The sequence below is a fragment of the Saccharopolyspora taberi genome (assembly GCF_039534165.1).
In the GTDB taxonomy this organism is placed as follows: Bacteria; Actinomycetota; Actinomycetes; order Mycobacteriales; family Pseudonocardiaceae; genus Saccharopolyspora_D; species Saccharopolyspora_D taberi.
Genome location: NZ_BAAAUX010000022.1, coordinates 11819 through 67649 on the forward strand (window position 1 = coordinate 11819; position 55831 = coordinate 67649).

Below are 55831 nucleotides of genomic sequence, written 5' to 3' on the forward strand. Positions count from 1 at the left end.
GCCCGCAGGTGAACACGTCGATGAAGATCGAGCCGTTCTCCGGATACGTGTGCATCGAGGCGTGGGACTCCGACAGCAGCGCCAACACGGTGACCCCCTGCGGTTCGAACCGCTTGGCGATCATCTCGCACACCGTGGCGTGCGACCGGACCAGCGCGCTGTTGAGGGCCTCGCGCAGGAACTGCTCGTCGTCGAGCAGATCCGGATCGACGCCCTCAAGCTCAGCGAGGACGTGCTGGCCGGTGAACAGACCGACCGGCTGCAGGGTCCCGGTGTCAATCGACATCTATCGACCTCCCATCATTTCGCAGATTTCGCCATCGAGAAGAACCCGGTGCGCCCGATCAGGCGCGTTCATCGCCGTCGACGCAGTAGGTGGCCAACGGGGCGATTCCGTTGAAGCACACCGAGGAATAGCTCGCCGTGTAGGCACCGGCGCTGAGCAGGTCCACCCAGTCGCCGCCGCGCAGCGTCAGCGGCAGCTCGTAGACGTTGCGCTGGTAGATCACGTCGTCGCCGTCGCAGGTCGGGCCCGCGAGCACGACCGGGCCGCACGGGTCGCCGTCGCGGGACGTGCGCAGCCGGTAGGTGATCGCCTCGCCCTCGGTTTCGGCCAAACCGTTGTAGCGCCCCACATCCAGGTACACCCAGCGCCGGTCGTCGGCGGCCGACGGCGTCACCAGCACGACCTCGCTGCGCAGCACGCCGGCGTCGGCGACGATCTGGCGCCCGGGCTCGACGAGCAGGTCCGGCCGGTCGGCGCCGAAGTGGCGGTCCAGCGACTGCTCGATCCGGCGCGCGTACTCGGCCAGCGGGGGCGCGGCTTCGGTGTAGGAACCGGGAAGTCCGCCGCCGAGGTTGACCATCCGCAGCGCGATGCCGTGCCCGGCGAGTCCTTCGAACACCTGCCGCGCGGCGCTGATCCCGTGCTCCCAGGCTGCCGGGTCCAGCTGCTGCGATCCAATGTGGAACGACACGCCGTAGGGGTCGAGCCCGAGCTCGCGGGCCTGCCGCAGCAGCCGGACGGCGGTTTCGGGCGGGCAGCCGAACTTGCGGCCGAACGGGGTGCGGGAACCCTTGTTGTCGACCAGGATCCGGCAGAACACCTGTGCGCCCGGCGCCACCTCGGCGATGTTGACCAGGTCCGGTTCGCTGTCGGTGACGAACAGCCGCACGCCGCGCTCGTAGGCGTGGGCGATGTCGCGCCGCTTCTTGATGGTGTTGCCGTAGGAGATCCGCTCCGGGCCGGCGCCCTGCGCCAGGCACAGGTCGATCTCGCCCGGGCTGGCGACGTCGAACGAGGCTCCGAGCGCGGCCAGCGCGCCGACCACCTCGGGGGCGGGATTGGCCTTGACCGCGTAGCAGATCCGGGCGTCCGGCAGAGCCGACCGCAGCGCTCCGTGGTTGCGGCGCACCACCGCCAGGTCCACGACCAGGCAGGGGGTCTCCGTGCTGTCCAGAAACTCACGAACCCGTTGGGGTACAACGGATTCGGCGGCGCCGCTGGGGCGGTCCGTCACATCGGCGGTGGCGGACGGATCGGTCAATCCGGATACCTCCGTCTCGGGGTCGCGGGGAGTGGCGCGAACGGTCCCCGTGGCGTTCGCCGACCCAGCACGGTACCTCGCGCGGAAGCGGATTTCGAACCGCTCACCACCGTTGCCCCGGGCTTGTGATGACACCCACGGCCGGACGCGGTCAGTCCGCTCCGCGGTCGAGTTCCAGCGCGAGGAAGAAATCCACCCGGGACGCGAAATCCCCGAGGTCGCGGCCGGTTATCTCCTCGATCCGCCGGATCCGGTAACGCAATGTGTTCACGTGCACGTGGAGTTGTTTGGCACACCGCGACCACGACCCCGAGGTCTCCAGGAAGACGCGGAGGGTGCGGACCAGATCGGACTGGTGCACGCGGTCGTAGTCGGCCAGCCGGGACAGCAGCCGGTCGCGGTAGGACCGCCGCAGCTCGTCCGGTGCCGACGCCAGCAGCACCTCGTGCGAGGCGAGCTCCGCGCCGGTGGCCAGCCCGGCGCGACCGCGCCGCTGCTCGGCGAGCCGCCGGGCGTAGCCTGCCTCCTCCAGCGCGCCGCGCAGGCCGGCGACGGCGGAGACGTCGCTGAGACCGACGGTCAGCGACCGCTCCGGCAACCACGGCTCCACCCGCGCGAGGATCCGGCGCAGCTGCTCCTCCAGCGCCAGCAGGTGGCTCTCGTCGTCGACGAACACCGCGGAGGCGCCGTCGCGCAGCGGCGCGGACACCGACGCGAGGCCGGTCGCGGCGGCGATCTCGCGCAGCAGCGTCGTCGAGGCGGCGCGGTCGCCCGCCTGGAGCGCGACCGCGCGCAGCGGCTCGCCGGGCGGGAGACCGACCGTCTCCAGCCGCACCGCGACCTCCGCGGGAGTCAGGGCGCCGTCGAGCAGCCGTCCCAGGGCGGACTCGACCGAGCGGCCCGCGATCTGGCGGGCCTCGTCGACCCGGGCGCGCAACAGCGCCACGACCGTGCCCAGGTCGGCGGCCAGGGCCTCCTCCTCCCCGCTCCACTCCTCGCCCGCGCCGCGCACGGCCACGAACCAGCGGGCCGCCGCGGGCTCGGTGTCGGACTCGACCGGGCACAGCACGTACGAGCGCTCGTGGAGGTGGACGGTCCGCGGCAGGCGGTCGGCGTGCCCGACCAGCTCGTCGAGGTCGTCTTCGGGGAGGTCGGCGGTGCCGCCCACGACCCACCCGGTCCGCGAGAGCACCCAGCAGTCGGCGCCGAACTCGCGGGCGGCCATCCGCAGCACCCGCTCCAGGTCCGCGCCCGCGGCGACGGCCGACACCAGCTCCCGGCGGGGCGCGGCGCCGCGCCGCTGCACCCGCTCGGCGAGCGTGTTGAAGCTGACCGCCAGCGGCACCTCGAACGCCGGGACGCCGTGCCGCGCGCACGCCTCGACCAGGTCCGGCGGCGCGCTGCCGAGCCGGGCGGTCCCGGTCGCCAGGCCCGCCACCCCGGCGTCGGCCAGCGCCGAGACGAACCGCTCGGAGTCCTCCGGGCCGCCGTGCCAGACCAGGCCGCTCAGCACCAGCTCGCCGCCGCCCAGGTAGCGGCGGGGGTCGAGCAGGTCGGTGATGTAGACGCCGCGGACCGGCCGGTCCAGCAACTCCTCACCCGTGAGCAGCACCAGGCCCAGCTCCGGGTCGGCGAGGAGATCGCGTAGCAGCACCCGCGCACCCTAGTTTCTCCGGACTCCTGCCGGGTAAGCGGTGGCTGCCGCCATCGCTTGAGCGGTCACCCGACGGTGCCAATCCCGAGCTCACGCTCCGGAAACACGTTTGTAGGAACATACCAACCGCCCGCGCGGCGGGCCCGGGTTTTTCGGTTCTTCCACCGCTAGTCACCGCCCAGGCGGTGGATGTGTACTGACTCACACCTTTGGACGGCCGTGACAGGGAGTACAACCGTGGATTTCGTCCGCCCGGCCTCTTGGCGGGAGGCACTCGACGCCAAGGCCACCCACCCCGACGCGACGCCGATCGCCGGCGGGACCGACGTCATGGTCGAGATCAACTTCGACCACCGGCGTCCCAGCACGCTGCTGGACCTCACCCGCGTCGACGAGCTCGCGGGCTGGTCGGAGCAGGACGGCAGGCTGCGCATCGGCGCCGCCCTGCCCTACACCCGGCTGATCAACGAGCTCGGGGACCGGGTGCCCGGCCTGGCCATCGCGTCCCGGACGGTCGGTTCGCCGCAGATCCGCAACCGCGGCACGCTCGGCGGCAACCTCGGTGCCGCCTCGCCCGCAGGCGACGGGCACCCGCCGCTGCTGGCCTCGGACGCCGAGATCGAGGTCCAGTCGGTGCGCGGCACCCGGATGCTGCCCGCGGCCGAGTTCTTCACCGGCGTCAAGCGCAACGCGCTGGAGCCGGACGAGCTGATCGCCGCGGTGCACATCGCACCGGCCACCGGCGCCCAGCAGTTCTCCAAGATCGGCACCCGCAACGCGATGGTCATCGCGGTCTGCAACTTCGCCATCGCGCTGCACCCCGAGCAGCGCCGGGTGGGCACCGGGCTCGGTTCGGCGGCCCCGACACCCCGCCGGGCCCTGGCCGCCGAGGAGTTCATCAACGGCGAGCTCGCCGACCTGTGGGAGGCGCCCAAGCCGCTGGCCGACTCGGTGGTGCAGCGCTTCGGCGACCTGGTCCGGGAGGCGGCCTCGCCGATCGACGACGTGCGGGGCACCGCCGACTACCGCAGGCACGCGCTCGCGGTGATGGCCCGCAGGACTTTGCAATGGGTCTGGAAGGACCACTGTTCCGGGAGGCAAGCATGCGCCTGAAGTTCACCGTCAACGGCCGGCCGCAGGAGGCCGACGACGTGTGGGAGGGCGAGAGCCTGCTCTACGTCCTGCGCGAGCGGCTGGGCCTGCCGGGTTCGAAGAACGCCTGCGAGCAGGGCGAATGCGGTTCCTGCACGGTCTACCTCGACGGCGTCCCGGCCTGCGCGTGCCTGGTCGCGGCCGGGCAGGCGCAGGACCGCGAGGTCGGCACGGTCGAGGGGATGCACGAAGGCGAACAACTCGACCCCGTCCAACAGGCGTTCATCGACGCCGGCGCCGTGCAGTGCGGCTTCTGCACGCCGGGCCTGCTGGTGCAGACCCAGGACCTGATCAACCGCAGGCCGAACCCGTCCGACGCGGAGATCCGGGAGTCGCTGGCGGGCAACCTGTGCCGCTGCACCGGCTACGAGAAGATCATGGACGCGGTCCGGCTCGCCGCGGAGCGGAAGGCCCAGCGGGCATGAGCCGGGTGGTCATCGAAGGTGGCGCGGTCGTCGCGATGGACGACAGCGGTACCGAGCACGCCGAGGGGCACATCGTCGTTGAAGGCGACCGCGTCTTGTCGGTCGGCCCCGGCCGCGCGCCCGAGCAGGACGTGCCGGTGCGGCACGTCGACGCGAGCGGCTGCGTGGTCACCCCGGGACTGGTCAACACCCACCACCACCTCTACCAGTGGGCCACGCGCGGATACGCCGTCGACTCCGACCTGTTCGGCTGGCTGACCGCGCTGTACCCGGTGTGGGCGGGGATCGACGAGGAGATCACGCACGCCGCGGCGTCCTCGGGCCTGGCGTGGATGGCGCTGTCCGGCTGCACGACCGCGGCCGACCACCACTACGTCTTCCCGCGCGGTGGCGGTGACGTCTTCGGCGCCGTCGTCTCCGGCGCGGAGCGGGTCGGCGTGCGGCTGCACGCGGTCCGCGGGTCGATGGACCGCGGCCGGTCGCAGGGCGGGCTGCCGCCGGACTCGGTGGTCGAGGACCTCGACGCCGCGCTCGCGGGCACCGAGGAGGCCATCGACCGGTTCCACGACCCGGCGCCGGAGTCGCGGGTGCGGGTCGCGGTCGGCCCGTGCTCGCCGTTCTCGGTCAGCAGCGAGCTGATGCGCCAGGCCGCCGAGCTGGCCCGCAGGCGCGGGGTCCGGCTGCACACGCACCTGGCCGAGACCGTGGACGAGGAAGAGCAGTGCCGGGCCGAGTTCGGCCGCACCCCGGCCGAGTACGCCGAGGACCTGGGCTGGCTCGGCGACGACGTGTGGCTGGCGCACACGATCCACCTGTCGGACAAGGCGATCGCCCGCTTCGGCGAGACCGGCACCGGCGCGGCGCACTGCCCCAGCTCCAACGGGCGGGTCGGGGCCGGGGTCGCGCCGGTCCGGCCGCTGCTGGACGCGCGGGTCCCGGTCGGGCTCGGCGTCGACGGCGTCGCGTCCAACGAGGCGGGCGGCCTCGGGCACGAGATGCGGCAGGCGCTGCTGACCGCCCGCGCGAAGTACGGGCCGGAGGCGCTGTCGGTGCGGGACGCGCTGTGGATGGCCACCCGCGGCGGCGCGCGGTGCCTGGGCCGCGACCGCGAGCTGGGCTCGCTGGAGGCGGGCAAGCTCGCCGACATCGCGGTGTGGCGGATCGACGGCCTGGGGCACGCGGGCATCGAGGACCCGGTCGCCGCCCTGGTGCTGGGACCGCTGCCGAAGCTGGAGCGGCTGCTGTGCGGCGGCGAAGCCGTCGTCCACGACGGCCACCTGACCAGGACTTTCGAGTCGGACCTCACGCACGAACTTCGACGGGCCAGCGCCCGCATCAAGGAGGTTGCCCGATGAGCAGGAAGGCTCCCGCTCACAGCCCGCAGGACCTCAACGACGCCATCGCCGGTGGCATCGGCGAGTCCCCGCTGCGCCCCGACGGCGCGCTGAAGGTGCGCGGCGAGTACGCCTACGCGTCGGACCTGTGGGCCGAGAACATGCTGTGGGGCGCGACCCTGCGCAGCCCGCACCCGCACGCCCGGATCCGGTCGATCAACGTGGGGCCCGCGCTGAAGGCGTCCGGCGTGTTCGCCGTGCTCACCCACGAGGACGTGCCGGGCGAGAACCTCTACGGCCTCAAGCACGCCGACCAGCCCGCGCTGGCCGAGGACGTGGTGCGCTACAAGGGCGAGGCGGTGGCGCTGCTTGCCGCCGACCACCCGGAGACCGCGCGCCGCGCGCTGGAGCTGATCGAGGTCGACTACGAGGTCCTGGAACCGGTCACCGACCCGCAGGCCGCCGCGCACGACGAATCGCTGCCCAAGCTGCACGCCGGGGGCAACGTGGTGCGGCACCAGAAGATCATCAAGGGCGACCCGGAGGCGAAGGCCGACGTGGTGGTCTCCGGCACCTACACCGTCGGCATGCAGGACCAGGCGTTCCTCGGTCCGGAGTCGGGCCTGGCGATCCCCGCCGAGGACGGCGGCGTCGACCTGTACCTGGCGACCCAGGACCTGCACTCCGACCTGCGGCAGACCGCGCGGGTGCTGGGGCTTGCGCCGGAGAAGGTCCGGATGACGATGTCCGGAGTCGGCGGCGCCTTCGGCGGTCGCGAGGACCTGTCCATCCAGGTCCACGTGTGCATGCTCGCGCTGCACACCCGCAGGCCGGTGAAGATGGTCTACAACCGCGAGGAGTCCTTCTACGGCCACGTGCACCGGCACCCGGCCAAGATGTACTACGAGCACGGCGCGACCCGCGACGGCAAGCTGGTCTACGTCAAGGCGCGGCAGTACTTCGACGGCGGTGCCTACGCCTCCAAGACCCCGGTCGTGGTCGGCAACGCCACCACCCTCGGCGCCGGGCCGTACGTGGTGCCCAATGTGGACATCGAAGGCTGGGGCCTCTACACGAACAACCCGCCGTGCGGCGCGATGCGCGGACTCGGCGCGGTGCAGCCGACCTTCGCCTACGAGTCCCAAATGGACAAACTGGCCGACGCGCTCGGGATGGACCCGGTCGACCTGCGGATCAGGAACGCCATCAGCCAGGGCGAGACCATCCCCACCGGCCAGGTGCTGGACTACCCGGCGCCGGTGGCCGAACTGCTGGAGCGCCTGCGGAACATCCCGCTGCCACCGGAGAACCGGACCGATCCGGTCGACATCCGGGACATGCCGGGCGGGGCGTCCAACACCACGCACGGCGAGGGAGTCAAGCGCGGCATCGGATACGGCGTGACGATCAAGAACATCTGCTACGCCGAGGGCGCGGACGACTTCTCCACCGCGCGGGTGCGGTTGCAGGTCGTCGGCGGCGAGCCGATGGCGATGGTGCACACCGCCGCCGCCGAGGTCGGGCAGGGCCTGGTGACGGTGCAGCAGCAGATCGCGCGGACCGAGCTCGGCGTCGAGCGGGTCAACATCCACCCGAACGACACCAGCGTCGGGCCCGCGGGCTCCAGCTCGGCGTCCCGGCAGACCTACGTCACCGGCGGTGCGGTCAAGACCGCCTGCGAGGCAGTCCGCGACGTGCTTTTCCAGCGGGTCGTCGAGCAGTACCAGGAGAACGTGGCGCAGCTGTCGCTCAACGGCGGCAAGGTCGTCTCGGCGGTGAACGGGGTGCTCGCCGACATCGCCGACGTGCTCGGCGACGACGTCATCGAGGAGACCCGGGAGTACCACCACCGGCAGACCTTCCCGATGGACGAAACGGGCCAGAGCCCGCAGGTCCAGGTCCAGCACGCGTTCTCCGCGCACCGCGCGGTGGTCGACGTCGACACCGAGCTGGGCCTGGTCAAGGTCGTGCAGCTGGACGTGTCCCAGGACGTCGGCAAGGCGGTCAACCCGGACGCGCTGGTCGGCCAGATCCAGGGCGGTTCGGCCCAGGGCCTCGGGCTGGCGGTGATGGAGGAGATCAAGGTCGACGCGGGCAACATCCGGAACCCGTCGTTCACCGACTACCTGATCCCCACCATCCTCGACATGCCGCCGATGACCGTCGACGTGATCGAGCGCGGCGACCCGAACGCGCCCTACGGCGTCCGCGGGGCGGGCGAACCGCCGACCATCTCGACCACTCCCGCCGTGGTGGCGGCGATCCGCGCGGCCACCGGGAAGGAACTCCCGCACACGCCGGTCGCACCCGAGCACATCGTCTGAACTCAGCAACACCGGAACCAGGAGTTGGAAAAAATGACAGTGGACGTCCAGGTCGGGGCCGAATCCGACTGGATGGCCAAGGCCATCGAGTTAGCCACCAGCAGCGTCGCCAACGGCGGCGGGCCGTTCGGCGCGGTGATCGTCAAGGACGGCGAGATCGTGGCCACCGGCAACAACCAGGTGACCAGCAACCTCGACCCCACCGCGCACGCGGAGGTCACCGCGATCCGCAACGCCTGCCGGGAGCTCGGCACGTTCAAGCTCGACGGCTGCGTGCTGGTGACCTCGTGCGAGCCGTGCCCGATGTGCATGGCCTCCGCGCTGTGGGCGCGGATGGACGGCGTCCTCTACGCCGCCGACCGCGATGACGCGGCCGTCGCCGGGTTCGACGACCGCGCCTTCTACGAGCTGTTCAGCAACCCCGAGTCCGAGTGGCCGACCCCGGTCCGCCGCGTCGAGATGTCCAACCGCAACGAGGCCTTCGACGCCTGGCGGAACAAGACCGACCGAATCGACTACTGACCCGACGACGCACGTGGCATCGCCGAGACGACCGGGTCGAGGCGATGCCCTGCGGGCGGATCCGCGGCACTCCTATTCCGGGTGAACCGATCCGCCCGACGGCCGAGGCACAACCTTCCAACCGGCCGTTTTCCCTTTCACATTCGCTAAACGCCCCTCCAAAGAATCGGCGGCGGGCTTCCGCCTGCGCGCAAAAGCGCCGCCGAGGAGCAGTCCGGGTGATTTCGAGATCACGCGGGGGCGCCCACCGGCATGGGAGGACTCATGACCCAGCAGTTGAACGAGGAAAGACCCGCTCCGGTCGCGAGATCGCCGATCGACCGCTTCTTCCGGATCACCGAGCGCGGCTCCACGCTGTCCCGCGAGTTCCGCGGCGGCCTGACCACCTTCGTCGCGATGGCCTACATCGTGATGCTCAACCCGCTGATCCTCGGTTCCTCCGAGGACGCCACCGGCGTGGCGCTGACCAGCGAGCAGCTGACCACCGCGACCGCGGTCACCGCGGGCGTGATGACGATCCTGATGGGGATGGTCGGCAACGCGCCGCTGGCGCTGGCCGCCGGGCTCGGCGTGAACGCCGTGGTCGCGTTCACCATCGCGCCGTCGATGACCTGGGCGCAGGCGTTCGGCCTGGTCGTGCTGGAAGGCGTGCTGATCATCGTGCTCGCGGTCAGCGGGGTGCGGGAGAGGATCATCAACGCCATCCCGGCGCCGCTCAAGATCGCGCTGACCGTCGGCATCGGCCTCTACATCGCGCTGATCGGCCTGGTCAGCGCCGGGTTCGTCACCCGCAAACCGGACGCGGCCAACACCACGGTGCCGGTGCAGATGGGCGAGGGCGGTCATCTGGTCGGGCTGCCGATCGCGGTGTTCGCGTTCAGCCTGCTGCTGATGATCGTGCTGATGGCGCGGCGCGTCCCCGGCGCGATCCTGATCGCGATCGGCGCGAGCACGGTGCTCGCGATCGTGCTGAACGCGGTGTTCGACGTGCCCGCCGACGCCTGGGGCACGATCGCTCCGGAGATGCCCGCGAGCCTGGTCGCCACCCCGGACTTCAGCCTTTTCGGCCAGGTCGACCTGTTCGGCGGGTTCGCATCGGCGGGCGGCATCGCGGCGACGGTCTTCCTGTTCACGCTGGTGCTGTCCGGGTTCTTCGACGCGATGGGCACCATCACCAGCGTCGGGTCCGAGGCGGGCCTGGCCCGCGACGGCAAGATCGAGGGCATGGGCCGCATCCTCGCCGTCGACGGCGTCGCCGCCGCCGCGGGCGGGCTGGCCGGCTCGTCGCCGAACACCGTGTTCCTGGAGTCGGCCACCGGTGTCGCCGAGGGCGCCCGCACCGGCCTGGCCAGCGTCTTCTCCGGCGCGCTGTTCTGCCTGACGCTGCTGTTCACGCCGCTGGCCGCGGTGGTCCCGGCGCAGGCCGCGGCCCCGGCGCTGGTCGTCGTGGGCGGGATGATGATGGGCCAGGCCAGGCACATCCCGTGGAACGACAGCGACTTCGTCATCCCGGCGTTCCTGACGATCGCGCTGATCCCGTTCACCTACATGATCACCAACGGAATCGGCGCGGGTCTGATCGCGTTCACCGTCATCAAGCTCGCCAGGGGCAAGGCGAACGAGATCGGCTGGCTGGTCGGAATCCTGTCGGTCGTGTTCGCCCTGTACTTCGGCGTGGAAGGAATAGAAGCCCTACTCGGGGGCTGACCGACAGGGAGAGCACCATGCGTGACATCGCCGAGCAGTTGCTCGAATGGGCCGGAGCGGGTGAGCGCTTCGCGATCGCCTCGGTCGTCGGGGTGCGGGGCAGCGCGCCCCGCGGGCCCGGCGCGGCCATGGCGGTGAAAGCGGATGGTGCCGTCCTGGGCAGCCTCTCCGGAGGGTGCATCGAGGGGTCGGTGCACGAGGCGGCGCTGGAGGCGCTGCGCACCGACCAGCCGAGCCGGCACGACTACGACTACGACCCGGACGACCCGTTCGCGGTCGGTCTGACCTGCGGCGGGGAGATCGACGTGCACATCCAGCCCGTCGATCCCCGCCGCGACGCGGCGCTGGTGTCCGCGCTGCGGGCCACCGTCCGCGGCGAACCGGTGGCGCTGGCCCGGGCGCTCGCCACCGGCGCGGCGGTCGCGGTGTGGCCGGACCGGGTGGAGGGCTCCACCGTCGACCCCGAGCTCGACGACCGGATCGCGGTCGAGGCCAGGGGCATGCTGGCGCAGGACGTCACCGGGCTGCGCGCGCTCTGCGGCGACGATGCGGTGTTCGTCGAGTCGTGGGCGACTCCGCCGCGCATGCTGGTGTTCGGCGCCATCGACTACGCGGCGGCGCTGGCCCGCCAGGGCAAGTTCCTCGGCTACCACGTCACCGTCTGCGACGCCCGCGCCGTGTTCGCCACCGCGGCCCGCTTCCCGGACGCCGACGAGGTGGTCGTCCGGTGGCCGCACCAGTACCTCGCCGAGTGCGATGTGGACGAGCGGACGGTGATCTGCGTGCTGACCCACGACGCGAAGTTCGACGTCCCGGTGCTGGAACGCGCCCTGCGCGGCAACGCGGGCTACGTCGGTGCGCTCGGCTCCCGCCGCACCCACGCCGACCGGCTGCGCAGGCTCCGCGAGGCGGGGCTCACCGACGCCGAGCTGGACCGGCTGCACTCCCCCATCGGGCTCGACCTGCGGGCGAGCACGCCGGAGGAGACGGCGGTGTCGATCGCGGCGGAGATCATCGCCACCCGCACCCGGGGCAGCGGCCGCTCGCTGACCCGCACCGACGGCCCAATCCACGCCCATGCCTGAGCGCGTGGCCGGAGTCGTGCTCGCCGCCGGCGCGGGCCGCCGGTTCGGAATGCCCAAGGCCCTCGTCGACTACCACGGGACGCTGCTGGTCGACCGCGCCGCGCGGGTGCTCGCCGAGGGCGGGTGCTCCCCGGTCGTGGTCGTGCTCGGCGCCGCGGCCGACCAGGTGCTCGACCGGGCCGAGCTGTCCGGGGTGACCGTCGTGGTCAACCCGGACTGGCCCACCGGCATGGGTTCGTCCCTGCGCGCGGCGCTGGAAGCGCTGGGGCGCACGACCGATGCCGACACCGTCTCCGCAGCGCTGATCACGCCGGTCGACATGCCGGGAATCGGCCCGTCAGCGGTGCGGCGCGTCGCCGCCAACGCGAGTCACGCCCGTCTCGCGGCGGCGACGCACCAAGGGCGCCGGAGCCACCCCGTGCTCCTCGGCCGCGACCACTGGCGCGGCGCGGCCGAGGCAGCGACCGGTGACTCCGGCGCCCGCCACTACCTGCGCGAGCACGAAGTGGCCCTGGTGACCTGCGACGACATCTCCGAGGGCTTCGACATCGACCGCCCGGAGGACCTGCCGGGCTGACCCGCGGCCACCAAGCCCGGACGATGATCGACCGTTCCCGGCACGTACAGTCGGTGGCCCACGCGTGCAGTGACCGCGGCTTTGCCCGGACCGACAGCACGGGCCCGTCGGGTGCACCCGTGCTGCCGGGTCCGGGCCGCGCGGTCGCGCGACCGCCGAGCAAGCCGGACCCGGAGGCCGCCGGGTGCGGGTGTCCCGCAGGACCCAGGAGACACCATGGCAACAGGACACATCACCGCCAACTACGTGCCGGACGGCGACGACTGGTCGGTCACCGTCAGCAACGGCAACGAGCGCAGGACCGCCAACGCGCCCGGCCTGATCGCCGCCAGGGACAAGGCCGACCAGCTGATCGAACAGCTCGCGCCGAGCCCGCACGGCCGCGTCGTGATCCACCTGCTCGACGGCGACGGGTTCGCCTTCAGCACCGCCTACCTGCAGGCCAGGCACGGCCTGTCGGACGAGGCCACCCGGCAGGCCGCGGCGGCCGCCGACGGCTCGTCCCGCCGCTCCCGCAGCCGCTCAGCACTGTGAGTGATACCGGAAAACACGCCCAAACCGGGTTCGGTCTCTAGGATGACTGCGTGAACGCGCCGACGAGCAGTGCCCCAGACGAGAAGCGGACGGTGTCCAGGCACCCCGGCTCCGGCAGGGGCAGGCCGCGCGACGCCAGCCGCGACGCGGCGCTGCGCGAAGCGGCCATGGAAGTGCTGGCCCAGGTCGGCTACCGCGCCCTGACCATGGACGCCGTCGCCGCGCAGGCGCGCGCCGGCAAGGCCACCATCTACCGGCGCTGGGAGTCCAAGCTCGACCTGGTCATCGACACCTGCAACCAGCTCGTGCAGCGCAACATCCCCGAACCCGACCACGGTTCGGTCGAGCGGGACCTCGGCGAGTTCCTCACCGCGTTCGCGACCTTCCTCACCGGGCCGGTCGGCAAGGCCGCGCAGGCCCTGGTCGGCGAGCTGCCGCACGAACCGGAACTGGCGGCGGCGTTCCGCGAGTCGTTCCTGCTGCCCCAGCGCGACGTGCTGCGGCGCATCATCGAGCGCGGGATCAGCCGCGGTGAGATCCGCCCGGACGCCCCGGTCGACACGGTCGTCGAACTCGCCGGAGCCGGGCTGATGTACCGGCTGATGCTGGTCGACGACCCGCTGGACGCGCGGTTCGTCAACCGCATCCTGCGGGAGGCGCTGCTCCCGCTGCTGAAGAACCCGTGAGCCCTCGGCGGACTCACGGGCCCTGCGCACCGCGTCAGCGGAAGATCTTGCGCACCACGACGATCGCGACCAGCGCGCCCACGCCGATCAACGCGTAGCGCACCCGCGGGTCGTTCAGCTTCTCCCGCGCGGTGGCCTTGCCGGACTCCACGAACCGCTTCGGGTTCGCCTTGACGCTCAACTCGTCCAATGTGGCTGCCAGCGCGTCGCGCGCCTGCTCGATGTCGCGCTGGATGGCATCGGGATCACGTGCCACGTGTCCTCCTCGTATTCACCGGCTGATGACACGGTAGATCACCCAGGCGAAGCCTTCCCACCGGCGGTTCGCAGTGTCGCAGGCCGCACACCCGTCGGCGAGCCCGAACTCTGACGATAGGCTGTCACCCAGCGCGGGGGCCGTAGCCCAATTGGCAGAGGCACTAGGTTTAGGTCCTAGCCAGTGTGGGTTCGAGTCCCACCGGCCCCACGAGGCGGCGGATGCTGCTCACCGCAGCTGCGGTTTCGCCGTTGCCCGGCTTGTTGGTTGCGGGGGCCGAGCCCCCGCAGGCCCCCACGGTGCGGTGGCTGGTTTTCGACGGCTCCTCGCGTTGGGTGCCGTTCCCGGCCTGCTCCCGGACCAGCGGTCACGGCAGTACCGACTGCTCCTGAAGCCGACTTCAGCGTCCACAGCGGACACCCCTCAGGAGCGCGCTGTCCGGGCCCGCCGGTTGGCATGCCTGCGGGCGGCGAAGCCGTGCGCCTCGGCCAGCAGCCCGCGAACGGCGTCGAGAGTCGCTTCGCCCGGGTTCACCACGCACACCCAGTGCTGGGAGGCGTACATCGGGTGCGGCATCAGTCGATCCCGCACCGCGTGGTCGAATCCCGTTTCCAGCACGCCTTTCTCGTCGCGAACCGCGGGCGGGGCGCCGAACAGCGAGGTGTAGGTGGCTTTCGTCAGGCCAATGTTGAGGCGGTAGGCACCCGGGGGGTCCAGGTCGGAGACGGTGTCGTAGTTGTCGCCGGTCACGATCGTGGCGAACGGGAACTGGCGCTCCGGTGGGAGATCGCGGTCCGGGTCATAGAGGAAGAACAGGTCGCCGGAGCTTTCCAGGACGTTGATTCCGTCGAAGGTTTCGCGGATGTGGTGGTTCATCTCGTCGGCGTTCACGCCACGAGCCCCTTCCATGCGGGAGAACAAGACCCTTCAAGTGTCTCATTGAAGTCCTTTTTGAGACTTCTGACGGAAATTGCTTGAGCTTTCCGTCTGAAGATTCAAATTGGACCTCAAACCGGGCGGAACCTGTCGGCGGTGTCTGCGATCGTGCGTCGCATGACGCAGATGTGGGCGGACGCGAACCGGGCCGATCCGCCCGGAGTCGCGGGCGAGCGCGAGACGCTGACCGCGTTCCTCGACTGGCACCGGGAGACGCTGGCGGTCAAATGCGCGGACCTGACCGCCGAGCAGCTCAACGAGCGCGCGGTCCCGCCATCCGGCCTGTCCCTGCACGGACTGGTCCGGCACCTCGCGGGCGTGGAGCGCTGGTGGTTGCGGATCCAGTTCGCCGGCGAGCAGCTGCCGCTGCTGCACTACTCCGACGACGACCCGGAGCAGGACTTCGAGCGGCTGGACGGCGACTTCGCCGAGGCGCTGGACACCTGGCGGCGGGAGTGCGACCGATCGCGGGAGATCGTCGCAGGCGCCGCCTCCCTGGACGAGACCGGAATCCGCCGGTCAACCGGCGAACCGGTCACCCTGCGCTGGGTGCTCCTGCACCTGCTCGCCGAGTACGCCCGGCACAACGGCCACGTCGACCTGCTGCGCGAGCGCCTCGACGGCGGCGTCGGCCGCTAGCGCAGCAGCCGACCACCGCGCTTGAGCACCCGGCCCGCGACGAGCACCGTGTCGACGTTGCCGGGATGCGCTGCTCCCGGATCCGGCGCAGGTCCGGCGGATGCGGCTCGGTGCTGGCCGCCAGCCAGCGGTCCGGGTCCGCGCAACTCCACGCCCGGCAACCTATGAGTTCGCGCGCGGGCGAAGTCAACGCGCTCGTCAGCTCTCGAAGAGCCTGCGCAGCACCGGTCGCGCCACTTCCTCCGGATCGCCGCGCTCGGAGATGGCGCCGGTGAGCCAGAGCCCGGCGAAGCCGTGCACCAGCGACCACGCGGCGAGCGCGGTGGTCTCCTCGTCCGGGCGGCTCCCCTGCTGGGAGCGGACGCCGGTGACGAGCAGGGCGTCGGCGCGTTCGCGGGCGGCCACCACCGCGGGGTCGTCGGACCGGTAGAGGCCGGGCTGGAACATGACCTCGAAGTGCGCGCGGTGGTTGATGGCGAACCGCAGGTAGGCGATGCCGACCTCGACGAAGTCGTCGCCCTCGGCCTCCAGGGCATCGCTGAGCAGCGTGTACCCCTCGGCCGCCAGCGCGCTCAGCAGTCCTTTCTTGTCACCGAAGTGGTGCGCGGGCGCGGCGTGCGAGACACCCGCGCGGCGGGCCAGCTCGCGCAGGCTCCAGCCGGAGGGGCCGAATTCGGTGATCGCTTCGGCGGCGGCGTCGAGGATCGCGCGCCGCAGGTCGCCGTGGTGGTAGCTGATGGCGTTCACTCCTTCCACGACCGGGAATTCCTCATGTCCCGAACACAAAATCTGACATCGGTGTCAGAGTCAAGTTCGTCCTGCTCGCCCCTTTCCCGCCAACCGGACCGGCACTATATTCCGAACAAATTTCACGTCTGGAGTGATCGAGATGCCGGTTCCGCGCTTCCCCGCCGACTTCGTCTGGGGCGTGTCCACCTCGGCGTTCCAGATCGAGGGCGGCACCTCCGAAGGCGGCCGCGGGCGTTCGGTCTGGGACACCTTCACCGCCACCCCCGGCCGCGTCGCGCGCGGGGAGAACGCCGACGTCGCCACCGACCACTACCACCGCTACCCCGAGGACGTCGCGCTGATGTCCGAGCTGGGCGTGGACGCCTACCGGTTCTCGCTGGCCTGGCCGCGCATCCAGCCCGAAGGCCGCGGACCGGCCAATCCCGAGGGCATCGCGTTCTACGACCGCCTGCTCGACGCGCTGTGCGAAGCCGGGATCGAGCCGGTCGCCACGCTGCACCACTGGGACACCCCGCAGGCGCTGGAGGACGACGGCGGCTGGCTGAGCCGGGACACCGCTGAGCGGTTCGCCGACTACGCCGCGATCGCGGGCGAGCGCTTCGCGGACCGGGTGAAGATGTGGATCCCGCTCAACGAACCGATGGTCACCTCGATCTTCGGCTACGGGATCGGCGAGTACGCGCCGGGGAAGGCGCTGCTGCTGGACGCGATTCCGACCGCGCACCACCAACTCCTCGCGCACGGCCGGGCCGTGGCGGCGCTCCGGTCGGCAGGCGCGCGGACGGTCGGCACCGCGAACAACCACAGCCCGGTCCGGGGCGACGACCCGGAACCGGTGGAGTTCCTGGACGCGCTGATCAACCGGCTGTTCGCCGACCCGGTCCTGCTCGGCAGCTATCCCGAGGTGCTGCACGACCGGCTGCCGGACGGCTTCGCCGACGACCTCCCGTCGATCGCCGCGCCGCTGGACTTCTACGGCGTCAACTACTACGAGCCGATGGCGGTCCGGGCACCGCGGTCGCCCGGCCCGCTGCCGTTCGAGCTCAGCCCGCTCGAAGGGTTCCCGATGACCACCAACGGGTCCCCGGTGGTGCCGGACGGCCTGCGCGAGCTGCTGGTCCTGCTGCACGAGCGGTACCCGGACCTGCCGCCGCTGCACATCACCGAGAACGGTTGCAGCTTCGACGGGATCCACGACACCGAACGCATCGAGTTCTTGGACGCCCACCTCGGCGCGGTGCACGAGGCCATGACCACCGGTGTCGACGTGCGCGGCTACTTCGTCTGGTCGCTGCTGGACAACTTCGAGTGGTCCAAGGGCTACGCGCCGCGGTTCGGGCTGGTGCACGTCGACTACGACACGCTCGCGCGCACCCCGAAGGACTCGTTCGCCTGGTACCGCGGCGTCATCGAGCGGTCGGGGTGACCGTTCGGGCCGAGCCCGCGGTGCCGGTGCGCGCCGGCTGGATCTCGTTGCTGTTCCTGGCGAATCTCGGGCTGTGGCTGGCTTTCTACGCGCCGATCCAGGTCCTGCTGCCCCGGCAGGCCGAACTGCTCGCGACCGGGGACAAGGAGCTCGTCTTCGGGGTGGTGACCGGGGTGGGCGCGGCGGTGTCGGTGGTGGCCAACCCGCTGGCGGGCGCGCTTTCGGACCGCACCGGCCGCCGCCACCCGTGGACGCTGGGCGGTGCCGTCGTGGGCGCGGCGGGACTATCGGTGCTCGCCGCGGCGGGCGACGTGGTGACGATGACGGTCGGCTGGTGCGTGGTGCAGGCCGGTCTCAACGCCATGCTGGCGAGCCTGGTCGCGGCGCTCCCCGACCGGGTTCCGGTGGTGCAGCGGGCCCGGGTTGGAGGGTTGGTGGGCATCAGCCAGATGCTCGGCACCGTTGCCGGAACGCTGGTGGTGACGCTGCTGGTGACCGGGCTGGCCGAGGGCTATCTCGCGTGCGCGGCACTGGTCGTGCTCGCGGCGGCCGGGTTCGCGCTGCGGACTCCGGACGCGGTGGTGCCGTCCCGCCGGCGTGGGCGGCTGTGGGTGTCGCCACGGCGGTTCCCCGACTTCGCATGGGGCTGGAGCTGCCACTTCGCGATCAACTTGGGGAACGCGTTCGGCACGCTCTACCTGCTGTTCTTCCTCGGCGACGTCGTGCACCACCCCGATCCCGAGACCGGGCTGCTGGTGCTGATGGGGCTCTACGGCACCGCGCTCACCGTCGGCGGCGTCGTCGCGGGCGTGTTGTCGGACCGCACCGGGCGGCGCAAGCCGCACGTGCTCGTGTCCTGCGCGCTGATGGCGCTCGCCGCGCTGCTGCTGGCCGTTCGGCCGACGTGGGGCTCGGCGCTTTGCGCCGCTCCGCTGCTGGGCCTGGGCTTCGGGATCTACTGGGCCGTGGCGCTCGCCCTGCTGACGCAGGTGCTGCCCGCCGCCGACGACCGGGCGAAGGACCTCGGGGTGCTCAACATCGCCAACTCGCTACCGCAGGTCGTGGCCCCTCTGCTCGCCACGCCGATCTTGGGCGCTTTCGGCGGGTATTCCGGGTTGTTCGTCGCTTCCGCCGGGGCGACGTTGTTGGGCGGGGTTTTCGTGAGCCGGGTGCGCGGGGTGGGGTGAGCCCCGTCCTCAGTCGTCCAGCTCCAGCACCGAAAGCACGTTGCCCGCCGGGTCCTTGAACCACGCGATCAGCGGGCCGCCGCCGCGGAAGATCCCCTTGTCGTCAACGCCGAATCCCGCGTAGCGCTCGAAGGTGACGCCGCGCGCCGTCAGGTCGTCGACCGCCTTCTCGATGTCGTCGACCGGGAAGTTCAGGATCGTGAACGACGCGGGGACGTGCTGGTCTCCCTTCGGGTAGACGAGGGTGGGCCGGTCGCCCGCGATGTGCAGGGTCAGCATCCCGTGCTCCTCCGTGACCCGGAGGCCGAGGACCTGGCCGTAGAACTCCTTCGCCTTCGGGATGTCGTCCACGGAGAAACCGCTGAACGCCTTGGTGTCGGTAAGCATGGTCATCCCTCCCGCCGCTTCGTTCGCCGCAAACCCATCGTACTTGCTTTTTACAACTTCGCTCCCCAAGGCGCACCGAGGTTAGAATCAAGCACATGGGGACCCGCACCTACGGGCAGTTCTGCGGCCTGGCGCACGCGCTCGAGATCGTCGGCGAGCGCTGGGCGCTCCTGCTGGTCCGCGACCTCGCCGTGGGGCCGAAGCGGTTCACCGACCTGCGCCGCGGGCTGCCGCGGATCCCGACCAACGTCCTGTCGACCCGGCTGAAGGAGCTCGAACACGCCGGTGTGGTCCAGCGGCGCATCCTGCCCCGCCCGGCCGCGGCCGTGGTCTACGAGCTCACCGAGTACGGGCGCGATCTCGAAGACGTCGTGCTGCGGCTCGGCCACTGGGGTGCGCGTTCGCTCGGCGAGGCCCGTCCGGACGACATCGTCACCACCGACTCGATGGTCATGGCGCTGCGGGCCACCTTCCGGCCGGAGGCCGCGCGCGGCGCGCACGTCGGCTTCGAGCTGCGGATGGGCGAGATCGTCGTGCACGCCCGCGTCGACGACGGCGAGCTGGCGGCCGGTGCCGGCGAGCTGCCCGGCGCCGATCTGGTCGTCGAGGCCGGTCCCCGGCTGCGCTCCCTGCTCTCCGGCGAGATCACCGCCCGGACCGCGCTGGCCGAGGGCAGCGTGCGGATCTCCGGCGACAGCGCGCTGCTCGACCGCTTCACCGAGCTGTTCCGCATCTCCCGGCCGGTCGGGTCCACGTGAATTCCCTTCGGGCGTAATCCGATCGTTTGCACCCGATCGTCACCACGCGGTCACCCGACCGGCGTCGCCGCACGCTCGCGGTCACCCCTCTCAGTCGTCGCGGGCCACCCGCGGAGTCGCGTGGCCCGCTCATCCGGCACATCATGTTCCGCGGACGTTTTTTCCAGCGTTCCCATGCCGAACCCGCGTCTGAAGGGGCGGCGCCGTCCTCTGTGGTCGTTGTTCTCAGGCATCAATGCGCATCGGGAGGCATCGGTGGCAGTTCTGTGCAGACCGGAGATCGCGGTTCCGGAAAACGTGATCACGGTCGAGGAAACCCTCGACCTGGCGCGCACGTTCCACGCCGACCACCCGCAGCTCCCGCTGGTGCTGCGGCTGATCAGCAACACCGGTGTCCGCAAGCGCCACCTGATCCGCCCGATCGCCGAGACGCTGAGCCACCCGGGGTTCGAGGTGCGCAACCGGATCTACGAGGAGCACGCCAGGGCTCGTGTGCCCGAGGTCGTGCGGAAGGCGCTGGCCAACGCGGAACTGCGGGCCGTGGACATCGACCTGATCATCTACGTCTCCTGCACCGGTTTCATGATGCCGTCGCTGACCGCGTGGCTGATCAACTCGATGGGCTTCCGGGACGACACCCGCCAGCTGCCGATCGCGCAGCTCGGCTGCGCCGCGGGCGGCGCCGCGATCAACCGCGCGCACGACTTCTGCACCGCCTACGACGACGCCAACGCGCTGATCGTCGCCTGCGAGTTCTGCTCCCTGTGCTACCAGCCGACCGACAGCGACGTCGGTTCCCTGCTGTCGAACGGGCTTTTCGGCGACGCGGTCGGCGCCGCGGTGGTGCGCGGCCGCGGCGGGACCGGGGTCCGGCTGGAGCGCAACGGCTCGTACCTGATCCCCGACACCACCGACTGGATCTCCTACCTGGTCAAGGACACCGGTTTCCACTTCCGGCTGGACAAGCGGGTGCCGAAGACGATGGAGCCGCTGGCACCCGCCCTGCGCGCGCTGGTGGAGGACCACCAGTGGGAGGTCGACGAGCTCGACTTCTACGTCATCCACGCGGGCGGTCCCCGGATCCTGGACGACCTCACCAAGTTCCTCGGCGTGCCGCCGGTGGCGTTCCGGCACAGCAGGTCGACGCTCACCGACTACGGGAACATCGCCAGCGCCGTGGTCCTGGAAGCGCTGCGCCGGGTGTTCGACGAAGGCTCCCTGACCGCGTCGGCGCGCGGGGTGATCGCCGGGTTCGGTCCGGGCATCACCGCCGAGATGTGCGTGGGCACCTGGGTTCCGCGCGAGGTCCACATCCACCGCCCGATCGACTCCCCCCGCACGTCCTTCCTGGAGGCGAGCTGACATGCCGCGCGACTACGTCCCGGCCGACATCGCGGGTCTGGGTTTCGACCCGGAACTGCGGGACATGCTGCACAACGAACCGGTGGCAAGGGTCCGCCTCGCCTACGGCCAGGGCGAGGCGTGGATCGTGACCCGCTACGAGGACGTCAAGTTCGTCACCTCCGACGCGCGGTTCAGCCGGGCCGCGGTGATCGGCGCACCGACACCGCTGATGACCAAGCACCGGATCCCGGCGGACCGCGCGGTGAGCTTCTCCGACCCGCCCGAGCACGCCCGGGTGCGCCGGGTCGTGGCCAAGGCGTTCGCGCAGCGCAACGTCGAGCAGATCCGGCGCCGCACCGAGCTGACGCTCAACGACCTCGTGGACGCCATGCTGGCCGCGGGGCCGCCCGCCGACATCATCGGGCACGTGACCTCGCCGTTCCCGATGGCCGTGGTCGGCGAACTCCTCGGGATTCCGCAGACCGAGCACGCCTGGCTGACCGACTGCGCGACCACGGTCCTGACCAAGACCCGCGACCAGGCCGCGGTCGACCGGGTCAACCGGATCAAAAGCGACGTCTCCGCCTACTTCCTCGCCCAGGCCGAGCGACGCCGCACCGAGCCGCGCGACGACCTGCTGACGGTGCTCGCCGAGGCCCGCGACCGGGGCGAGATCGACGACGAGGAGCTGACCGCGCTGACCCTGCTGGTGGCGCTGAACGGATGGCACGGCGTCCGCAACAACAGCTCGAACATGGTCTACCTGCTGCTCACCGAACCCGGGCTGCAGGAGCGCCTGCTCACCGAGCCCGGCGCGGTTCCCCGTGCGGTGGAAGAACTTCTGCGCTTCATCCCGCACAAGAACGGCGTCGGGATCCCCCGGATCGCGACCGAGGACGTGGACATCCGGGGCGTGCGCATCCGCGCGGGCGACGTCGTGCACGTCTCCTACGTCTGCGCGAACTGGGACCCCGAGGTGTTCGCCGAACCGGAACGGATCGACATCGACCGGCCGGACGTCCAGCACCTGGCGTTCGGCCACGGGACGCACTACTGCATGGGACCGCTGCTGGCCAGGATGGAGCAACAGCTGCTGATGTCCACGCTGCTCAACCGGCTGCCGAGCCTCCGGCTCGCGGTCGCGCCCGACGAGGTCCGCTGGCAACCGGACGCGCTGATCCGCGGTCCGGTCGAGCTTCCCGTGGAGTGGTGATGACCGGACTCATCGTCCCGCCCGGCGAGGGGCGCACGATCACGACCGGAGCGCAGCAGGTGACGTTCAAGGTCACCGACGACGAGACGGCGGCGGCGTCGAGCTTCGAGGTCGTCGTCCCGCCCGGTTTCGACGTCGGCGCGCACGTGCACAAGACGAGCCAAGAGCTCTTCTACGTGCTTGACGGCGAACTCGACCTGCTCGCGTTCGAACCGATCACGCGCACCGGTCCGAACTGGACCGAGTGGGAAAGCGCTACGGGACAACGAGTTCACCGTGCCGGGCCGGGCAGCGTCATGTTCGTCCCGCCTGGGTGTCCGCACGCGTTCCGCAACCCCACCGCGGAACCGGCGAAGATGTTCTTCCAGTCGGCGCCGCCCACCAACCACGAGCGGTATTTCGAGGAACTGCTGGAGATCCTGGATGCGCCGGGCGAGATCGACTTCACCGCTATCGAGGAACTCCGGCGGCGCAATGACATCGAGCAGCTGACGCCGCTCAAGTTCGACGGCTGACCCCGGTGTGGCGGTGCTGTCCGAGGCACCGCCACACCGGTAATCCTCAGCGGTGGGCCGGGAACTCGACCACCTGCTGGTAGGTCGGCCGGTTCTGCCAGCTGATCTTCTCCTGGCTGATCCCGCCGATCTTGCTGTGCACGATCGAGTCGGCGCACCACTGGTCGCCGGCCTCGCAGTCGGCGTCTCCCGGGTACGTCTCCTCCGACGGGGCCGCCTCCGCCTGCCGCAGCGTGTCCAGCAGCATCTGGCGGCACGCGGACAGATCACCGTCCCCGCACATCGGGCGGTCGAAACCGCCTGCCACGGGATCGCCCAGCACGCCCCGGATGTCCTTGGACACCTGGCCGAACCAGCCGTGCTGGAACGCCGAACCCTGGTGCCCCTGCCCGACGTGCAGGCCGGGTTCGCCGTTCTGCCAGCCCGACGGCGACTCGTTGATGCCCATCACGTCGGTCAGGGCGCCGTAGGCGTCCGGGCCGAGTGAAGGCTCGAACTCACCTCGCACCAGCAGCGGCCACCAGGCGTCCATCAGCTCGATCGCGTCGGCGTGGGCGTAGGTCTTGCTGCCCGGTTCGGTCTCCGTCCGCTTGCCGCCATCGGCCTGCCACGCCCGCAGCCGCTCGACCAGCTCCGCGGTCCGCGGATCGGTCACGGGCGCGCTGTCGATCACCCGCAGCAGGTCCGGGAGGTTCCGCTCCGCGCGTAAGTCGGTGACCCCCGCATCGGCCATGGCCTGGGTCAGGTTGACCCGGTTCACCTTGCCGCCGCCGGCGATCAGGTCCCGCACCCGCCCGTCGAGCAGATCTCCGCGTTGCACGGCTGTCATCTCCAGGCCGGCGGCGGTCATGTCCTGCGCCTGCTTGTTGTTCCAGCTGATGTAGAAGTCCTGGTTGACCGAGTTCGGATGTTCGGCGAAGGCCGTGTAGTCGGCGGTGTTGTCCGCCGGGTTCCAGCCCTGCCACTCGAACGCGGGATCCGAGACGACCGGCATGCTCGGGTCCACAGTGGGTGGTCGGACGACGTTGGCACCGGAGTTGAAGTACGCGGTGTCCTTCGAATCCGCGTAGAACCAGTTGAAGGTGTAGTTGATGTCGTGCGCCGCGCGCTGGAAGGTCTCCGCCGAGTTCACCGCTCCGGGGTCGTTGAACTTCTGGAACCCGATGATCGAGTCGACCTCGTGCATGAAGGTGGAGCGAGCCGTCGTGTAGGCGACCGGCTTCCCGCCCACGGTCGCGCGGTGGGTCACCGGGCCGTAGCGGGTGCGGAAGGACACCAGCCGGTAGGAACCGGCCGGGGTGTCGTCGCCGAGGTTCGGTTCCCAGGCGTTCTTGCGCTCGACGGTCTGCATCGGCAGGCATTCGCCGCGGAACAGGTAGTAGTTCGAATCCCTGGTGACCGGCGCTCCGCTCGGTTCGCACAGCTCGACGGCGTAGGTGTCGATGATGTCCTGCGCCGCCGTCGTCGCGCTCCACGAGTAGTCCTGACCGCGACCGAGCAGGGTGTAGAAGCTCAGCCCGGCGAAGGAAGCGCCCTTGGACGAGATGCCAGGCCCCTGAAGCTCCTGGAGCGTCAGCAGCTGCGGAGAGAAGTACCCGGTCTGCGGGCCGAAAACGGCGACCGGGTGGCCGCTCTCGGTGTGCGCGCCGGAAACCACGAGGGCGTTGGACATCCCCCTCGGCTCCGCCATCGCACCCGGCGCGACGCCGTCGTCGAACATGCCCCGCAACGGAGCGACCGGATCGCTGATCTCACCCGGTGGCAACGGCGGCCGGGTCGTGGAATCCGGCTGTGTGTCGGGCTCCTCCCGGGTCGCCGAGCCGGTCGGGTCGAACACCAGCTGCTGGGGGATCACCGATCCCCTGTCGGGCATCGCCGCGCCCTGCGGGTTCGCCGGCGACTGGGCGTACGGGAACGACTGTCCATCGTGGAGCGTGGAGATCGCCTCCGGGTCGTTCTCGGCGCGGAACGCCCGCCACACCTCCTCGCCCCGCTCCGGACCGAACCGCTCGTGCAACGACATGCGGGCCACGGCGTTCTGCACCTCGTTGCCGCCACCGCCGCCGAACTGCGCACCGACCAGCGACGCCAGCACCACGAGGTCGGTGAGCTTGAAGGGCTCGATCCGGCCCTCGTTGGTGATCGCGTCGATGTGCCCGGTCGCCACGTACTCGCCCGGGAAGTACCGGCCGCTGTGGGACTGCTGGATGTAGGTGTTGATCCCATCCACATAGGACTGCGCGTCGGCCAGGGCGCGCTTGCCCGCCTCGCCGTGCTGGGCGGCGCTGTCGATCTGGGCCTGGAGCTCCTGCTCGGTGTAGGGCGAGCTGGCGAAGAAGCGCTGCTCCAGCTGGCGGTTCGCCTCCGCGCCACCGGCGAACGGCGTCACCTCACCTCGCCCGGCGCGGCGCATGGCGTCCATCAGGAACAGCTTGTCCTCGGCGGTCGCGTACCCCGCGCCGAAGGTGGTTCCGGACCGGGTGGTGCCGTAGATGTGCGGAATCCCCGCCGTTTTGTCGCGCACGACGGTGACGTCCGCGCGGGGCTGGTACCTGCGCTCCACCTGGTCGTCGGGCACGCCGAACGAGTTGTCGTTGAAGAACTCGTCGATGGTGCCGGTGGTCAGCTCGCGGTAACCGGGCACCAGCTGGTCGTACTTGCCGATCTGGTCGTCGGAATGCTTCGGGCGGGTGCCGAACAGCATGTGCGCGGCCAGCTCGGCCAGCGTCGCGTTGCCGTTCTGCCCGGGAGGGAGGATGTGGTGGCACTGGTCGCCGCAGTAGTCGGTGACCGGCGGCGGAGCGGGTTCGGCGGCCGAGACCGGCGCCGCCAGCAGCGAACCCACCACCGCCGCGGCACCGGCCACCGCCACGACGCGCTGACGTCGAGACATGCGCGGGTCCCTTCGTTGGTGACGTGGCGCACGCTAGTGAATCGGGATGAAAAACGAAATGGATTCACATTTAGATTACTCCGAATGCCGCAGCCCGGGTGCCCGACCTCGCGCGACAGGACCGGAATCGCCTGCGGTGCGGGGAAAAGCACTCCCGCGCTCAGGACACCTCAAGGCCCTTCCAGCGGGCGTTCTCCAGCGACAGCGCGTCCCACAGCCGGTTCAGCGGGTGGTCCGGGGTGTAGGACTCCCGCTCGCCGCGCCGGGTGAACGCCCCCACCAGGACCTCCAGCTTCGGCTCCAGGTCGTTGACCAGCTCGACCGTGCGCAGCCCCTGCCCCTCCGGCATCCGGCCGTCGTCGGCGGCCTCCCCTATCCCCTGGGTCACCAGCATGCACGCGTGCAGCAGGTCCGAGCGCAGCAGCTCGAAGCCGTAGCGCACGTCGTCGATCTCGGCGGCGATGTCGAGTTTGGACCGGAACTCCGGGCCGAACCAGCCCCGGAGGAATCCCGAGATCAGTCCGCTGCTGGGGATCACCAGCGGCAGGGTCGGCAGTTCCCGCGCACCGAGCGAGTTCCCGAGCAGCGGGCTCTCGGGCAGGTTCGTCACCAGCGTCAGCCCGCTGCGGCGCCACTCCATCACGTCGTAGGGCAGCAGTCCCTCGTCCGGACCGCTGTGCGTGAGCGCGCTGCCGCAGACCAGGTCCACCTGCTTGTCCCGCAGCGCCGAGAGCAGATCCCTCGTGCGCAGGTGCACGATCTTGAGCTCGACCCCGCGCTGGTGGAACTCGTCGGAGATGTGCTCGGCCGCGTTCGCCAAAAAACCGAGCGTGAACCTGGTGGTACCGACGGTGATCGTCTCACCGAGCAGCCTGCGCGATTCGTCCACGCCGTCCAGCCAGTCGTCCAGCGTCTTGCGGGCGATCTCGACGAATGCCTTGCCACTGCCGGTGAACAGCACGTCCTTGCCACGCCCCTGCTTGAGCACCAGCTGTTCACCGCACAGCTCCCGGAAGTTCCGGTTGAGCGTGTCGAGCTGCTTCTGCACGCTGGACTGCTCGCGGCCGAGAGCTCGGGCGGCGCGCAGCGCGGTTCCCTCCTCGTACACCACGACCAGGGTTCTGAGCTGGTCCATTGTGGTGTCGAGCAGCGCCGCCGACGTGTTGAGCAGCCTGCTCCGGCCGTCCGGCGACGGCAGCCTCAGGGGTCCGGGTAACGGCATGGTCCTTCTCGCTTTCGAGTGCGGCGAACAAGGAGTGTAGACCCCGCAACTGATCCCCACTTCACATCAAATTATCCGGGGAATTCTTTGCCGCAGACCTGGAATCGCTTGCAGCTCAATGCAATGATCTCCGCGGCTCGGACGGCCGATGGTTTCGAACGGATAACGTTCGCACCGGGAGCAGAACCCGCGGCAGCGGGCGTACGTCTGGGTCTTCGCAAGCAACGAGACCGCGGTGCGCCGGCGCAGCGCGGCTCGGTGGAAGGAATTCCCGAAACACCACGCGCGCACGAGTCGCGGCGGACCACGCGGTCGCGCCGCGGATTCGTCGCGAGATCCGGGCCCGCTTCCCCCAAGCGTTCCCGGAATTCCCAGCTGCGCGCGGTGCCGGATCCTGCCGTTTTCCGATCCCCCAAGGAGAAGTAGGACAGTGACGTACTCGCAGACCGCCCCGGCGCACGGCGGGGCCCCGGCCGGACCCCCGAAGCGGCCGGTGATGCTGCTCGTGCTGCAGATCGTCGGCGCGATCGCCGTGCTGCTGCCGCTGATCAGCTCGATCATGATCTACGCCGGTGGCCGCGGCCTGGCCGAGGACAACGTGGAGAAGGCGCTCGACTCCTACAGCTGGCTGTTCGAGGCCAGCGGTGTGAGCACCGACGACGTCATGTCCCTGAAGGAGAGCTGGCCCGAGATGTGGGACCAGATGATCGACGGCTACGCCGCCCAGCTGGGCGTCTGGGCCGGGATCGAGATCTTCTTCAGCGTCGTGATGCTGATCTGGGTCGTCTTCGCCCGCCACACCTGGGCCCGGGTGCTGATCACCATCTTCGCCCTCATCAACGCGCTGGTGCACCTGATCTTCGTCTCGGTGTCCTCCCCGCCGGACTCGATCGAGATCATGATGGTGATCGCGATGGTGGTGAACCTGGTCGCGCTGGTGCTGTGCTGGATGCCGCCGGTGCTGCGCTACGCCAAGGCGCTCAAGCTGGCCAAGATGGCGCAGGCGGCCGGTTTCGCCCGCTGACACCGGGTCCGTCCACAACGGACCCGTCTGCAGCCGGGGCCGCCGTCGGGAGCCCGGCGAGCCCCGGCCCGCTTCCGGCCCGGCACCTTCGAGGTGCCGGGCCGTTCGGCGGTTCTCAGGCGGCCCGGAGCCGCTGGCGCTGGGTGCCGAGCCCGTCGATCTCCAGCTCCATCACGTCGCCCGCGGCGAGGTAGGGGAACCGGCCCGACATCGCGACGCCCTCCGGGGTTCCGGTGTTGACCAGATCACCGGGCTCCAGCGTGACGTACTGGGACAGGTGCCGGATGATCTCGGCCACCGCGAAGATCATGTCGGCCGTGCTGGACTCCTGCCTGGCCTGCCCGTTGACCCGGGTCCGCAGGCCGAGCCGCTGCGGGTCGCCGAGGTCCTCGGCGGGAACCAGCCACGGACCGACCGGGTTGAACGTCTCGTGGCACTTGCCCTTCGACCACTGCCCGCCGGACTGCTCGATCTGGAACGCCCGCTCCGAGACGTCGTTGGACACGACGAAGCCCGCGACGCACTCCGCCGCCTGCTCGGCGCTGTCGAGGTACCGGGCGCGGCGGCCGATCACGGCACCGAGCTCGACCTCCCAGTCGGTGCGGGTGCTCCCGCGCGGGATCACCACGTCGTCGTAGGGACCGACCACGGTGTTCGGGTGCTTGAGAAACAGGATCGGCACCTCGGGAGGCGTCGAACCGGACTCGGCGGCGTGCGCGGCGTAGTTCTGGCCGATGCACAGCACCGCGCCCGGCCGCGCGATGGGCGCGCCGACCCGCAGACCGGTGCCGTCGGCGGGGTCGTGCACCTCGGTGAGCTCGCCTGCGGCCAGGGCCGCCCGGGTGCGGGCGAACCCGTCTCCCCCGAGGAACCCGGCGTCGATGTCGGCGGTGACGGTGGACAGATCGAACAGCCGGCCCTGCTCGTCCGCCACGTGCGGTCGTTCGGCCCCGACCGGGCCCAACCTCAGAAACCTCATCTCGCTCCTTCTGCTCGCGATGACGCCGCGCGGACCGCCCTGGCTCGGCCGGGAGGGGCGTCGCCCCACGACCAGGCCGGTCCGGCGCAGCCTCCCGACTTTCCACGGTCGGGGCAGGTCTGGCAAGGGGTCGACCCGGCCGATCAGCGGTAGGCGGCCAGCGCGCCGACCACCAGGTCCCAGAACCGGTCGGCGTCGAGCCCGAGCGCCACGTCGGCGTTCGGCGCTCGCCCGGTCCGCCTCGCGAGGTCGGCGACGGTCGCACCGGCGGTCAAGTCGCCCCGCGTCTCGACCTCGACGTTCACCCGGACCGTCCGCACCAGCGACGGATCGGCGACCCGGGCGACGGCGACCGGATCGTGCAGCGGCGGGGCCTCGAAGCCGAACACCTCGCGGTAGGTCGAGCCGAAGAAGGTCATGAGGTCGACCGCGATGTCCCCGACGGTGGTGCCGAGAGAGCGCAGTCGGGCGAGGACATCAGGAGTCACCAACGCCTGGTGGGTGACGTCGAGCCCGCACATCGTCACCGGCAGTCCGGACCTGAACACGATCCGTGCCGCTTCCGGGTCGGTGGCGGCGTTGAACTCGGCCAGCGGTGTGACGTTGCCGCGCCCGGTGCTCCCGCCCATCCACGAGATCTCCCGGATCCGCCCGGTGATCTCCGGATGGGCCAGCAGGAGCGCGGCCACGTTGGTCAGCGGCCCGGCCGCGACCACCGCGACCGGCGACTCCGCCTCGGCGAGCGTGCGCCGCAGCAGCTCGACCCCGCCCACCTCGCTCGGCCGGACGGTGGTCGGGCCCCACTCGGGGCCGTCGAGCCCGGACTCCCCGTGCACGTCAGCGGCCACCCGCAGCCGCCGGACCAGCGGCCCGGACGCACCAGCGGCCACCGGCACGTCGGTCACCCCGGCGACCGAGAGCACCCGGCAGGCGTTGCGCGTCACCTTCTCCAGCGACTGGTTCCCGCCGACGGTGGTGACGGCCCGCAGATCGAGCGCGTCGGACGCCGCCGCGAGCAGGATCGCGATCGCGTCGTCGTGCCCGGGATCGCAGTCCAGCACCACCGGAACGGTCATAGCGCCTTCGCGATCTCGGCGGCGACGGCGACGTTGTTGCGGTAGGCCGCGACGTTGGCCTCCAGGCTCCGGCCGCCGGTGGCCCGCCGGATGTGGTCGAGCAGGAACGGCGTGGTGGCGTGACCGCTGATCCCCTGCTGCGCGGCGGCTTCCCACGCCTCGGCCAAAACCCGTTGGTGCGCCTCGGGATCGAGCTGTTCGTCGGCCGGAACCGGGTTCGCGACCAGCAGAGCCGAAGGCACGTCGAGCGCGCGCTGAGCGCGGAAGATCGCGGCGACTTCCTCGGGCGTGTCGGCGGAATGGTCAAGCCCCAGCCCGGAATCGGCCACGTAGAAACCGGGAAAGCGCCGGGTCACGTACCCCACGACCGGGATGCTGAGGGTCTCCAGCCGCTCCAGCGTCGCGGGCACGTCCAGGACGGACTTCACGCCCGCGCTGACCACGACCAGCGGCGTCGAGGCCAGGGTCAGCAGGTCGGCCGACTCGTCGAACGACGTCGACGCGCCGTGGTGCACGCCGCCGACGCCGCCGGTGGCGAAGACGCGGATTCCCGCCTGGTGCGCCAGGAACGCGGTCGCCGCGACGGTCGTGCCGCCGCTGAGCCCGCGGGCCGCGGCGATCGGCAGATCGCGCAGGCTGAGCTTCGCGGCGCGGTCGTCGGAGGCCAGCCGCTCGATCGAGGAGGGAGCGAGCCCGACCACCGGGGTGCCGCCGATCACGGCGACGGTCGCGGGCACCACGCCGCGGTCGCGGAGCAACCGCTCGGCTCCGGTCGCCGCCGCGAGGTTCTCCGGCCGGGGCAGGCCGTGGGTGAACAGCGTCGATTCCAGCGCGACGACCGGGTTCCCGTCCGCGAGCGCGTCCCGGACCTCCGGCGCGACCGTGACCGCCATGGCGCCTCCCGATCGGTGACTCGCCAAGCCTACTGGGAAAAAGCCCTGCCGTAAGCTCGACCGGACCCGCTGATCCGCTGCCGAGGAGGCGAGAACGTGCGCGGACTGTTCGCCCTGGCCGCTGCCACCGACACCGCGATGGCCCTGCTGGGCCGCTCGCGCGAGCGGCGGCTCACCAAGACGGCGCTGATGCCCGCGCTCGCCGCCGAGCTCCGCCCGGCGCGGCTCGGCGCCGCGCTCGGCCTCGCCGGCTCCTGGGTCGGCGACGTCGCCCTGCTCCGCGACGACGACCGCGCGTTCCGCGCGGGCCTCGCCTCGTTCCTCGGCACCCACGTCGCCTACGCGGCGACCTTCGCCGCCCGCGGCGAACGCCCGAAGCCGCTGCACGTGCTCCCGATCGCGGCCGCTACCGCGGCCTCCGCGGCGGCCTTCGGCCGGATGGCCGGGCCGCTGCGCCGCCCGGTCATGGCCTACGCGGCCACCATCGGGACGATGGCCGCTGCCGCGACCACGCTGCGCGGCCCCGGCTCCGGACGCGTGCTGGCGGGCGCGGCGACGTTCGTCGCCTCCGACAGCCTGCTGGCCCTGGCCCGCTTCGGCCTGGCGGAGAAGTGGCGCCGCCCGGCGGACGCGGGCGTCATGGCGACCTACACGCTCGGCCAGTGGCTGATCCACGACGGCCTGCGCCGCCACTCGTAAGTCCGAAGTGGACAGTGAGCGCGAACAACGGGGCGGACCCCGAAGGATCCGCCCCGTCCCGGAGTCGACCGCGCGTCACTTGCCCGCGTTGATCTGCTCCATCAGCGCGTCGTAGTAGGTGCCCACGCGGGCGTACACGCCGGGCTTGCCCGGACGGGCGCAGCCCTCGCCCCACGAAACCACGCCGACCAGCTTGTTCTCGACGACCATCGGGCCGCCGGAGTCACCCTGGCAGCTGTCGACACCGCCCTCGGGCAGGCCGGCGCAGACCATGCCCTCCGGGTTGTACTCGCCGTAGGCCTGCTTGCAGGTGTCGTCGGAGGTGATCGGGACGTTGGCCTTCTGCAGGTGGTCGGCCTGCTGGCCGCCCTCGCTGGTGTTGCCCCAGCCGAGGATGGTGGCCTGGGTGTCCGGCGCGTAGCCCGGGTCGTCGGCCTTGGCCAGCTCGATCGGGGCCTCCTGGACCGGCGCCTCCAGCGTCAGCACCGAGACGTCGAAGCCCTGCGCGGCGTCCTGGTACTCCGGGTGCACCCAGACGTTGGTGACCTTGGACTGGGTTCCCTCACCGGAGCTCATCACGGTCCGGCCGCTGACCACGTTGATGTCAGCGGGCTGCGAGTCGACGGTGCAGTGCGCCGCGGTGACGACCTTGTTCGGGGCGGCGAGCGTGCCACCGCAGAACTGCTGACCGTCCGGAGTCACCAGCGCGACGGTGAACGGGTGGTCCTGGATGTTGGCGTCCTCGCCACCGACGATGAACGGGCGGACGTCCGACGAGGTGTCCGGAGCGGCGTTCGCGACGGAACCCGCGGCGAGCGCCGACAGGGCGACCGCGGTGATTCCGGCTAACCGCGCGAACTTGCGGGAGCCATCGACCATGGTGATCTCCTTGTCTGTCGTGCCCTGAGGCAGTCGTGCTCACGAAGACCCCAGAACGGTGCGGCAACTGCTACGCACAGCAACCGATCGACCGCACGATAATCGGCACGGCAGGCGGACCAAAAGAACGGATAATTGCCGTTTACCAGAAGATCCAGTACGAAAGTCGCAGCCATCGGCGGGCTGCCCGCCGGCTTCACAGAGGTGTCCCCGGCGCGCCCCGAACGCACCGGAGACACCTCTACCGCCGCCGTTGCGACCGCGGCTGCCAACGGTCCCCGTACCGTGGCTGACACGTCCGCGAGGCCCCGACCGCCACTGAGCGGAACGTGTCAGTTCTGGTGTACCTATCCTGGTTGGAATATTCCAGACCCGTTCGGCGGAGATGCGCCTCTTGATCGTTGAACTGCTCGGGCTAGCGACCGCTTCGCAACCGGTTGGTCCGTTCAACGCGTCCGGTGCTGCGCCGGACGCCTCAACGCGACACGAGCCCCGCGTCGTACGCCAGGAGTCCGGCCTGCGTCCGATTGCTGCATTCGAGCTTCACCAGCATGCGCGAGACGTATCCCTTGACCGTCGCCTCGGACAGGAACAGCGCGTCCCCGATCTGCGCGTTGGACATGCCCTGCCCCAGGCAGATCAGCACCTCGCGCTCCCGGTCGGTGAGCTCCTGCACCAGCGTCCTGGCGCGCTGGCTGTTCTCGTCGGACGACGCCGCCACCAGCCGCCGCGTCGCCTCCGGCGACAGCACCGTGTGCCCGTCGGCGGCCACCCGGACCAGGCCGATCAGGTCCTCCGGCGGAGTCGACTTCACCAGGAACCCCGCCGCACCGGCCCGCAACGCGCGAAGCACGTACTGGTCGGCGTCGAAGGTCGTGAGCGCCACGACCGCGGGCGGGTTCGGCAGCTGCGTGATCCGCTCGATCGCCGTGAGGCCGTCCACCCCCGGCATCCGCAGATCCATGAGCACCACCCTGGGTAGCCGGCGGACCACCACCTCCACGGCGGCGGCACCGTCCTGGGCGTCGCCGACGACGTCGATGTCCGGCGCGGAGCCGAGGATCGTGCGCAGGTGCGCGCACACCATCGGCTCGTCGTCGACCACGACGACGCGAATCGGTTCACTCACTGGCAGCCTCCGAAGTCGGCACGTAAGCGGGCAGCACCACGTCGACCTCGAACCCGCCGTCGCCCAGGTAGCCCGCGCGCAGCGTTCCACCGACCAGGTCGACGCGTTGCCGCAACCCCAGCAGACCGGTTCCCGACCCGCTCAGCGCCAGGTCCGCGGCAGGCACCACCGATGATCCGGAGTTGCGGATGATCAACCGCACCCGGTCCGGGGTATAGGCGGTACGCAACCACACCTTGGCTCCTGGGGCGTGCTTGTAGACGTTGGTGAGGGCTTCCTGCACCACGCGGCGGGCCGTGCGGCCGACCGCGGGCGACACCCTGGCCGAACTGCCCTCTTCCTCGAACTCGACGGAAATGCCGGCGGCTTCCGAACGTTCGATCAGATCGGCCAGGTCGGGTAATGGCCCCACCTCCGCTTCCTCCCGGTGCTCCTCCTCGTCCGGACCTCGCCGCAGGACCCCGACGAAATCGCGCAGTTCGGTCAGCGCCTCGCAGCCGCTCGACCGCAGCTGTTCGGCAGCGGCTCTTGTTTCCTCGTCCTTGGCCGTGATCCCCAACGCGCCCGCCTGCAGGACCATCAGGCTGACCCGGTGGGTGACCACGTCGTGCATCTCCAGCGCCAGCCGCGCCCGCTCGTCCACGCGCGCCTGCTCGGCGAGCAGGTGCTGCTCGCGCTCGGCCCGCTCCGCCCGGTCCCGCAGCGCCTGGACCAGGCGTCTTCGCGCGCTCACGTAGAGCCCGAGCAGCGCTGGGAAGACGGTCAGGATGACGGCGCTGGAGATCACGCTGGCCGGTGTCTCCACCCACGGCCGGGCCGCCAGGAAGATCAGCAGTCCGATGAGGCCCCAGCCGACCAGCCACCGGGCTCGCGTCGCGGTGTAGACGACGACGGCGTAGATCGCGAACGGGGTCTCCCCGGTGGTCCACGCGTCATCCATCCGGTTCACGATGAGCAGCGGCCCCGGCCCCTGCTCGATGAGCACCGCCTGGATCGTGCCCAGGACAGCGACGAACGTGAGCAGCGCAAGCGGATATCGCCGTCTGGCCAGCAAGGCCAGACCGCACAGGTCGGTCAGCGCGCCGCTCATGCCGATGCCGCCAATCCAGTCGTACTGGTCCGGCGGCGTGTCCGGGGGGAACAAGTGCTTCAGCACCTTGTCGAGCGCGGTCAGGAAAATGACCAGACCGATGTCGAAGGTGGCCTCGCGCTTGGTGTTCCAGAGCAGGCGCCACAGGGGGCGCTTCATGTGGCACACCGTAGCCACGCTCCGCCCGGCTTTTCCGGAAAACCCTTCCAGCGTCGGGTCCGGAACCTACGAAAGTTGCAGTTGGTCCCGAAGTTAGCGACCTTCGTCGTTCTGAACACGACTAAGCGCCGTAGCCGGGCGGCTCTCGCTCCAAGTTGAATCGTCGGCAGATCTTGTGGAGACGAGGGGGAACGATGGTTCAGGCGACGCTCGGCGCGAGGGCAGCGGCACCCGCCGCCGGGCATCCGCATCCGCTGGCGCGATGGCCGGTGCTCGCAATCACCTGCGCCGTCGTGCTCGTGCACGTCGCGGTCAGCCCGTTCGGCGAGCACTGGATCGACGAGGTCTACATGCTGGCGGCCGGGAAGTACCACCCGGACTGGGGCTACGCCGACCAGCCGCCGATCGCGCCGTTGGTGGCCGCCGCGATGGACTGGCTCGCACCCGGCTCGCTGCCGCTGCTCCGCCTGCCCGCCGTCCTGGTGGCAGCAGCCGCGGTACCGCTGACCGCGCTGATCACCAGGGAGTTCGGCGGCGACCGGCGAGCCCAGGTGATCGCCTCGGCGGCCACCGCGACCGGGCTGTGGGCGGCGTTGATCGGCCACTGGGTCACGCCCTACACCTTCGAACCGACCCTGTGGCTGCTGCTGACCTGGTTGCTGGTCCGGTGGATCCGGCTGCACCACGACGGCCGACCGGACGACCGGCTGCTGCTCGCGGCCGGAGCCGTCACGGGGCTGACGCTCCAGACGAAGTTCCAGATCCTGATCCTCGGGGCGGCGCTGCTGCTCACCATGCTCGTGTTCGGCCCGAGGCGGCAGCTGGCCCGGCCGATGCTGCTGGCCGCTGCCGCGATCGCGGTGCTGATCGCGCTGCCCACGCTGATCTGGCAGGCGAACCACGATTGGCCGCAGCTGCGCATGGGGCCGGTGGTCGCCCAGGAGACGCCCGTGCTGTCCGGGGGGCGGTTGGGCACCGCGGCATCGACGCTGCTGTACGCGGGAATCGCCGGGGCGCCGCTGCTGTGCTACGGCGTGTGGCGACTGGTGACCGCGGCCGAGATGCGGATGTACCGCTTCCTCGGTGTGACAACGGTCCTGCTCTACGTCTTCTTCGTCGCGACGGCCGCACGACCGTACTACCTGCTCGGTCTCTACGGCGTCGCCTTCGCGGCCGGAGCGGTCGGCCTGCAACGGCGCCGCGAGGTCAAGCGGGCGAGGCTGCGCTGGGTCGCCTGGCCCGCGTTCGGCCTGTCGGCCGCCGCGGCGCTGGGTGTGGTGTGGTTGTCCATCGGCTTCACGTCGTCGCTCCTCGGAATCACCAGCCCCACGCTCGTCGCGGACGCCGGCCACGCCTACAACGCCCTTCCGGAGCAAACCCGATCGCACACCGCGATCCTGACCCAGAACTACGTCGCTGCGTCGTACCTCGACGTGCTCGGGTCCGAGAACGGACTGCCCCGGGCGTTCAGCCCGCACCGCGGCTACGGCTACTTCCCGCCACCGGACGAAGCAGCCCAGCACGTGCTCTACGTGGGTTCGGACCCCGGCGCGCTCCGGGAGCACTTCACCGAGGTCGAGCAGCTTCCCGGGAACACCGCGATGTGGTTCCTCAGCGGCAAGCAGGAGAGCTGGGCGGTCCTCTGGCCGGAGGTCAGACACCTGTGACCGCGCACGACGCCCGCCCGGCACGGCACGGTGCCGTTTCGGCGCGCGACCGGCGGAGCCGCTGGAAGAATGACCGGCACGCAACAAGAAATGAGGCAATCGTGTCCGAACCGACCGTGCGGATCACAGCGCCGAAGCTGCGCCCACCCCGCAATCGCGTCGACCGCCGGGCGATCTCCTGCTGGACCGTCCAGGCGCTGCTGACCGTCGCGGTTCCCGCTATCGCGCTCGCGATCTGCGCGGCGACCATCCCGCCCGCGCGCCTGTGGCTCCTGCTCGCGCTCGTCGTGGTGGTCGTGCCCGGGATCGCCTACATCCTCGTGATGCCGCGCTGGCGGTACGCCGTGCACCGCTGGGAGACCACCGCGGACGCGGTCTACACCGCCTCCGGCTGGATCAGCCAGGAGTGGCGGGTGGCACCGATGTCGCGGATCCAGACCGTCGACACCGTTCGCGGACCCGTCCAGCAGCTGTTCAACCTCGCGAGCGTCACCGTGACCACCGCGTCGGCGGCCGGACCGCTCACGATCGAAGGGCTCGACCGCCAGGTCGCGAGCGACCTGGTCGACCAGCTGACCGCCACCACCCAGGCGACCCGGGGTGATGCAACGTGACATCCCCGCAGGGCGACCGGCCCGCCATGCCCGACGGTCCGGCGGTCGCCGGTACCGGTGACGACGGCTGGCAGCGGCTCGACAGCAGGACGATCTTCGCCACCGCGGTCCTCGTGCTGGCACCGCTGATCCCGACCGTGGCGATCATGCTGCTGTCCGGCGCGGGCATGACCCCGCTCCTGATCACCGCGGGCATCTGGCTGGCGATCGCCGTCCTGCTGTCCGCCGGGGCGGGCTACGAGTGGTCCGTGACGCGGTACCGGGTGACCTCCGAACGCGTCGAGCTGCGCAAGGGAACGCTGTCCCGGAGCCACCGCTGGATCCCCCGCGACCGGATCCGCAGCGTCGACCTCACCGCGGACCCGGTGCACCGGGTGCTTGGCCTGTCCGTGGTCAAGATCGGCACCGGGCAGTCCGGCGGCGACGACGCCGACCTCAAGCTCGACGCGATCCCGAAGGCCGACGCCGAGGCTCTGCGCCACGAGCTGCTGCATAGCCCCCAGCCCGGAACCGCGGGAACCGCAGAGCAAGCCCCACCGGCGGACGGCGTGCTGGCGGTGCTCAAACCGGCCTGGCTCGGATACGGAGCCCTGACGGTCTCGCTCGCGGCGATCGTCTGGGGTGCCATCGGCTCGGCCTTCGGTTCGTTCCGGGAACTGCTGGAGGCGTACAACGTCTTCGCAATCATCGGCGAGTGGCTCAAAGACGTACCGCTGTGGTTGACGATCACCGGCGGCGCGATCGCCGCCGTGATCTCCGGCATGGTCGGTGCGCTCGCGCTGTCGGTCGAGATGTGGTGGGGGTTCCACCTCACCCGCGAACGCGACACCACGCTGCGCGTCCGGCGCGGCCTGCTGACCACCCGATCGGTTTCACTCGAAGAGCGCAGGATGCGCGGCGTCGAGGTCGCCGAGCCGCTGGTGCTGCGGTGGGCCCGCGGGGCCCGCACCAACGCGGTGGCGACCGGCCTCCAGGAGTCGAAGGACGGCAAGCACACCGAGAGCAAGGCGCTGCTGCCGCCGGCTCCGCGCGCGGAGGCCCAGCGGGTCGCGGCGCTCGTACTCCGGGAACCGGAACCACCGACCAACGGCGCCCTGCGCGGTCATCCGCGGGTCGCGCTCCGGCGCCGGGTGACGTGGGGCATCGCCGCCACGGTCCCGTTCATCGCCGCCGCGGTGGTCTCGGCCGCGCTCGGCTGGATTCCAATGTGGACGATCGCGGTAGTGACGGTGGTGGGCGTGGCGATCGCGATCGCGGCTGGGTTCGACGCCTACCGCAGCCTCGGGCACCAGGTGAGCCCCAAGTACCTGATCATGAGGCGTGGCACCGGAATCCGGCGCACGGTGGCCCTGCAACGGACCGGAATCATCGGCTGGCGGGTCAAGCAGTCGCTGTTCCAGCGCCGTTCCGGCCTCGTCACCGTCTCGGCGATCACCGCCGCCGGTGCGGGTGCGTACAAGATCCCCGACGTGTCCGCGGGAGAAGGACTGGCGGTTGCCGAGCATGCCGTTCCGGGCCTGCTCCAGCCGTTCCTCGAAAGGGAGGTCAGCCGGGTTTGACCGCGCGCAGCGCGTACATCAGCGGGACGCGGGGGTCGGTGTCGGGCAGACGCCACCACCCGTTGTCCGCGCGCACCATCGATTCCCACCGCGGCCACGGGAGCAGCTCCGTTTCCCGCAGGCTCCGGATGGTCAGGCCCGCGCCGGCGAGTGCGTTGATCACCTCACCGAGGCTGTGGGGCCACTCGTAGACGACCGTCGCCTCGCTCAGCGGCGGGCCGTCGGTGTAGGTGCGGGTCGCGTCGCGTTTCACAGGGCCGCGCCCGGGCAGGTAGTCGTGGCGGAGCAGCAGTTCCGGGCCGTCGCCGGGACCGGGGACCGGGCCGAGCGAGTTCAGCACCGGGTGGAACTCGACCACGTAGAGGGCTCCGCCGGGACGCAGGAGTTCGGCCATGACTCCCGCCCACCGCTGGAGATCCGGCAGGTAGCACAGCGATCCCTTGCCGGTGTAGACCAGATCGAAGTCGCGGCCGTCGAGGGCGTGCACCGCGTCGTAGACGTCGGCGTGCACGTACTCGACGTTCGCGCCGGCTTCGGCGGCGATCCGCCGGGCCTGGTCGATCGCGGCGGACGAGAAGTCGAGTCCCGTCGTCGACCGCGCGCCCCGGCCGGCGAACGCCAGCGTCTCGGTTCCGAGGTGGCACTGCGGATGCAGCACGTCGAGACCGTCCAGCTCACCGATGTCGATCCACTCGAACGGAGCGAACCAGTCCACCGGCCGCCGGACTCCCAGCCCGTAGAACTCGCTGGCCACGTGCACGGGAGTCCGGGCGTCCCAGTTCGCCTGGTTGGCCCGCATCCGCGCCGCGGTGGCCTCGTCGAATCCACCGGCCGCGTCGAATCCACCGGCCGCGTCGAATCCACCGGCCGCGTCGAATCCACGGGCCTCGTCGAATCCACCGTCCACCCTGTCCTCCTCGTCGGCACCGGGTGGGCTCCGCCCACCGAGACGGCGGAGCCACCCACGCGGTCAGGAGTCGAAGACCCCGCGCTTGACCCCGCTGACGAACTCGCGCCACCGCTGCGGTTCAACGGTGAGGTGTCCCGCGGCGCGGTTCTTGGTGTCGCGGACCCCGACCCGCTCGACCCCGAAGCCGACCTCGACGCATTGCCCCTGCCCCTGGGTACGGGTACTGGTGCGCCAGCCGGTGATGCATTCCATCTACAGCTCTCCTATGCGCTCGTTGATGAGTTGAATAGACCCCTCCGGGTCTATCGCATGTGCTCGTAAATGGTCCATCATCGTCACGTAGTTGGACAGCTCGATCTCCCTTTCGAGGTAGAGTCCACCCACGTGGGTTTCCAAATAAACGACGTCGGGATCCACGTGATTGGAGTAGCGCAGGATCACGAACGGACCAGCCTGCGCCGGATGCGCACCCGCGTCCAACGGCATCACCTGCAGCGTCACGTTCGGCTGTTCTACCAGCTTGAGCACGTGCTCCAGCTGCCTGCGCAGCACTCCCGGCCCACCGACGCAACGCCGCAGCGCGACCTCGCCGACGACCGCCCACAACTCGAGCGGGTTCGGGCCGGTAACGCGCTGCTGCCGTTTAATCCGCAGATCGACTCTTCGGGTTATCTCCGACTCGGCCGCCCGAATGAGAGTCGCCTTTGTGATCGCGTGCGCGTATTCCCGGGTCTGCAGCAACCCCGGAATGGCCTCTGACTCGTAGGTGTGAATTGACGACGCTTCGGCTTCCAGACCGACATAGGTCTCGTACCACTCCGGCAGCACGTCGCTGTAGGAATGCCACCAGCCGCGCTTCCGGGCATCCCTGGCCAGGTTGATCAACTGGTCCCGCTCGTGCCCGTCGACGGCGTAGAAGTCGAGCAGCGCCGAGACGTCACCGACCGACGGAGACCGCTTCGCGGTTTCGAACCGACCGATCTTGGCCTGCGTGCAGCCGAGGTGGGCGGCGGCCTGCTGCTGGGTGACCTCCGCCATGGCCCGGAGTCGGCGTAACTCCGCGGCGAGACGACGACGACGCACGGTGGGACTCACTGTCATGATCCCAGTGTCCACCCCTGCCCACCCTGCGTCACCATCGAGTCACCCTTCGACAACTCGGTGACAATAGGTGATCAGCGCGCCCATGGCAGCCACCACCAACCGATCGGCGCAGCGACCGACGCCGCTACCTCGGCACGTTCCGGAGGTTGCTGCGGGCCAGCTGGACCATCTTCCCGACACCGCCGGAGAGCACCGTCCGGCTCACCGCCAGGGCAAATCCCTTCACCTGCGTTCCGGTGATCCGCGGCGGGATGGACAGCGCGTTCGGGTCGGTGACCACGTCGATCAGCGCGGGGCCCGGGCGGCGCAGCGTCTCGGCCAGCGCGTCGCGCACCTCGCCCGGTTTCTCCACCCGCGTGGCGGGAATGCCCGCCGCGGTCGCGATGGCTGCGAAATCCACCTGGTCGTGGTCGGTCCCGTAATCCGGGAGGCCGTCGACGAGCATCTCCAGCTTCACCATGCCCAGCGACGAGTTGTTGAAGACCACGACCTTGACCGGCAGCTGGTGGGTGCGCAGCGTCAGCAGGTCGCCCAGCAGCATCGACAGCCCGCCGTCGCCCGCCATCGCGATGACCTGGCGGCCGGGGTCGGCGCTCTGCGCGCCGATCGCCTGCGGCAGCGCGTTGGCCATCGAACCGTGCACGAACGAGCCCATCACGCGCCGCCTGCCGTTGGGCGTGACGTAGCGGGCCGCCCACACGTTGCACATCCCGGTGTCCACTGTGAACACCGCGTCCTCGGCGGCGAGGTCGTCGAGCACGTCGGCGACGTACTCGGGGTGGATCGGCACCTGGTTCTCGACGTTGCGGGTGTAGGCGTCGACGACCCGCTCCAGCCGCTCGGCGTGCTCTTTGAGCATGCGGTCCAGGAACGCCCGATCGGTCTTCTGCCGGATCTGCGGGAGGACCGCGCGGATCGTCTCGCCGACGTCGCCCTGCACCGCGAAGTCCAGCACCGTGCGCCTGCCGAGGTGGGCGGGCTCGATGTCGACCTGGATCGTGTTGGCCTGCGGCAGGAAGTTGTCATAGGGGAAGTCGGTTCCCAGCAGCACCAGCCGGTCGGCCTTGTGCATCGCCTCGTGGCAGGCGCCGTAGCCGAGCAGGCCGCTCATCCCCACGTCGTAGGGGTTGTCGTACTGGATCCACTCCTTGCCGCGCAGCGCGTGGCCGACCGGCGCGTTCAGCTTGCCTGCGAGCTGCATCACCTCGCCGTGCGCTCCGCGCGTTCCCGCGCCGCAGAACAACATCACGCGTTCCGAGCTGTTCAGCGCCGACGCGAGTTCCGCCACCTGGGACGCCGGCGGGACGACGGTCGGCGGTTCGCAGTGGACCACGCCCTGCCCGGTCGGCCGGGCCGCGGGCCGCTGCGCGACGTCGCCGGGCAGCACCAGGACCGACACACCGCGGCGGCCCGCCGCCGTCTGGATCGCGCTCCGCAGCAGTCGCGGCATCTGTTCCGGCTGCGACATGAGTTCGCAGAAATGACTACATTCGTTGAACAGTTCTTCAGGGTGCGTTTCCTGGAAGAATCCGGTGCCGATCTGCTCGGACGGAATGTGCGAGGCGAGCGCGAGCACCGGCGCGCCGCTGCGGTGCGCGTCGAACAGCCCGTTGATCAGGTGCAGGTTGCCCGGCCCGCAGCTGCCCGCGCACACCGCGAGCCTGCCGGTCAGCTGGGCCTCCGCGCCCGCCGTGAAGGCCGCCGTCTCCTCGTGCCGGACGTGCACCCACTCGATGCCGTCGGTGCGGCGCACCGCGTCGACCACCGGGTTCAGGCTGTCCCCGACGATGCCGTAGATCCGCCGGACGCCCGCCTGCACGAGCACTTCGATGAACTGGTCGGCGACACTCGGCATGTGCGTCCCTCCAACGGCGATCGGTCGGCGTGCGTCCTCACCCCGTGTACGCGTGGTATCGAACACCCGCAACTTGAATCCGATCGGGCGACCTCGGTAACGTGAAGCGCACCGCGGTCGATCTTGTTGTTGTCGGCCCGAATTCTTGATTTTTTCGAAAGGGATGCAGCGGTGAGCGTCCGCCTCTACACGATCTGCGCGATGTGTGTGACCGCCTCGGCCGTGGCCGGAGTCCTGGTGGGTGGAATCATCGCCGCGAACGGCCGGGAGGCGAATCCGGCGCAGCCGGTTCCGGTCTCCCAGCACTCCCCGTCGCTGGAGGCGGCGGGCGGGATGGGCGTCCCCCGGCCCTGAGCGGCGTCGGCTAGCGTCGGGGGCATGAGCGAACAAGCACGACTTTCCGAAGGCGACCTCGCCCCCGACTTCTCCCTGCCGGACGCGGACGGCAAGACCGTCGCGCTGTCGGACTTCCGGGGCCGGTCGGTGGTCGTCTACTTCTACCCCGCCGCCAGCACTCCGGGCTGCACCAAGGAAGCCTGCGACTTCCGCGACAGCCTGGCGGTGCTCAACGACGCCGGCTTCGACGTCCTGGGCATCTCCCCGGACAAGCCGGAGAAGCTGGTGAAGTTCCGCGACGCCGAGGGCCTGACCTTCCCGCTGCTGGCGGACCAGGACAAGTCCGTCATGACCGCGTGGGGCGCGTTCGGCGAGAAGCAGAACTACGGCAGGACCGTCCAGGGCGTGATCCGTTCGACGTTCGTCGTCGACCCGGAGGGCAAGATCGCCAAGGCCCTCTACAACGTCAAGGCGACCGGCCACGTCGACCGCCTGCGCAAGGACCTGGGCGTCTGACCGGCAGGGCACCTACCCGGCAGGTGCCCTCCCCTAGTCGACGAACATGTAGATCGCGACGGCGGCGGCGATGACCACCACCAGGTAACGCAGCAGAGTCGCGGGCATCCGCTGCGCGACCTTCCCGCCGACGTAGCCGCCGAGCACCGTGGTCGGCACCAGCGTCAGCACCGCGGCCCAGTCCACCGGTGCGATCAGCGCGAAGACCACCATCGTGACCGCGCTGCCCATCAGCCCGAGCCAGCTCTTGAGCGCGTTGAGCCTGCGCATGGTGTCGTTGGCCGCCAGCACCAGGATCGCGATGAAGATGACGCTGCGCGCGCCGCCGAAGTACCCGCCGTAGATCGAGGCGAGGAAGATCCCGGCGGTCAGGATCGCGGTCCGGTCCGGCGCGTCCACGTCCGGGTTGCCCAGCCACCGGCGGATCGTGTTCTGGAAGGCCATCAGCACCGCCGCGAGCCCGATCAGCGCGGGCACGATCGCGTCGAAGACCGAGCCGGGCAGGACCAGCAGCAGCACGCAGCCGAGGACCGAGCCGACCACCGCGGCGATCGTGGTGCTGACCAGGCGGCGGCGGTTCCCGCCGAGATCGGTGCGCTGGCTGAACGCGGCGCCGATGAAGCCCGGCCCCTGCGCCACCGAGTTCGTCACGTTCGCCACCAGCGGGGTCATCCCGGTGGCGAGCAGCGCTGGGAAGACCAGCAGCGAGCCGCCCCCGGCCACCGCGTTGATGGCGCCGGAGAGGAACCCGACGACCACGAGCACGGCCAACTCGAACCATTCGGTGAACACCCCAGGAAGCTAGCTGCTGGAACGAGCCGCGTTCACCTCGGGGCGAGCGGTGTCACACCTTGTCGGCCGGGCGCGGGTTTCGGGATGATCGGTTCAGTGCTGAGGGGGATGCGTTGACCGGGTTGGAAAGCGCCGGTTTGGGCGCGGGCAGGGCCGTTGTCCGGCAGCTGGCGGCGAACTGGCGGCCGCTCGGAAGGCCGGGATCCGCCGGGGTGCGGATCTGTCCGAACTGATCTCGCTGCGGTTCGGCGGCCTGCGGCAGCGGAACCGGAATGATCTGCACCGCAGGCTCGACGAGGTCGGCGAGCTGGTCGGCGAGCAGCTCGAAGAGCTGTGCGCGCGGGAAGGCGTCGAAGATGGCGAGCGCGTCGCGGCGCTGGAGGCGGTCGTGGACGCCCTCGACGAGGCGGACCTGTCGGACACAACGTTGCTGGGCAGCGACCTCGATCCCGTGCTGCTGGCGCGGGAGGTGCGGCGCCGGGTGCCTTCGGCGTCCCGCCGTGCGGGACTGGGCGAAGCCGGGCGGGCGTTGTTCGACCGGGCGCTCGACCTGTGCTGCGTGCAGCTGGTCTACCTGGTCCGCGAGCTTCCCGAGTACGAGTCGCGGCTGGCGGAGGGGTCGCTGCGCCGCGCGACGGAGGTGCTTTCCGGTGTCGAGCGGCTGCTCGCGCGGGTGCCGCTGACCAGCCTCGACGCCCCTTCCGGCACCGACCACGACGAGCAGTTCCGGCGGCGCTACCTGGAAGCGGTCGCCGATGATCTCGACGACCTGGAGCTCATCGGCGTCAACGTCCACAACTTCCGGCCGCGCACCAAGCTCTCCGTCGCCTACCTGAGCCTGACGGTGAACCAGGACGCGCCGCGCAAGGACGACCTCTTCGCCCAGTGGTTCGAACACGAGCACTCCGACGCCCTGTCCCGAGCGCTGCGCGTCGAGGAGGCGCTGGGTGCGGCGGACCTGACGCTCGTGCGCGGCGAGGCCGGGTCGGGCAAGTCCACGCTGCTGCGCTGGCTGGCGGTGAGCGCGGCGCGCGGGAACTTCGACCGCGATCTGGAGAAGTGGAACGGCTGTGTCCCGATCCTGATCAAGCTCCGCAGCTACGCCGGTCAGCCCCTGCCCCAGCCCGAGCAGTTCGTGCCCGGGCCCGGCGGCCCCGCGCTCGGACCGCTTCCGGAGGGCTGGACGCACCGGCAGCTGGCGTCGGGCAGGGCGTTGCTGCTGGTGGACGGGGTCGACGAGCTCAGGGACCGGGAGCGCCCGAAGGTCCGACGCTGGCTGGGGCAGCTGCTCAAGAGCTACCCGAAGACGCGCATCGTCGTCACCTCGCGCCCGGCTGCGGCCGGTACGAAGTGGCTGCACAGCGAAGGATTCGCGGCGGTCGACCTGGAGCACATGACTCCCGGCGAGGTGCGGGAGTTCGTCGAACTGTGGCACCGGGCGCTGCTCGCCGGGGACGGTGTTCTCCCATTTACGCGGGAAGAAATCGAGGAACACCAACGGCTTTTGCTCGCGCGGCTCGATGCTCGTGCGCATCTCCGGGGGCTGGCGCGGAGTCCGCTGATGTGCGCGATGTTGTGCGCACTGCATCTGGATCGTGGCGGGGATTTGCCGAGAGACCGCAAGAGTCTTTATGAAGCGGCGCTGGAGATGCTGCTCCACCAGCGCGAGGACGCGCGCGGAATTCCGGCGCATGACGAAGTTCCGTTGTCGTATCGGCAGAAGCTCGTGCTGCTCCAGGACATCTCGTTCTGGTTGAACCTCAACAGCCGGTCCGAACTGCCGCGCGAGACCGCAGTGGAACGGATCGACCGGAAGCTCCAGGCGATGCGCGGCATCGATGCGTCGGCGGACGAGTGCCTGGACTTTCTCGTGCAGCGCAGCGGTGTTATCCGGGCGCCGGTGGAGGGCCGGATCGACTTCGTGCACCGGACTTTCCAGGAGTTCCTGGCCGCGCGGGAGGCGGCGGCCGAAGGCCACGTCCGCATGCTGGTCGAGAAGGCGACTTCCGGGTTCTGGCGCGAGACGGTGATCATGGCGTCGGCACTGCTCAACCGGCCGGGGCGCGCGGAGCTGCTGAACGGGATCCTGGACCGGGCCGGAGGCGTTGGAGTTGCTGGCCGATTATGCGCGGGATCCACGGGACAAGGTGCAGAGCCACATCTCGGCTGTCTGGGGCCTTTTCGATGCCGAATCCTATGCGAAACGAGTGCTCGCCCACGCCGTACGGCCAGACGGCCGTCTCCTGGTCGACCGCATCGCGCACCTCGCCCAGCTCAGACACTTGGACTGGCTCGAAGATCTGCGGATCTTCCTATTCAGACGCTGCACAGACCTGGAGTTCCTTCGTCACGCGGAGGGCTTTCCGTTGTCCTCTCTGACAGTGCGGTGCAGAGGGAAGGTCTCGCTCTCCCCTCTTCGCGCGCATCCCGGGCTGAAAGGCCTCTACCTGCACGGCGCGGCCGAATGTGGGGACTTGCCTGCCTTGACCGCGCTCACCAAGCTGGAGAGACTTTCCCTCCGCTACTTCGAAGGCACCCTCGATCTCGATATCCTCGGCCAACTTCCCGCGCTGAAGTTGCTGGCTCTGAGCAAGTGCGGAGAAATGGACCTGTCGCTGTTGGCCGACCTCGACGTGACCGTGCGAGTCGACGATGCCGAGAGGTTCCGAGGTACCGAAGCGCTTGGCGACCGGCTCCACTCCCTCCGCTAACCCGCCAACTTCCGCAGTTCCGGCAGCAGCAGCCGGAGTGCCCGCCCCCGGTGCGAGTCGGCGTCCTTCTCCTCCGGAGAAAGTTCCGCCGAAGTCCGGGTGTCGCCCTCCGGGACGAAGATCGGGTCGTAGCCGAAGCCGTTGCTCCCGCGCTCCGCGCGGGTGATCGTGCCGCGCCACTCGCCGCGGACCACGGTCTCGGTGCCGTCCGGCAGGACCAGGGCCGCCGCCGAGACGAAGGCTCCACCGCGGCGGTCGTCCGGGACGTCGTTGAGCTGGCCCAGCAGCAGGTCGAGGTTGGCCTGGTCGTCGCCGTGCTTTCCGGACCAGCGCGCGGAGAACACGCCCGGCATGCCGTTGAGCGCGTCCACCGCCAGGCCCGAGTCGTCGGCGACCGCAGGCAGTCCGGTGGCCTCGGCCGCGTCGCGGGCCTTGGCCAGCGCGTTGTCCTCGAAGGTCGCGCCGGTCTCCGGGGCTTCCGGGAACTCCGGCACCTCGTCCAGGCCGACGACCTCGACTCCGGTCACACCTTCGGCTTCGAGGATGCGGCGCAGTTCGACCAGCTTCTTGGCGTTGCGGGTGGCCAGCAGGACGCGGCTCATGCCGCACCTCCGGGGAGTTCGCCCGGGTAGGGCGCGGCCAGCGCTTCGGCCTGCATCCGGGACAGCTCGGCGCAGCCCGCCAGCGCGAAGTCGATCATCTTGTCCATCGTGGACCGGGTGAAGGTCGCACCCTCGCCGGTGCCCTGCACCTCGACCAGGGTGCCGTGGTCGGTGGCGACCACGTTCATGTCGACCTCGGCGCGGGAGTCCTCCTCGTACGGCAGGTCCAGCCGCACCCGGCCGTCCACCACGCCGACGCTGACCGCGGCGATCGAGCAGGACAGCGGCTTCGGGTCGGACAGCCGTCCGGCCGCGCTCAGCCAGGTGATCGCGTCGGCCAGGGCCACGTACGCGCCGGTGATCGCCGCGGTGCGCGTTCCGCCGTCGGCCTGGATCACGTCGCAGTCCAGCGCGATCGTGTTCTCACCAAGCGCCGCCATGTCGATGCAGGCGCGCAGCGACCGGCCGACCAGCCTGCTGATCTCGTGGGTCCGGCCGCCGATGCGGCCCTTGACCGACTCGCGGGTGCTGCGCGTGTTCGTCGAGGACGGCAGCATCGCGTACTCGGCGGTCACCCAGCCCAGGCCGGAACCGGCCCGCCAGCGCGGGACGCCCTCCTGCACGCTGGCCGCGCACAGCACGCGCGTCCGGCCGAACTCGACCAGCACCGACCCGGCAGGCCAGTCCTGGTATCCGCGGGTGATCCGCACTTCCCGGAGCGCGTCGTCGCTCCGCCCGTCAGCTCGTGCCACGGCACCACCCTAAGAACCCGCCCGCGTGCGGGTCGGGCGGGGGTGGTTCAGGACAGGTCGGCTTCGCGCCAGGTGACGCCGGTGGGGCGCAGGCCGGTGGCGAGGAACTCGCGCAGCGCCTCGGCGAGCCGGTCCGGGGTGACGCCGCTGCCCGCGGGGAAGTCGGCGTCCTCGGCGTGCAGCTCCGGTGAGGACGGATCGCCTTCGAGGACGGCGTAGTCGTGGTCGGCGTCGATGTAGCCGAGGTAGCCGTAGCCGCCCTCGACCGCCGCGACCACGTCGTGGTCGAGCATGCCGCTGGCGGTGTCGGCGAGCTTGCGGCCCTCGTGCCAGATCGTCGCCGGACCCGCCGCGGGCTCGGACAGCCGCTTGATCAGCTCGTCGATCTGGTCCGGCTCGTCGATCGTCAGCCCGTCCCCGGCGTTGGCGTCCTGCGCCGAGGTGATCGTCCACACCGCGGTGATCGTCATCGGTGTCCCCTCCCCTGGTTCCGCGCCCGGAGGTTACCCCGCTCAGAGACTGTCTTCGCACTCGCTTGTCGTGACGGTGCCGGTGGCGAGGGCGGGCCAAGCGGCTGCGCCGCTTCAAAGACCGAAGGCAAGCGCTCAGACCTCGTAGGTGCGGCCTGCCGCGACGATCTCCGTCGGGCCCTCGAAGTGCGCCCGGGCCTCGCCGAGCACGGCCTCCGGGTCGGCCCAGGGCTGGAGGTGCGTGAGCAGGAGCCGGCGCGCGCCCGCGCCCTTGGCCACCTCGCCTGCCTGCCGCCCCGACAGGTGCACTCCCTCCGGCGCGCCCGGGAAGTCCGCCCAGGAAGCCTCCGCCAGCAGCACGTCCACGCCCTGCGCCAGCTCGGTCAGCTCGTCGCACGGGCCGGTGTCACCGGTGTAGGCGAGCACCTTGCCCTCCGCCGCGATCCGGAAGCCCCAGCCCGGGCACACGTGGTCGACCGGCACCGCGTGGATCTCGAACGGGCCGACCCGCACCGGCTCCGGCGTCAGCGCGGCGAAGTCGTAGACGTCGGTGAGGTCGGTCTCGGACAGCTCCTCCGGGCTCGGCGCGTAGAGCGCCGCGAGCCTGGCGGGCGCTCCCTCCGGGGCCAGCACCGGCAGCCGGTGCTGCGCGGTGTCGTGCGGCGGCGCCGGGTGGTAGCGGCGCAGGACCGTCAGCGCGGCGAAGTCGGCGCAGTGGTCCGGGTGCAGGTGGCTCAGCAGCAGGGCGTCCAGGTCGAAAGGGTCGACGTGCCGCTGGAGCGCACCGAACGTGCCGTTGCCCAGGTCGAGCACGATGCGGGTGTCACCGGACTCGACCAGGTAGCCGGAGGCCGGGGAGTCCGGGCCCGGCATGCTTCCGGAGCACCCGAGGATCGTCAGCTTCACGCCGTCGAGCTTGACACGCCCAGGGGCTCGACGGCATCGGCCGCGAGACTCGGACCCAGGAACCTGCGCGCGAGTTTGGCGAATCTCTCAGCCGGACCGGTCGCCCGGAACTCGTGCTCCGGTCCGGTCTCCGGGTCGGCGAGCAGGTCGTGCTCGGTGAGCACCCGGAAGACGTCCTTGGCCGATTCCTCGGCGCTGGAGACCAGCGTCACCTCGTCGCCCATCGCCAGTTGCAGGACCCCGGTGAGCAGCGGGTAGTGCGTGCAGCCGAGCACCAGCGTGTCCACGCCCGCCTGCTGGAGCGGGTCGAGATATGCCTGGGCGAGGCCGAGGACCTGGCGTCCGCTGGTGATGCCGCGCTCGACGAAGTCGGCGAAGCGCGGGCACGCGGCGGTGGTGAGCGCGACGTGCGGCGCGGCGGTGAAGGCGTCGTCGTAGGCGCGGGACCTGATCGTCGCGTCGGTACCGATCACGCCGACCCGGCCGTTGCGGGTGGTGGCCATCGCCCGCCGAACCGCGGGCAGCACGACCTCCACCACCGGCACGTCGTAGCGCTCGCGGGCATCGCGCAGGGACGCCGCCGAAGCCGTGTTGCAGGCGATGACCAGCAGCTTCACCCCCTCCTCGACCAGCGAGTCGGTGATCGCGAGGGTGCGGGCGCGGATCTCGGCCAGCGGCATCGGGCCGTACGGGGCGTTCGCGGTGTCGCCGACGTAGCGCAGCGGCTCGCCGGGGAGCTGGTCCATGATCGCGCGGGCGACAGTCAGCCCGCCGACTCCGGAGTCGAAGATCCCGATGGGCGCCTTGGTCATGCGGGCAGTGTGCCAGCCGACGCGGTGCCGGAGTCCCGCCGAGTGCCACGCGCCACCAGCCAGGCCGCCAGCAGCCCGCCGAGCGCGCCGAACAGGTGGCCCTCCCAGGACACGCCCTGCTGCCCGGGCAGGACGCCCCACAACATGCCGCCCCAGTAGAAGAACAGCAGCAGCGCCACGAACATCTGCGCGTAGCTGCGCACGAGGAACCCGCGCACCAGCAGGAAGACCAGCCAGCCGAACGCGACGCCGGACGCGCCGACGTGGGTGCCCGGCGCGCCGACCAGCCAGGTGCCGACGCCGCCGACGATCCACACCACGGCCGTCACCGCGACGAAACCGCGCACGCCCGCCGACATCATCAGCCAGCCCAGCACCAGCAGCGGGAGCGTGTTGGACAACAGGTGCCCCCAGCCGTCGTGCAGCAGCGGCGCCCACAGGATCCCGTCGAGCCCGTCGACGCTGCGCGGCAGGATCCCGTTCTGGTCCAGGTCGGCGGGCAGCACCACGTCGACCAGTTCGATGGCGTAGAGCGCGGCGACGATCACGCACACCAGCAGCGCGGACCGGACCGGATTGGCCGGAACGACCCGCGCACGCCGACGATCAGGCACTGGGTTCACACCATCGAGGCTACGTGAACCGGGGCTGCCCGGGGTCGGGGATCACCCTGAGCTTTCGATCCGACCCGATAGGGTTTAACGCGGTTTCATCGGGGGTCCGAAAGGGTTGCATTGTCCGCGCAAACACAACTCGACGTCGCGGTTCGCGCGGCGGCCAGGCTCGGCGGTGCACCCGTCTGGGACACCGGCACCGACAGCCTGCTGTGGGTCGACGCCCCCGCCAACGCCGTGCACCGGCTGTTCGGCGGGACGAACTACTCGATGGAGGTGCCGCAGGCCGTCAGCTCCGCGCACCCGCGCAGCCGGGGCGGAATCGTCATGCACCTCGCCGAGGGCATCGCGCTGTTCGACGCGGACGGGGAGCACCGGACCTGGCTGGTGTACTGGGCGCGCGAGGGCGTTCGGGGCGCGGTGACCGCGATCGACCGCAAGGGCAGGCTGTGGGCGAGCACCGCGCGGGAGGACGGGAGCGGCGACGGCTGGCTGGCGCGGGTCGTCGACAGCGGGGCCGCGAAGGTCGCCCTGAGCGGCCTGTCCGCGCCCGCCGGTCTCGGCTGGAGCCCGGACGACTCGCTGCTGTACTTCGCCGACAGCGCGACCCGGCGGATCGACGTGCTCGACTTCGACGTCGCCGAGGGCACGGTGTCCGGCCGGCGACCGCTCTGCGAAGTCGACGGTGAACCCGCCGGGCTGTGCGTCGACGCCGACGGTTGCGTCTGGGTCGCGGTGCGCGACGCCGGGCGGCTGGACCGCTACACGCCCGAAGGCGCGCTGGACCGCTCGATCGAGCTGCCCGTGCGGCGGCCGACGGACTGCTGCTTCGGCGGTTTCGACCTGACCGACCTGTACGTGACCTCGGCCCGCGACGGGCTCGCGGATCCCGGTGACGACGACGGTTCGGTGCTGGTGCTGCCGGGCGTCGGTACCGGGATGCGGACGCCGGCGTTCACCGGCTGAGCGCCGGAATTCCGGCCACCGCCGGGAGGTTGTACGCCACCAAACGGCACTCTCACGTGAGGAATCCGGCTGTGGCTGCTGGTCTCTCGGACGACCTGAAGAACTACCTCGACGAATCGCGCGCCTTCCCGACGGTGGCGACGCTGCTGCCCGACGGGCATCCGCACCTGACCGTCGTCTGGATCATGCGCGACGGCGAGGACCTGCTGTTCTCCACCACCACCGACCGGCAGCAGGGCCGGAACCTGGCCCGCGATCCGCGGGTGACGGTGATGATCAACCCGGCGGAGGACCCGTACAAGTACGCGGCGGTCCGGGGAATCGCGACCGTCACGCCGGACACCGGGCTTGAGGTGGTGAACGCGATCTCGCTCAAGTACACCGGCAAGCTCTACGCCGACCTGGCGCCGGACTCGGTGGACGCGGACCGGCGGATCGCCGTGCGGGTCACACCGTTCCGCGTCACCGGGCGCTTGTAAGCGTTGAGCCCCGGCCGTTTCCGGCCGGGGCTCCACATTTCAAAGCATCAGGCCCAGAGCTGGCCGTCGAGCTTCTGCGCGGCCTCGTCGATGGTGCCGCCGTAAGCGCCGGTGGACAGGTACTTCCACCCCGCGTCGGCGACGACGAACGCGATGTCGGCGGATTCGCCCGCAGCGGCGGCCTTCTCCGCGATGGTCAGCGCCGCGTGCAGGACGCCGCCGGTCGAGATGCCCGCGAAGATGCCTTCGCTTTCCAGCAACTGCCGGGTGCGGCGCAGCGCGTCGTAGGAGCCGACCGAGAACCGGCGGGTGAGTACGTCGGGGTCGTAGAGCTCGGGCACGAAACCCTCGTCGAGGTTGCGCAGGCCGTAGACCAGCTCGCCGTAGCGCGGCTCGGCGGCCACGATCTGCACCCCGGGCTTCTGCTCGCGCAGGTAGCGGCCGACGCCGACCAGGGTTCCGGTGGTGCCCAGCCCGGCGACGAAGTGCGTGATGCCCGGCAGGTCGCGCAGGATCTCCGGGCCGGTGGTCGTGTAGTGCGCGTTGGCGTTGGCGGGGTTGCCGTACTGGTAGAGCATCACCCAGTCCGGGTTCTGCTCGGCCAGGTCCTTGGCCACCGCCACCGCCTGGTTCGACCCGCCAGCCGCGGGCGAGGAGACGATCCGGGCGCCGAACGCCTGGAGCAGCTGCCTGCGCTCCTCGGAGGTGTTCTCCGGCATCACGCACACCAGGCCGTAGCCCTTGAGCTTGGCGGCCATGGCCAGCGAGATGCCGGTGTTGCCGGAGGTGGGTTCGAGGATCGTGCACCCGGCGGTGAGCCTGCCCTCCTTCTCGGCGGCCTCGATCATCGCCAGCGCCGCCCGGTCCTTGATCGAACCGGTCGGGTTGCGGTCCTCCAGCTTCGCCCACAACCGCACGTCCGGGGCTGGCGACAGGTGCGGCAGCCCCACCAGCGGGGTGTCGCCCAGCGCGTCCAGCAGCGAGTCATAACGGGCCACGATCAGCTCCAGGGTGTTCGCGGGACTTCGCCGGGCGCACCGGCGAAGTCCCTGCGGAACGAGATCACATGCCGCCCGCGACGGCGGGCAGGATGGTCACGTTGTCCCCGTCGGAGACCTTGGCCTCCAGACCGCCCGCGAAGCGCACGTCCTCGTCGTTGACGTAGACGTTGACGAACCGGTGCAGCTTGCCCTCCTTGACCAGGCGGTCCTTGAGGCCGTCGTGCCGGCTGTCGAGGTCGGCGATGACTTCCTCGATGGTGCTGCCGCTGGCCTCGACGGCCTTCTGGCCACCGGTGTGGGTGCGCAGGATGGTCGGGATGGAAACGTTGACTGCCATGGGGGCCTCCTGTCCGCTCGGGACTACTTTGACTTGCACGTGACGGTTCACGACCACCGCGAATCAGTCGGGAATCGCCTGGGCTCCGGTCGGCGCGTACGACTCCACGACCTCCACCGGCTCCTCGGTCACCTCGCCGTCGAGGATCCGGTAGGACCGCAGCTCGTGGACTTCCGGATCCCGGGTGGACACGAGCACGTAGTGCGCGTTGGGCTCCGACGCGTACGAGATGTCGGTGCGCGACGGGTACGCCTCGGTCGAGGTGTGCGAGTGGTAGATGACCACCGGCTCCTCGTCCGCGGCGTCCATCGCCCGCCACACCTTCAGCTGCTCGCCCGAGTCGAACCGGTAGAAGGTCGGCGAACGCTCGGCGTTGATCATCTCGATCAGCCGCTCCGGCCGGTCGGATCCCTCCGGACCGGCAATGACACCGCACGCTTCGTCGGGGTGGTCCCGTCGGGCATGCGCGACCATCGCTTCGACGAGGTCGCGTCGGATCACCAGCACAGCCACCATCCTAAAGGGTGCGACACCTGGGTCTCATGATGTGAAATCGGGTTGCGTGCTCCACCCGGAGCAACATCGCCAGACGATCGGTCATTCCCGCGCCGAGGGGTAGCGGTTCGTGTAAGAAGTCACCTCGCCGACCGGTTGCGCCGCCAGCACCGCGCGCACGATGGCGACCGCGGTCACGTGCGCGGCGGCCGCGCAGACGCGGTCCAGCGCCACCGCCCACGGCTCGGGCAGCTCGCCGCCGGTGCCGGTGGCCAGGGCGAACGCGGTGTCGCCGTCGAACATCGCGTGCGCGGGCCGGACCGCCCGGGCCAGCCCGTCGTGGGCGGCCACGGCGACGCGCTTGCACTGGGCCTTGGTCAGAATCCGGTCGGTGGCCACGACGCCGACGGTCGTGTTGAGCGTGCGCTCCGAACGGCCGTGCCGATGCGGCCTGCCCGGCGCGGGCCGTCCGGCGGCGACCTCGGCGGGATCGGGGGCGCGCAGGCCGGGGACCGGGAACCAGGGCAGACCGGTGTCGGGGTCGATCACCTCGCCCGAGGAATTGACCACCATCAGCGCGCCGACCACCGTGCCGTCGTCGAGCACGGTGCTGGCGGTGCCGACGCCGCCCTTGAGGCTTCCGGCGACGGCGCCGGTGCCCGCACCAACGTTGCCCTCGCGGGTCTCCGTGCGGCTCGCTGCCTCCGCCGCGCGGTAGCCGAAGCCCGCGTCCGGGCGGTTGCCCCAATCGCTCATGGGCGGGTCGAAGACCACGGCAGCGGGCACCACCGGTACGACCTCGCCTGGCCGCTGGCTGACCGGAACGCCGTGGCCGCGCTCGCCGAGCCAGTTCATCACGCCGTCCGCGCTGGCCAGGCCGTACGCGCTGCCGCCGGACAGCACGATCGCGTGCGCCTGCGAGACAAGGTGCGTCGGCTCCAGCACGTCGGTCTCGCGGGTGCCGGGCCCGCCGCCGCGCACGTCGACGGCCGCGGTGGCGCCTTCGGGCACGAGGACGACGCTCGTGCCGGTGGCCCAGTGCTCGTCAAGCCGCTGCTCGTGACCGACCCGGATGCCGTCGACGTCGACGATCGCGTTGCGCCGCCCCACCGGAAACTCAGCCATGCCGTCCACCCATCTTCAAGCGGCGCAGCCGCTTAGCCCACCCCAACAACCGGCACCGCCGCGGGTTCTCAGGCGTTCGCTGGCGAGGACAGCTTTTTCCGTCGTATTGGCATACGTCGGAAAAAGATTCCGGAGCCAGCGGACGCCTGAGGTTCCGCCACCCGCACCCCCAAGCAAAACGAGCCCGATCAACCCATAACAGCGTCG

At 70.6% G+C, this 55831-nt stretch carries 59 protein-coding genes, 1 tRNA gene and 1 pseudogene (1 of these 61 only partly in view); 29 read left to right on the forward strand and 32 right to left on the reverse strand.

The window, feature by feature from the left end:
- From speD to ABD691_RS26065, 3 genes are all read right to left on the reverse strand, one after another.
- Positions 1-286 (reverse strand): adenosylmethionine decarboxylase (gene speD / locus ABD691_RS26055; protein WP_344684070.1); only part of this gene is annotated, 286 nt, incomplete at its 3' end.
- 58 nt (positions 287-344) lie between these two features.
- Entirely contained in the window at positions 345-1547 is a 1203-nt protein-coding gene (locus ABD691_RS26060) for a type III PLP-dependent enzyme (RefSeq protein WP_344684073.1), read from the reverse strand.
- Between the two features lie 151 nt (positions 1548-1698).
- Positions 1699-3201: a PucR family transcriptional regulator gene (locus ABD691_RS26065; protein WP_344684076.1), complete on the reverse strand. Its 1503-nt coding sequence runs from the start codon at positions 3199-3201 to the stop codon at positions 1699-1701.
- 237 nt (positions 3202-3438) lie between these two features.
- Here ABD691_RS26065 and ABD691_RS26070 point away from each other — a divergent pair, with 237 nt between their 5' ends.
- The 10 genes from ABD691_RS26070 (at position 3439) to ABD691_RS26115 (ending at position 13547) form a co-directional block, all read left to right on the forward strand.
- The gene (locus tag ABD691_RS26070; RefSeq protein WP_344684078.1) at positions 3439-4314 is read left to right on the forward strand and encodes an FAD binding domain-containing protein; all 876 of its coding nucleotides are present in this window, start codon (positions 3439-3441) and stop codon (positions 4312-4314) included.
- Positions 4305-4778, forward strand: a complete 474-nt coding sequence (locus ABD691_RS26075) for a (2Fe-2S)-binding protein (RefSeq protein WP_344684080.1) — start codon at positions 4305-4307, stop codon at positions 4776-4778. Before ABD691_RS26070 ends, ABD691_RS26075 begins: the two co-directional genes overlap by 10 nt.
- Complete coding sequence (locus ABD691_RS26080; protein WP_344684082.1) at positions 4775-6133, forward strand: 8-oxoguanine deaminase; 1359 nt, start codon at positions 4775-4777, stop codon at positions 6131-6133. Before ABD691_RS26075 ends, ABD691_RS26080 begins: the two co-directional genes overlap by 4 nt.
- Positions 6130-8436: a xanthine dehydrogenase subunit D gene (gene pucD / locus ABD691_RS26085; protein ID WP_344684084.1), complete on the forward strand. Its 2307-nt coding sequence runs from the start codon at positions 6130-6132 to the stop codon at positions 8434-8436. The genes ABD691_RS26080 and pucD overlap by 4 nt, the downstream gene beginning before the upstream one ends.
- 33 nt (positions 8437-8469) lie before the next feature.
- Entirely contained in the window at positions 8470-8958 is a 489-nt protein-coding gene (locus tag ABD691_RS26090; RefSeq protein ID WP_344684086.1) for a nucleoside deaminase, read from the forward strand.
- A 264-nt stretch (positions 8959-9222) separates the two neighbouring features.
- Positions 9223-10665, forward strand: a complete 1443-nt coding sequence (locus ABD691_RS26095) for an NCS2 family permease (RefSeq protein ID WP_344684088.1) — start codon at positions 9223-9225, stop codon at positions 10663-10665.
- Between the two features lie 17 nt (positions 10666-10682).
- A complete protein-coding gene (locus ABD691_RS26100; protein WP_344684089.1) occupies positions 10683-11750 on the forward strand; it encodes an XdhC family protein in 1068 nt (355 codons plus the stop codon).
- On the forward strand, positions 11743-12327 hold the full coding sequence (locus tag ABD691_RS26105; RefSeq protein WP_344684090.1) for a nucleotidyltransferase family protein: 585 nt from the start codon (positions 11743-11745) through the stop codon (positions 12325-12327). Before ABD691_RS26100 ends, ABD691_RS26105 begins: the two co-directional genes overlap by 8 nt.
- 216 nt (positions 12328-12543) lie before the next feature.
- A complete protein-coding gene (locus tag ABD691_RS26110) occupies positions 12544-12861 on the forward strand; it encodes a hypothetical protein (RefSeq protein ID WP_344684092.1) in 318 nt (105 codons plus the stop codon).
- A 50-nt stretch (positions 12862-12911) separates the two neighbouring features.
- A complete protein-coding gene (locus ABD691_RS26115; protein WP_344684094.1) occupies positions 12912-13547 on the forward strand; it encodes a TetR/AcrR family transcriptional regulator in 636 nt (211 codons plus the stop codon).
- A gap of 34 nt (positions 13548-13581) precedes the next feature.
- Here the strand turns inward: ABD691_RS26115 and ABD691_RS26120 are convergent, their stop codons facing one another.
- Positions 13582-13803: a DUF3618 domain-containing protein gene (locus ABD691_RS26120; protein ID WP_344684096.1), complete on the reverse strand. Its 222-nt coding sequence runs from the start codon at positions 13801-13803 to the stop codon at positions 13582-13584.
- Positions 13804-13939: 136 nt separating this feature from the next.
- Between ABD691_RS26120 and ABD691_RS26125 the strand changes: the two genes are divergently transcribed.
- A tRNA-Leu gene (locus ABD691_RS26125) sits at positions 13940-14013 on the forward strand.
- Positions 14014-14226: 213 nt separating this feature from the next.
- Here ABD691_RS26125 and ABD691_RS26130 read toward each other — a convergent pair.
- Positions 14227-14694 (reverse strand): DUF6194 family protein, encoded by a 468-nt coding sequence (locus tag ABD691_RS26130; RefSeq protein ID WP_344684099.1) that lies wholly within the window; start codon positions 14692-14694, stop codon positions 14227-14229.
- Between the two features lie 162 nt (positions 14695-14856).
- Here ABD691_RS26130 and ABD691_RS26135 point away from each other — a divergent pair, with 162 nt between their 5' ends.
- Entirely contained in the window at positions 14857-15378 is a 522-nt protein-coding gene (locus tag ABD691_RS26135) for a DinB family protein (RefSeq protein WP_344684101.1), read from the forward strand.
- Here ABD691_RS26135 and ABD691_RS26140 read toward each other — a convergent pair.
- The gene (locus tag ABD691_RS26140; RefSeq protein WP_344684102.1) at positions 15375-15530 is read right to left on the reverse strand and encodes a hypothetical protein; all 156 of its coding nucleotides are present in this window, start codon (positions 15528-15530) and stop codon (positions 15375-15377) included. The two genes, ABD691_RS26135 and ABD691_RS26140, sit on opposite strands and share 4 nt — an antisense overlap.
- Positions 15531-15576: 46 nt before the next feature.
- Complete coding sequence (locus ABD691_RS26145) at positions 15577-16125, reverse strand: TetR/AcrR family transcriptional regulator (protein WP_344684189.1); 549 nt, start codon at positions 16123-16125, stop codon at positions 15577-15579.
- A gap of 142 nt (positions 16126-16267) precedes the next feature.
- On the opposite strand from ABD691_RS26145, the gene ABD691_RS26150 reads away from it, so the two are divergent.
- Both ABD691_RS26150 and ABD691_RS26155 read left to right on the forward strand, forming a co-directional pair.
- Entirely contained in the window at positions 16268-17554 is a 1287-nt protein-coding gene (locus ABD691_RS26150; protein WP_344684104.1) for a GH1 family beta-glucosidase, read from the forward strand.
- Positions 17551-18741 carry an MFS transporter gene (locus tag ABD691_RS26155; RefSeq protein ID WP_344684106.1) on the forward strand — a complete coding sequence of 397 codons (1191 nt, stop codon included), beginning with the start codon at positions 17551-17553 and terminating at the stop codon, positions 18739-18741. The genes ABD691_RS26150 and ABD691_RS26155 overlap by 4 nt, the downstream gene beginning before the upstream one ends.
- A gap of 9 nt (positions 18742-18750) precedes the next feature.
- Here ABD691_RS26155 and ABD691_RS26160 read toward each other — a convergent pair whose 3' ends face one another.
- Positions 18751-19134 carry a VOC family protein gene (locus tag ABD691_RS26160; protein WP_344684108.1) on the reverse strand — a complete coding sequence of 128 codons (384 nt, stop codon included), beginning with the start codon at positions 19132-19134 and terminating at the stop codon, positions 18751-18753.
- Between the two features lie 89 nt (positions 19135-19223).
- Between ABD691_RS26160 and ABD691_RS26165 the strand changes: the two genes are divergently transcribed.
- The 4 genes from ABD691_RS26165 (at position 19224) to ABD691_RS26180 (ending at position 22958) form a co-directional block, all read left to right on the forward strand.
- Complete coding sequence (locus ABD691_RS26165; protein ID WP_344684110.1) at positions 19224-19886, forward strand: winged helix-turn-helix transcriptional regulator; 663 nt, start codon at positions 19224-19226, stop codon at positions 19884-19886.
- Between the two features lie 255 nt (positions 19887-20141).
- Entirely contained in the window at positions 20142-21248 is a 1107-nt protein-coding gene (locus ABD691_RS26170) for a type III polyketide synthase (RefSeq protein ID WP_344684112.1), read from the forward strand.
- A gap of 1 nt (position 21249) precedes the next feature.
- Positions 21250-22443, forward strand: coding sequence for a cytochrome P450 (locus ABD691_RS26175; protein WP_344684114.1), 1194 nt, complete (start codon positions 21250-21252; stop codon positions 22441-22443).
- The gene (locus ABD691_RS26180) at positions 22443-22958 is read left to right on the forward strand and encodes a cupin domain-containing protein (RefSeq protein ID WP_344684115.1); all 516 of its coding nucleotides are present in this window, start codon (positions 22443-22445) and stop codon (positions 22956-22958) included. The genes ABD691_RS26175 and ABD691_RS26180 overlap by 1 nt, the downstream gene beginning before the upstream one ends.
- A gap of 46 nt (positions 22959-23004) precedes the next feature.
- Here ABD691_RS26180 and ABD691_RS26185 read toward each other — a convergent pair whose 3' ends face one another.
- Positions 23005-25851 (reverse strand): penicillin acylase family protein, encoded by a 2847-nt coding sequence (locus ABD691_RS26185; RefSeq protein ID WP_344684117.1) that lies wholly within the window; start codon positions 25849-25851, stop codon positions 23005-23007.
- 160 nt (positions 25852-26011) lie between these two features.
- Complete coding sequence (locus ABD691_RS26190) at positions 26012-27073, reverse strand: LysR family transcriptional regulator (RefSeq protein ID WP_344684119.1); 1062 nt, start codon at positions 27071-27073, stop codon at positions 26012-26014.
- Between the two features lie 430 nt (positions 27074-27503).
- On the opposite strand from ABD691_RS26190, the gene ABD691_RS26195 reads away from it, so the two are divergent.
- Entirely contained in the window at positions 27504-28097 is a 594-nt protein-coding gene (locus tag ABD691_RS26195; protein WP_344684121.1) for a hypothetical protein, read from the forward strand.
- Between the two features lie 115 nt (positions 28098-28212).
- On the opposite strand, the gene ABD691_RS26200 is transcribed toward ABD691_RS26195, so the two are convergent.
- The 3 genes from ABD691_RS26200 to ABD691_RS26210 form a co-directional block, all read right to left on the reverse strand.
- Entirely contained in the window at positions 28213-29076 is an 864-nt protein-coding gene (locus ABD691_RS26200) for a fumarylacetoacetate hydrolase family protein (RefSeq protein WP_344684123.1), read from the reverse strand.
- Between the two features lie 143 nt (positions 29077-29219).
- Positions 29220-30152, reverse strand: a complete 933-nt coding sequence (locus ABD691_RS26205) for a nucleoside hydrolase (RefSeq protein ID WP_344684124.1) — start codon at positions 30150-30152, stop codon at positions 29220-29222.
- Positions 30149-31045 (reverse strand): pseudouridine-5'-phosphate glycosidase, encoded by an 897-nt coding sequence (locus tag ABD691_RS26210; RefSeq protein ID WP_344684125.1) that lies wholly within the window; start codon positions 31043-31045, stop codon positions 30149-30151. Before ABD691_RS26210 ends, ABD691_RS26205 begins: the two co-directional genes overlap by 4 nt.
- A 96-nt stretch (positions 31046-31141) precedes the next feature.
- On the opposite strand from ABD691_RS26210, the gene ABD691_RS26215 reads away from it, so the two are divergent.
- Entirely contained in the window at positions 31142-31744 is a 603-nt protein-coding gene (locus tag ABD691_RS26215) for a lysoplasmalogenase (RefSeq protein WP_344684126.1), read from the forward strand.
- A 75-nt stretch (positions 31745-31819) separates the two neighbouring features.
- On the opposite strand, the gene ABD691_RS26220 is transcribed toward ABD691_RS26215, so the two are convergent.
- From ABD691_RS26220 to ABD691_RS26230, 3 genes are all read right to left on the reverse strand, one after another.
- On the reverse strand, positions 31820-32623 hold the full coding sequence (locus ABD691_RS26220; protein ID WP_344684128.1) for a S1 family peptidase: 804 nt from the start codon (positions 32621-32623) through the stop codon (positions 31820-31822).
- Between the two features lie 475 nt (positions 32624-33098).
- Complete coding sequence (locus tag ABD691_RS26225; protein ID WP_344684130.1) at positions 33099-33752, reverse strand: response regulator; 654 nt, start codon at positions 33750-33752, stop codon at positions 33099-33101.
- The gene (locus ABD691_RS26230; RefSeq protein ID WP_344684132.1) at positions 33745-35001 is read right to left on the reverse strand and encodes a sensor histidine kinase; all 1257 of its coding nucleotides are present in this window, start codon (positions 34999-35001) and stop codon (positions 33745-33747) included. Before ABD691_RS26230 ends, ABD691_RS26225 begins: the two co-directional genes overlap by 8 nt.
- A 194-nt stretch (positions 35002-35195) precedes the next feature.
- Between ABD691_RS26230 and ABD691_RS26235 the strand changes: the two genes are divergently transcribed.
- The 3 genes from ABD691_RS26235 (at position 35196) to ABD691_RS26245 (ending at position 38841) form a co-directional block, all read left to right on the forward strand.
- On the forward strand, positions 35196-36668 hold the full coding sequence (locus tag ABD691_RS26235; protein ID WP_344684134.1) for a glycosyltransferase family 39 protein: 1473 nt from the start codon (positions 35196-35198) through the stop codon (positions 36666-36668).
- 98 nt (positions 36669-36766) lie between these two features.
- A complete protein-coding gene (locus tag ABD691_RS26240; RefSeq protein WP_344684192.1) occupies positions 36767-37282 on the forward strand; it encodes a PH domain-containing protein in 516 nt (171 codons plus the stop codon).
- Positions 37279-38841 (forward strand): PH domain-containing protein, encoded by a 1563-nt coding sequence (locus ABD691_RS26245; RefSeq protein WP_344684136.1) that lies wholly within the window; start codon positions 37279-37281, stop codon positions 38839-38841. The genes ABD691_RS26240 and ABD691_RS26245 overlap by 4 nt, the downstream gene beginning before the upstream one ends.
- Here ABD691_RS26245 and ABD691_RS26250 read toward each other — a convergent pair.
- From ABD691_RS26250 to ABD691_RS26265, 4 genes are all read right to left on the reverse strand, one after another.
- On the reverse strand, positions 38828-39748 hold the full coding sequence (locus tag ABD691_RS26250; protein ID WP_344684137.1) for a class I SAM-dependent methyltransferase: 921 nt from the start codon (positions 39746-39748) through the stop codon (positions 38828-38830). The genes ABD691_RS26245 and ABD691_RS26250 overlap by 14 nt on opposite strands.
- Positions 39749-39811: 63 nt before the next feature.
- The gene (locus ABD691_RS26255; RefSeq protein WP_344684139.1) at positions 39812-40003 is read right to left on the reverse strand and encodes a DUF397 domain-containing protein; all 192 of its coding nucleotides are present in this window, start codon (positions 40001-40003) and stop codon (positions 39812-39814) included.
- On the reverse strand, positions 40004-40852 hold the full coding sequence (locus ABD691_RS26260; protein ID WP_344684141.1) for a helix-turn-helix domain-containing protein: 849 nt from the start codon (positions 40850-40852) through the stop codon (positions 40004-40006). It lies immediately after the preceding gene.
- 127 nt (positions 40853-40979) lie between these two features.
- Entirely contained in the window at positions 40980-42710 is a 1731-nt protein-coding gene (locus ABD691_RS26265) for a pyruvate dehydrogenase (RefSeq protein ID WP_344684143.1), read from the reverse strand.
- A 171-nt stretch (positions 42711-42881) separates the two neighbouring features.
- On the opposite strand from ABD691_RS26265, the gene ABD691_RS26270 reads away from it, so the two are divergent.
- Both ABD691_RS26270 and bcp read left to right on the forward strand, forming a co-directional pair.
- Positions 42882-43064, forward strand: a complete 183-nt coding sequence (locus ABD691_RS26270; protein WP_344684145.1) for a hypothetical protein — start codon at positions 42882-42884, stop codon at positions 43062-43064.
- Between the two features lie 24 nt (positions 43065-43088).
- Positions 43089-43562, forward strand: coding sequence for a thioredoxin-dependent thiol peroxidase (gene bcp, locus ABD691_RS26275; RefSeq protein WP_344684147.1), 474 nt, complete (start codon positions 43089-43091; stop codon positions 43560-43562).
- 33 nt (positions 43563-43595) lie between these two features.
- On the opposite strand, the gene ABD691_RS26280 is transcribed toward bcp, so the two are convergent.
- Positions 43596-44354 (reverse strand): sulfite exporter TauE/SafE family protein, encoded by a 759-nt coding sequence (locus ABD691_RS26280; RefSeq protein ID WP_344684149.1) that lies wholly within the window; start codon positions 44352-44354, stop codon positions 43596-43598.
- Between the two features lie 238 nt (positions 44355-44592).
- Here ABD691_RS26280 and ABD691_RS33790 point away from each other — a divergent pair.
- Positions 44593-45732: pseudogene (locus tag ABD691_RS33790) on the forward strand (NACHT domain-containing protein); the annotation flags it as partial.
- 727 nt (positions 45733-46459) lie between these two features.
- Positions 46460-47065, forward strand: a complete 606-nt coding sequence (locus ABD691_RS26290) for a leucine-rich repeat domain-containing protein (protein ID WP_344684151.1) — start codon at positions 46460-46462, stop codon at positions 47063-47065.
- Here ABD691_RS26290 and rdgB read toward each other — a convergent pair.
- The 6 genes from rdgB to ABD691_RS26320 form a co-directional block, all read right to left on the reverse strand.
- The gene (gene rdgB, locus ABD691_RS26295; RefSeq protein WP_344684153.1) at positions 47062-47667 is read right to left on the reverse strand and encodes an RdgB/HAM1 family non-canonical purine NTP pyrophosphatase; all 606 of its coding nucleotides are present in this window, start codon (positions 47665-47667) and stop codon (positions 47062-47064) included. The genes ABD691_RS26290 and rdgB overlap by 4 nt on opposite strands.
- Positions 47664-48419 carry a ribonuclease PH gene (gene rph, locus ABD691_RS26300; protein WP_344684155.1) on the reverse strand — a complete coding sequence of 252 codons (756 nt, stop codon included), beginning with the start codon at positions 48417-48419 and terminating at the stop codon, positions 47664-47666. The genes rdgB and rph overlap by 4 nt, the downstream gene beginning before the upstream one ends.
- 47 nt (positions 48420-48466) lie before the next feature.
- The gene (locus ABD691_RS26305; RefSeq protein WP_344684157.1) at positions 48467-48889 is read right to left on the reverse strand and encodes an Imm1 family immunity protein; all 423 of its coding nucleotides are present in this window, start codon (positions 48887-48889) and stop codon (positions 48467-48469) included.
- A 135-nt stretch (positions 48890-49024) separates the two neighbouring features.
- Positions 49025-49795 carry an MBL fold metallo-hydrolase gene (locus tag ABD691_RS26310; RefSeq protein WP_344684159.1) on the reverse strand — a complete coding sequence of 257 codons (771 nt, stop codon included), beginning with the start codon at positions 49793-49795 and terminating at the stop codon, positions 49025-49027.
- The gene (gene murI, locus ABD691_RS26315; RefSeq protein WP_344684161.1) at positions 49792-50607 is read right to left on the reverse strand and encodes a glutamate racemase; all 816 of its coding nucleotides are present in this window, start codon (positions 50605-50607) and stop codon (positions 49792-49794) included. The genes ABD691_RS26310 and murI overlap by 4 nt, the downstream gene beginning before the upstream one ends.
- The gene (locus ABD691_RS26320; protein WP_344684163.1) at positions 50604-51230 is read right to left on the reverse strand and encodes a rhomboid family intramembrane serine protease; all 627 of its coding nucleotides are present in this window, start codon (positions 51228-51230) and stop codon (positions 50604-50606) included. The genes murI and ABD691_RS26320 overlap by 4 nt, the downstream gene beginning before the upstream one ends.
- A gap of 111 nt (positions 51231-51341) precedes the next feature.
- On the opposite strand from ABD691_RS26320, the gene ABD691_RS26325 reads away from it, so the two are divergent.
- A complete protein-coding gene (locus tag ABD691_RS26325; RefSeq protein WP_344684165.1) occupies positions 51342-52187 on the forward strand; it encodes an SMP-30/gluconolactonase/LRE family protein in 846 nt (281 codons plus the stop codon).
- 71 nt (positions 52188-52258) lie between these two features.
- Complete coding sequence (locus tag ABD691_RS26330; protein ID WP_344684167.1) at positions 52259-52666, forward strand: PPOX class F420-dependent oxidoreductase; 408 nt, start codon at positions 52259-52261, stop codon at positions 52664-52666.
- 47 nt (positions 52667-52713) lie between these two features.
- Here ABD691_RS26330 and ABD691_RS26335 read toward each other — a convergent pair whose 3' ends face one another.
- The 5 genes from ABD691_RS26335 to ABD691_RS26355 form a co-directional block, all read right to left on the reverse strand.
- A complete protein-coding gene (locus ABD691_RS26335) occupies positions 52714-53664 on the reverse strand; it encodes a PLP-dependent cysteine synthase family protein (protein ID WP_344684169.1) in 951 nt (316 codons plus the stop codon).
- A 64-nt stretch (positions 53665-53728) separates the two neighbouring features.
- Positions 53729-54004 carry a MoaD/ThiS family protein gene (locus tag ABD691_RS26340; protein WP_344684171.1) on the reverse strand — a complete coding sequence of 92 codons (276 nt, stop codon included), beginning with the start codon at positions 54002-54004 and terminating at the stop codon, positions 53729-53731.
- A 63-nt stretch (positions 54005-54067) separates the two neighbouring features.
- A complete protein-coding gene (locus tag ABD691_RS26345) occupies positions 54068-54511 on the reverse strand; it encodes a M67 family metallopeptidase (RefSeq protein WP_344684173.1) in 444 nt (147 codons plus the stop codon).
- 90 nt (positions 54512-54601) lie between these two features.
- Complete coding sequence (locus ABD691_RS26350) at positions 54602-55624, reverse strand: P1 family peptidase (protein WP_344684175.1); 1023 nt, start codon at positions 55622-55624, stop codon at positions 54602-54604.
- A 188-nt stretch (positions 55625-55812) separates the two neighbouring features.
- Positions 55813-55831, reverse strand: the end of a protein-coding gene (locus ABD691_RS26355) for a DUF2017 domain-containing protein (protein WP_344684177.1). It continues 545 nt past the right edge of the window; the window shows 19 of its 564 coding nt (coding positions 546-564); the start codon falls outside the window, past its right edge; its stop codon occupies positions 55813-55815.

What these genes read in the sequence shown, in the direction of transcription:
- ABD691_RS26075 (WP_344684080.1), top strand. Translation starts at nt 4,305, where the DNA reads ATGCGCCTGAAGTTCACCGTCAACGGCCGGCCGCAGGAGGCCGACGAC.
- ABD691_RS26080 (WP_344684082.1), top strand. Translation starts at nt 4,775, where the DNA reads ATGAGCCGGGTGGTCATCGAAGGTGGCGCGGTCGTCGCGATGGACGAC.
- pucD (WP_344684084.1), top strand. Translation starts at nt 6,130, where the DNA reads ATGAGCAGGAAGGCTCCCGCTCACAGCCCGCAGGACCTCAACGACGCC.
- ABD691_RS26090 (WP_344684086.1), top strand. Translation starts at nt 8,470, where the DNA reads ATGACAGTGGACGTCCAGGTCGGGGCCGAATCCGACTGGATGGCCAAG.
- ABD691_RS26095 (WP_344684088.1), top strand. Translation starts at nt 9,223, where the DNA reads ATGACCCAGCAGTTGAACGAGGAAAGACCCGCTCCGGTCGCGAGATCG.
- ABD691_RS26100 (WP_344684089.1), top strand. Translation starts at nt 10,683, where the DNA reads ATGCGTGACATCGCCGAGCAGTTGCTCGAATGGGCCGGAGCGGGTGAG.
- ABD691_RS26105 (WP_344684090.1), top strand. Translation starts at nt 11,743, where the DNA reads ATGCCTGAGCGCGTGGCCGGAGTCGTGCTCGCCGCCGGCGCGGGCCGC.
- ABD691_RS26110 (WP_344684092.1), top strand. Translation starts at nt 12,544, where the DNA reads ATGGCAACAGGACACATCACCGCCAACTACGTGCCGGACGGCGACGAC.
- ABD691_RS26135 (WP_344684101.1), top strand. Translation starts at nt 14,857, where the DNA reads ATGACGCAGATGTGGGCGGACGCGAACCGGGCCGATCCGCCCGGAGTC.
- ABD691_RS26150 (WP_344684104.1), top strand. Translation starts at nt 16,268, where the DNA reads ATGCCGGTTCCGCGCTTCCCCGCCGACTTCGTCTGGGGCGTGTCCACC.
- ABD691_RS26160 (WP_344684108.1), bottom strand. Translation starts at nt 19,134, where the DNA reads ATGACCATGCTTACCGACACCAAGGCGTTCAGCGGTTTCTCCGTGGAC.
- ABD691_RS26165 (WP_344684110.1), top strand. Translation starts at nt 19,224, where the DNA reads ATGGGGACCCGCACCTACGGGCAGTTCTGCGGCCTGGCGCACGCGCTC.
- ABD691_RS26175 (WP_344684114.1), top strand. Translation starts at nt 21,250, where the DNA reads ATGCCGCGCGACTACGTCCCGGCCGACATCGCGGGTCTGGGTTTCGAC.
- ABD691_RS26180 (WP_344684115.1), top strand. Translation starts at nt 22,443, where the DNA reads ATGACCGGACTCATCGTCCCGCCCGGCGAGGGGCGCACGATCACGACC.
- ABD691_RS26185 (WP_344684117.1), bottom strand. Translation starts at nt 25,851, where the DNA reads ATGTCTCGACGTCAGCGCGTCGTGGCGGTGGCCGGTGCCGCGGCGGTG.
- ABD691_RS26190 (WP_344684119.1), bottom strand. Translation starts at nt 27,073, where the DNA reads ATGCCGTTACCCGGACCCCTGAGGCTGCCGTCGCCGGACGGCCGGAGC.
- ABD691_RS26200 (WP_344684123.1), bottom strand. Translation starts at nt 29,076, where the DNA reads ATGAGGTTTCTGAGGTTGGGCCCGGTCGGGGCCGAACGACCGCACGTG.
- ABD691_RS26205 (WP_344684124.1), bottom strand. Translation starts at nt 30,152, where the DNA reads ATGACCGTTCCGGTGGTGCTGGACTGCGATCCCGGGCACGACGACGCG.
- ABD691_RS26210 (WP_344684125.1), bottom strand. Translation starts at nt 31,045, where the DNA reads ATGGCGGTCACGGTCGCGCCGGAGGTCCGGGACGCGCTCGCGGACGGG.
- ABD691_RS26220 (WP_344684128.1), bottom strand. Translation starts at nt 32,623, where the DNA reads ATGGTCGATGGCTCCCGCAAGTTCGCGCGGTTAGCCGGAATCACCGCG.
- ABD691_RS26230 (WP_344684132.1), bottom strand. Translation starts at nt 35,001, where the DNA reads ATGAAGCGCCCCCTGTGGCGCCTGCTCTGGAACACCAAGCGCGAGGCC.
- ABD691_RS26235 (WP_344684134.1), top strand. Translation starts at nt 35,196, where the DNA reads ATGGTTCAGGCGACGCTCGGCGCGAGGGCAGCGGCACCCGCCGCCGGG.
- ABD691_RS26255 (WP_344684139.1), bottom strand. Translation starts at nt 40,003, where the DNA reads ATGGAATGCATCACCGGCTGGCGCACCAGTACCCGTACCCAGGGGCAG.
- ABD691_RS26260 (WP_344684141.1), bottom strand. Translation starts at nt 40,852, where the DNA reads ATGACAGTGAGTCCCACCGTGCGTCGTCGTCGTCTCGCCGCGGAGTTA.
- ABD691_RS26265 (WP_344684143.1), bottom strand. Translation starts at nt 42,710, where the DNA reads ATGCCGAGTGTCGCCGACCAGTTCATCGAAGTGCTCGTGCAGGCGGGC.
- bcp (WP_344684147.1), top strand. Translation starts at nt 43,089, where the DNA reads ATGAGCGAACAAGCACGACTTTCCGAAGGCGACCTCGCCCCCGACTTC.
- rdgB (WP_344684153.1), bottom strand. Translation starts at nt 47,667, where the DNA reads ATGAGCCGCGTCCTGCTGGCCACCCGCAACGCCAAGAAGCTGGTCGAA.
- ABD691_RS26305 (WP_344684157.1), bottom strand. Translation starts at nt 48,889, where the DNA reads ATGACGATCACCGCGGTGTGGACGATCACCTCGGCGCAGGACGCCAAC.
- murI (WP_344684161.1), bottom strand. Translation starts at nt 50,607, where the DNA reads ATGACCAAGGCGCCCATCGGGATCTTCGACTCCGGAGTCGGCGGGCTG.
- ABD691_RS26340 (WP_344684171.1), bottom strand. Translation starts at nt 54,004, where the DNA reads ATGGCAGTCAACGTTTCCATCCCGACCATCCTGCGCACCCACACCGGT.
- ABD691_RS26350 (WP_344684175.1), bottom strand. Translation starts at nt 55,624, where the DNA reads ATGGCTGAGTTTCCGGTGGGGCGGCGCAACGCGATCGTCGACGTCGAC.